The following is a 57671-nucleotide window of genomic DNA, read 5'->3' as shown; positions in this document are numbered from 1 at the left end:
TTGCTGATCATTTGGTTCTGAGTCGTCATTTCAGCCAAGTGTTTGTTAACATATGGGTGTTGGAAAATCGCTAAGCCATTGCGAACTTGATTCCAAATCGACTCCAGACGACGGAAGTCTTCGATCGTGACATCGGTGTAGTCGGGAATTTCATATCCCACGTAGATATTCAGGCCCTCGCCACCCGCCATCAGCACTTTCCAAAGACTGTTCCGTGCGAGGTGGTCTTGCCCCGGGAGAATCTCATTCGGCTCATCATTAGCCACGACCCATTTGTGACCTGCTTCGGCCGAACTCTTGACGTATTTCAACACCTCCTCGTGGTAGTCTTCGTTGATCTGGCCAAACATACATTGGAAACCAGGATTACCTAATTGAGGGTCGTAGACAGGATAACGCAATTCATGCTTTCCACTGCAATGGTGTCCAACTGGATGATCATAAACATCGATCTCCGTAAGGTAGTTTAGGATAGCGCGCATCTCAGTTGGCCTGATTCCGTGCGGCTCTTCGCCAACGCACCAACGCCAGCCCAGGTGGTAGGCAAAACGCGCGTTCAGTTCACGAAAATAAAGAATGCGTAGTGGTCCGAGCAGGTCTCCATCAAGCAATGTCGTATTCTCGTTTTCACTAAGGTACGCATCGTGGTTGATGCCCAGAGCATCCATGTGGGAGAATACGATATCCCATTGGTCAAGCTTGGATACATCATAGATGTCATATGTCACTGGGTCAGTCCAAGGCCAAACGTTTGCGGCATCGCCATTAACCGTAAGTATGATGTCGTATATCGTGTTACATCCCACTGAAGCTAGATAGTTGAGAGCACCGATGATCCCCTTGCCTTTGCCGTTCGACCAAGTCGGGTCGCCCTCTTTCCAATCACCCACGTGGGGTGCGTAGGCATGAAGGCCATCCTCACCCAGGCTCTTGTCATTCATCGAACCGCCTTGATCAAAGGTGCCGTCGAAATCCTCATAGCCCAGGAAATCCTCTGGACTTCCCGGCCCAGACTTCACGAAGTATTCACCTGATTCCGCAAACTGTAGGTAGTGCTCTCCGACGTACCGCAACATGCCCTTTGAATAGAATCCTGGAGCACCGGAATCTGCCTCCTCAATGGTAAACTGGCCTTTCCTCCCATGAAGCACTCCTTGATCGCCGTCCTGTGGCTCTCGGCTGAGTGCAATATCTCTTCCCTCGAGAAAGGATACCGTGTAACTCCATACGCCTAGTGCATCCGGAGTGAACTTGACGCGCCATTTGTTTCCCTCGCTTGCACTCGTATTTGCGGCGTTACCATCGGCCGCAAAGTAGCCCGGCACCGTAAGCGAACGAGAGCCATGCTTGAAAGTGACATCCATTCGATAGTCGCGAAATGTCGAAGGAGATTCTTTAACCTGCGGGCCATCAAACGTAATAGTGACGGGATACCACAGCGATTGTGGTCCTTCGATTTGTGCATCGCTTGCAGTCCCTTGCAAGCTCGTCGAAGCCAGCAGCAAGTAAGACATAGCTATAATGATTGAGTTTTTTAGGCCTTGGATCATGAGGAGTTGCCTAAGACGTGTGTGATGTATTTGACTGGTAGAACGTGGCAAAACTTCCAAAAAACCGAAACATGTATTCGTCCTGGCAATGACGACAGTCGACGGGTCGTGGGCCTTTCCCCGTTCAGTCGTTTTCCGGGCTATCATGCGATACCACTGACGAGAAACAAAGGTCACCGTTAACATGGCTCTGATTGAATTGGCCTCATCATGATCCAGTCGAAAAGTAAATTGCTCAATAAGATTTTCATCGATGCCAGTAATCGGTAACGGCACCATTTCTTTAACTCTCGATGATCCAAATCCGGATTCATTCGACGGGCTAATGCAATCAGTTTAGATACTGAAACTCAAATCTAATAGCTGTTTATTTTCGAATCCACATTAGGTAAACGTGAATGAATGAAATCTAGCTGCCGCTATATCCGTGTGAATCAATCGCGATATTTCTCGAACAACACAACAAACTCAGTATGAATTTTGGGATATATCTTACTGACATCGGTCGCTTCGCCTGGATCAGCCAGAATATCATAAAGTTCACATGGTGCGTCGTGTCCGTACTGCACTGCCTTCCATTTGCCTCGGCGAGCTGCTTGATAGACGTCACCGACAATGCCTGAGTTGGCGTCGCCGGCCTGCTTGCCAAACTCCCAGTAAAGGGTTCGTTCTGCCATTGTGACTGGTTGGTCTGACAATAAGCCTGCAATAGAATTGCCGTTTGTGAGGACGCGCGGTACGACGTTGAGGTCGACACCAGCAACTTCCGCTAGCGTCGGCAAAACGTCTGCAAACGTCCAAGGGGTGTGATCGACCCGCGCTGAGGTGATCATGGCGGGCCAACTGGCAATCATCGGAACGCGGATTCCTCCGTCGAATAGATCGCGTTTAATGCCGCGGAAGGGATGGGAGGCACGAAACAGCACCGGGTTGCTGCCACCTTCTTCGTGGGGACCGTTATCGGATGAGAAAAAGATTAGGGTGTTCTTCTCGATACCTAGTTCCCGCAGTGTTTCCAGAATTTGAGCAACATAATGATCCAAAGCACTTACCATTCCTGCAAAGGTCGCGTAGGGATCTTTCAACCGGTTTGGATAGTACCATGCATACTTATCGCTTGGTTCTCCCGTAGACATGCCAAGATACACCTCTTCTTCAAAAACTCCCTTATAAGGCTGCTTAAATTGGTCTGGCGCCGCCAGTTCGGCGTGCGGAGATGAAAACGCTAGCATGACAAAGAACGGATTAGCGCGCTTTGATCGAATGTATTTGATGGCTTCCTTGGTAAATGCTTGTTGAGCGTAAAGCCCATGCCTGCCGCTTTCGTTTTCTTGAATCCGAATCTTCGTGTTATCACGCCACAGGAAGTGCGGGTACTGGCGATGTCCTTCCAAGATTGAGTTCATCCCAAACCATGTGTCGAATCCCATCGATAAAGGATCTGTAACTCCCATTTGAGTGCCAATTGAGTATTTTCCAAACAAGGCCGTGTCGTACCCTGCATACTTTAATACCTGTGCCAGCGTGACATCGAGCTTTCCCAACTCCACAGTGTTCGAATTGTCACGTAAAAGCCGACTGTCACGTCCCGTGAACAAGGAAACACGTGAAGGAGAACAAACTGTGTTTCCGGCATAAGCGTTCGTAAATCGAATCCCGGTGGAAGCCAAACGATCTAAGTTCGGCGTCTTAATTGGCGAGTCTCCGTTGCAGCCTAGTTGATTAAAACCAAGATCGTCGGCCAAAATAAATATAATATTTGGACGACTGCTTTCCTCCTTAGCTTGCGCGGTGCATACAATCACACTCAGAAACAGATAGCCTAGTATTCTCACGTAACGGGTGGACATTTATCACGCACTCCTATTTCTATTTCAAATGTCATTCTGTCCTGTCCACACTGCCTATATGCTTCGCGGTCTAGCGAGAAGCGATTGTAAAATTGGTCTGCCTTATTCTCTCTCTACTGCGTCGCCAGGCGAAACCGGTGCCGATGCTATGGGGCCAGCAGTCTCGTACGCACGCTCTACAATTTCCAACGTACGCAGGTAGTCTGACGCGTCCGTTTCAAATTCCCGGTCATTGCGCAGACAATCGACGAAGTGTGCCTGAGTGGAGTAAACGCAATCGCCAGCAAAACCGGCGTCGGAAAAGGAGTAGTGGTGAGGCTCCTCTTCGCTCCCGAGTTGCTGCAAAGTGATCCGGCCGTCTCCGTACAAACGGATAGTGCCGTCGTCGCAGTCCATCGTCAGCTCGCCAAATGTCAGACGGGGATTTGGATAATTCGGCTCGTTGTATCGATTGGCGTCGAGAATTCCTAAAGCGCCTGACTTGAATCTGCACGCGACGACGCCAGCATCTTCGCCCACGATCACTTGATTGAGTCGACATAGGTAGGCATGAACATCGACAATTTCCCCGGCGAGAAAGCGAAAGACATCAATCAGGTGAACGCCTGTCTCGTGCAGAAGTAGTCGGGGCATCTTTCGGAAATAAGGCTGGCGTTCAAGATAAGCGTCCTCATGCCAACCATCGCCCATACGCATCCGGAAAGCAATTTGATGCACTTGGCGGCCTACTACTCCTGCCTTCAAGAGCCGCTTTATCTCCCGGTACCATGGTTGAAAACGAAAGTTCTCATGCACCATGAGTCGCAAGCCTGCGTTGCGAGCCGTTTCAACAATCTCCACAGCCGTTGAAAAATCGGGTGCAAGAGGCTTCTGACAAATAGCTGCCGAAACATGGCCGGAGCAAGCTTGCACCAACGCTAGGTGCGACTCTGGAGGAGTGATAATATCGACGAAGTCTGGTTGGGTCTCTTCGAGGGCCTGGGCAAGATCGCTGAACGGCTGAGCGCTGTCCAGCTGAGCAAGAGCAGCAACTACACGCGAATTGTCCCGATCACACACGCCGACGATGCGTACATCCCGCAGACGGACCCAAGCGTCCAAATGAAAACTGGCGAAGTAGCCGGCCCCGACGCAGACTCCTGTAAGGGGTTTCATGACAACTTACTCAGCTGAAGGCTTAGAGCTACGACGTCGAGTATCGATCAGTAATAATCCGAGTAAAAAGAGGGTAGCCGCAGTCGGTTCTGGGACAGCAGTGGCCGCACTCAATGGATTGCCGTAATTCGACTGCCAAGCGAGGAGGTCCGCGGCATAGTCAGGACCGGGTGATCCCCCTCGCTGCCAGACGAGAAAGTCCCTGCCGTCGACATCTCCGTCGTTGTCAAAGTCGCCAGGTATGCTAGTAATTTCGCCGATGAGCTCCACTGCATCGATTCCTACCAACCGGACGGCCTTGAGCAGAAAAGTCTCTATCCTAAGCTCGAACTGGGGACTGTCTTGCAAGCTCGCTGGAATGTCGAAAGTGAAGTCCTGAAACTGGGTCGTCAAAATGGCTCCATTAGGCCCCACGAGGTTGGGGTTCAGTTGAGTGAACTCTGCGATGGTCTCATAGGGGTTATCACCATCCCGTCCGAGAATCCGTATATAGTCATTCTCAAATTCATCAAAATTCTCCGTGGCTGCAAGCTGAATCTTCAGTTGAGGATTCTCAACATTTGATAGATCAAATGCTGAAAGAGGCTCATAAGCCCGCGGATCACCGCTATTTGGTGCGACTGGGTCAAAAGAGCGGCCGGAACGGAGATAACCCTCCCCCTCATACCCGGTCAAGTCAAGTGGAACCCCAAACTCTACGCCAGGCCGCCTTGCGACGACGTGGGCTCCCGAGGCGATTGTCCCGTTGGTGATATCGCCAAGGCGTTTGCGATCAGCGCTAGGGTCGATCACCTCGACTAGGCCTTGTGGCAGGCCTGCCGCAAGCGGGTGCAAATCATCAACAATTTCGATCATCGTTTGCCCGTTGGCATTTTCTCCGCGAATATCAGCAAGTCCCAAATCGGCGGAATTGTGAAATAGTGCCGTCAAGACTGGAATGTCAAGTGTCTTGTAAGCTGCGTCAAACGACGCGGGGGAGACTCTCGATGATGCCAGAATCACTAGATCGGTAGAGCCGGAAGCTGGCGCCGCAGCGGCGTGCGTTTGCACTGTCACGTTGTGGCCGGCGGCAGATAAGCGGTTGAAGAAAGCTTCGTCAAAAGATCGTAGAAAGAATCCTGAGAAGTAGCCTTCCACAACGAATGTGATGTCCAGTGGATCCGTACTATCGGCGGCCCATTCAATCGCAGCGTACGTAAGATTCCATCCATTAGCAGTCAAGTAAGTACCCGATGGATCGTTCGGCACGATGTCCCCCGTTTGGCTCTCAATAAAGTAAGTGGCCCGACGAGCCGGCGCACCCGTACCGTCAAATAACAGGTCGCCCGTTTCCCATGCCGCGATTATAGGTTTTCCATCTACGGAGCCCGGGACCGTCGTGAATAATCGATTCAGATCGGCAAAATACCGGCCCTCCAGGTTGTAACGTGTACCGTCGCCATCGTCATTGAAATCTTCAAGGAATATCGTCGTCGGCTGCGCCCAGACAGAACTCGCGAAAGTCACAATCAGCATGCTCAATAACCCGACGACTACAATAACACGTTGCGACCGTCTGTGATTGAATGGAAATAACATGGTCTTCCTCATATGAAACTTGTGATTTATTCAAATGATAGGACAGGCGACGGCTCCTAGCGGAAGCCGCCGCCCGTCGCTGCCCCAACAATTACAGTTGTCGGACTCGCGCCCACGCCTATCTCTGGCCTGGAACTTCCTTGCGTCGAACACGCCGAACCGCGCCGACACCGGCTACGGCAAAGAAGCTCATCACAATCGTCGTCGGTTCAGGAATCTGCGAAATTGTCAAGCTATCGATGCCGACACTAAATCGGGCTTCGGGTATGAGTTTCGTTTCAATCTTCAACATGAAGTCGGAGCTGTCCCCTAAAGCAGTGGGAATGTCGAACGAGAGGGTTTGGAATTCATTGGTTAAAACTGTTCCATCCAATGCTTCCAAGTTTCCATCGAGGTTCGAGTTCAACTCTCCAATCAATTGATAGGGATTACCTCCAGATTTACCAAAGATCTGAATGAAGTCATCCACGAAGCTGTCGTTAGGACCTCGGGTCGCCGACAACGATAGGCTCAACCGCGGCTGAGTAACACCAGTGAGATCGATCTCCATCGACTCAAAAATGCGGGGTTCATTCTGGTTGGGGACTGCTCCATTCGAACGTCCGACGCGCAAGTATCCCGCTCCTTCGAAACCGATAAGATCGCTGGGAGCTTCGATCATCTGGTCGAAAGTTTTGGCCACCACGTGGGCGCCCGCTGCGATTTCACCGCGCGTGACGATCGTTAGTCGCTGCCGGTCCGTAACGTCTTCAATGACCTGCAGCGGTCCGTTGGGAAAGCCAGCGGCCAAAGGGTGCGATCCATCAACAATATCCAAGCTCGTCGTGCCGTTGGTGTTGTCGCCACGATCATCTCCTAGATTCAGGGCAACCGCCTCGTGAAACAAACCGGTTACGATGGGAACCGCGAGGCTGCCGAAGCCCGGGTCAAACGTGGTTGGAGGGGCGTTGCTCGAATTCAGAAAAATCAGATCGAAGCTGCCGGCCGTAGATGAGTCCAGGTCCTCATGCCGCACCTTAGTGACCGTATGCCCCACACTAGTTAGGCGTGCCTCCAGCTCCAAATCGAAAGCCGTGGGAAAAAGCTCGTCAACTCCATAGAGGATATTCAAGTTTCCGGTTGAGTTGGCAGCCCACTGCACGGCGGCAGTCGTGAGATCCCATCCCGCGTCCGTAAGAAAGTTGCCGGAGCCTCCCAAACCGGGCGTGATATCGCCAGTCTGATGTTCGGCGAAGTAAGTTGCTCGCCGTGCGGGAGCGCCCGTACCGTCGGATAGCAAATCGCCTGTATCCCAGCCAGCGATGATGGGGACTCCCGGCACCTCAAACGGAACGGTGGTGAACAGCAGACCTGGAAAGCGGATAAAGTACCTACCGTCGAGGTTGTAGCGGACGCCGTCGCCGTCGTCGTCAAAACCTTCGAAGTAGGTTGGCTGGGCCATTAAGGTCGAAAAAAGACATAGCACCAGTAAAACCGGCAATACGCAGGCCGACGGCACTTTTCTTAAACAACACGCGACAAGAGACTTTACTTTCATGTTCATGAGACTTTCCCTCCAAAGATGAGCATCGAGCAGGATTAAAGTCGGCAATTAGTGCTCAATTAATGCCGCACACATTACATGTTTCCATTGAATCTATTAGTCTTTAAGTTAAGGCATTTCATTTATACTGGTCAATCGCCGTAGGCGAGAGACATCGTTTGCGACTCATGGGGTTTCTACTTCAACTAAAAACTCGTTGGAAGTTTTCTCTACGGTGTAAGTTAGTCCGGATTCCTCCGGATAGGTGAATCGCTTGTCAATGATAGGCGGTAGTCTGGCGTCATCTCTTTCGGAGCGCGCCGGCGGGAGAACGGCGACGCGATACGTCCCTGGCTGAGCGCCGTCGCCGGGTTCTCTTGTGCCCAGCTCAAACTGACCGTTTTCGCCGATATCCCCGGACACACCAAGTAACATGCCTGCCCCTTGCAACTGGAAGACAATCCCGCCCCCAGGAAAAGGTTTACCGTCCTTGTACACGACCCGACCCGTTACTGGATATAGTTCCAAGTCCGAGCCACATCCTGATGCAATGACGCAGCTCACAATCAGGAGAATTCGAGTTGCAGTTGAAGTGTGAGTGATGTTCATATTAATTCGAGATTTCGCCTCCATTACTCGAACCCTTTAATCCAAGTTGACAACCTGTTCATCGTCGATTTCTGAAAGCCAGCGAAGCGCCCGGCCATCTGTGTCTACAGACACAACTGCGACGTGGCCGTCGACAAACACGAACTGAGCTACACCGGGATGAGCGCTCCCGTACTGAACCGCAAATCGCTCGTTGAGCGACTTGGCGAGTAGAACAGTCTCATTGGCAACGCGAGTGGTCGTCTCAGAGTCCTTGCTGTCATAGATCGACCGGTCCCAGAAAGCGCGGCCATCCCAGCCTTCCGTTACATGCTTCTCTCCAAATAGGAACGTGACACTCGTTCCGTCAACGATATTCGAAAAAGTCTTCTTAGTTTGTGGATCGGTGACATTTTTATGAGGAAGGAAGGGCCCGTTGTTATTCGTTCGATGCGAACTGATTTGCTCATTAGGGCTGACGCGGCCCTGGTTAGAACCGCCGTTGGCTGCATAGTCACCGCAAGCACCCGTTTCGGAACTTACCACACCACCCGGGAACTCTTCTCCCGTAGCTAAAGTGGGAGGTCTGCGGGAGGGGCAAGAGTATACATCTACGTGCATCTCTCGCAGCTCAACCGGAGCCGCGGCAAAGTTCAGCCCCGTCGAAGCCCCCGGCTGAACGGCATCCCAACGTGCATAAGCCGGCTGCTGTTCCAAATAGGGAAGGATTTCGACCGCCCAGGTGATTCCAGTATTATAGTTGGTGGTGCGTAGATGCGGGAAGTTGTTCCGAGCATCAACGAAAGAATGAACCGCTAGGCCCAATTGTTTTAGATTATTTGTACAACTCATCCGCCGGGCTGCTTCGCGGGCCGCTTGAACCGCAGGAAGCAATAGAGCAACGAGGACACCAATTATTGCAATAACGACGAGAAGCTCAACGAGAGTAAAGCCAATCTTACTGGGACGTCTTACATTCACAATCGACCTCCTTTTTCTAGATCGCCCCGTCGAAGAATGAGGGGCCTATGTCTAAGCAGTGTGAAATTGAATTGGTTAAATAGCGAAAAGACTAACGTTGTTTGCAATAAACTAATGTCTGATAAATAGTTCACAACGAACAATAGATTTCCTTACTCAGTTTTAACTCTACTAACGGTAACGTGTGTGTACAAGAGAAAAGCTATTAGAAAGCACTTAAGCTGAATTAGGAAATTCCTAAGTGTCGTGGCTGCCATGGATGTATTAAGGGTCCTCCGTTTGACTCACTTGAGTAGCTGCAGCGTCCCGCCAGAAACTGATCCCGCCAGCGGATAATGGTCGCTCGATCCACTCCGATGCGACGAGCGATTAACTCGGCCGACTCCTCACCACGCAGCAAACTCAAGACCGCCTCACGGCATTCACTCGACGACAACTTACGGGGTCTGCCCATCTCTAAACTCCTTTATCAAATTGAGGTACTAATCTCAAGCTAACAAAAAAGTGTCGTAAAACAAATTCCCAGGAACCTAGAGCTATACATTTACAAGTCCATAATGATTCGTTCGCGGGAATGCAAGTGTATTGTTGCCGAGACACTGAGCCTCGCTGCCGATTAAATGATCGACGCCTTGTCTTCCGTGTTCCTTCAATAAAAGGGCGGATCGAATTTTGCGTGCCGTACTCAAGTATCCCAGTACCAATGTTCGATTTTAGTAGGCTAAAACGGCTGGAAAATGGAGTGAGTGTGTGATTCTTGCCGGATCTAATCACGCTGGAGAAGTTGGATCACTAGTGATACTCAGCCAAAGGGTCACAGCGTATAGCTCGGAGTAAGGGTTGCCTAAAAAGGACAGCAAGACCACGCGCTACTTGTCCATCCCCGCATTTATTACTTTCATCAAACCTCGAATGGTGTTTGTCAATTGCCGCCCTTTTTTTGTTACGAAGACGACGTGTGCGTGCCCAAGTGATTCCGCCAGAGAATGCGTTTTTAGGCCGTGGGTCAACGGGCTATTCGCTAATCCAGCCATAACGCCGACGCCAGCGCCAGCTCGAACACAGGCAACAGTTATTGCGCTATTAGTGGTCTCGATCGCAATGTTTCGCCGATCGAGTAGCTCTTCCCGGTGCAAGCTTTGATCAAGCACCATTCGCGATTGGGTTCCATGACTGCCCACCACCAGGGGATATCGGACTAGATCTTTCAGGCTGATCTGGGCTTTCTTTGCCAATGGATGCCGGGCGGGGAAGACTGCCAGGTACTTGAGGTCGTAGGCTCGTTGGATGACAACGGGATCAGCGTCGATAGAAGGGCCTGGCTCCAGCGTCAGGCCGAGATCAGCCTGATCTGCAACAATGAGGCTCCGTGCGGTCTTGTCGTCTCCGTGCTGAAGGCGCAGCTCAACATGCGGATTGCCTTTCTGATAATCGATAAGAATTGGCGCCAGTTCCTCGAGCATCATACGCATTCCCGTGACGATATTTAACACCGTTCGGGTGGGCCCTGTAAGTTCACGCGCTCGTTCGAAGGATGAATCTAACGTCGCCAGCACCGGCACGAAAGTTTTGTACAACAAATCCGCGGCATGCGTCGGTTGGATGTTACGGCCCTTACGGTCGAAGAGCTTCTCACCATATTTCTTTTCGAGCTTCCTGACCTGCTCCCAGAGAGTCGGAGGGGCATAGCCCGACTGCCTCGCCGCGGCAGCGAAGCTTCCCAATTCGTAGACTTGACAGAACCAACGAAGCTGTTGAACTGTCAAATCGTTTGATTTGAGGTAGCTATCGTTCATGTTTACCTAATTTAGATTCGAAAAGGAACGACTATATAGTTTCCAACTTCACAACTATGATTATGGTAGTAGCTTATCTGGAGCAACACAATCTGGAGCACCAGGGGAGTTCACTAAACCTCTCCGTGGCCTTTCGCCGCAGGTATGGTTTGATTCGCCCACATCACCGGTTTTCCGGCTATTTTACACTGAATGATCGGCTTAGTCGTGACATCTTCGCTCGCGAATGACAAAACTCGCACCGCAAAGAGTTCTGCGCTCCATAACAGTAGTATAGATGCGTCGCCGCATCTCCGTCGGCGATATCTCTTCGTGATACTGACATTCTTGCTCTCAGTCCTTCTGTATGTGGACCGTATTTGCATTTCGGCAGCGAAAAACGAAATCTCCGCAGACTTGCACCTGGACGATCGCCAGATGGGTTGGGCAATGTCATTGTTTGCTCTGGGCTATGCACTATTTCAAACTCCAGGCGGTCGATTGGCAGATGTCTTTGGGGCACGCAAGGCTCTTTCGCTAATCGTCCTCGCTTGGTCGGCTTTCACCGGCCTTACTGGGTTGGTTAAAGGATATCTATCTCTATTGGTGGTGCGGTTCTTGTTCGGGGCAAGCGAAGCCGGAGCATTTCCCAGTATTGCCCGCGCGACCTACGGCTGGACGCCAATGGGAGAACGCGGCTTGGTGCAGGGAGTCGTCTTTTCTGGGTCGCGCATCGGCGGGGCCGCTTCGCTTGCGCTGCTACCGATCCTGATCGACTCCCTTGGCTGGCGCGGAGCTTTCCTGCTGTTGACAGGGGTTGGCGTCGTGTGGGCGATCGTATGGTTCTGGTGGTTTCGCGATGATCCACGTGACCATCAAGGGATTTCTTCCGAGGAGTTAGACTACGTTCTGGCGAACCGTCAGCAGAAAACATGCGGCGAAAAGACCTCGGCAGAATCGAAGTCGCTTCGGCTGAAAACGATCTTGTCATCGCGCAATGTTCAGTTGCTGGCTTTTCAGTACTTCTGTTCGAACTTTACATTTTTCTTCTGCCTAACTTGGCTATTCCCGCACTTGCAGAAGACATATCAGCTGTCGGGAGTCGAAGCCGGATTTTATGCCGCTGCGCCCCTTGTCGCAGGCGCGTGCGGTAATTGGACTTCCGGTTTCTGGGTGGATCGTCTTTACCGTCGCGGTCTTTGGCGCTGGTCCCGCCGTATCCCGGCTGGTCTCGGCTTCGTCCTGGGTGCAACGGGCTTGCTCGGGCATCTCGCCAGCAGCGATCCTATAGCCGCAATTAGCTGGTTCTGCTTGGCTGTTTTCGGCGCCGATATGACGCTTTCGCCGTCGTGGTCTACCTGTATCGATATTGCGAAGTCCAATGCCGGCACTGTCTCGGGGCTAATGAACATGGCAGGCAATATCGGCTCATTCGTGACCGCGTTGGCCTTTCCTTATCTCGCCGCATGGGTCGGCAGCAATGGGCCATTTTTCCTTATCGCCGCACTACTCAACGCGTCAGGGGCGGCGGCGTGGCTTCTAATCGACCCCCAACGTGAACTCGCCAAAGTATGATGAAACTCGCAAACCTAATCGAGGGACGCCTTCGACCGGAATTCTCTTACATGAACCGGATCGTGGATCTTTCCCTACCAATAGATGAGACCATGCCGGGGGTCGAGGTATTGCCGGCAAGGCACCGTTGTGCAGACGGGTGGAATGCAACGTCGCTGACGCTCTATTCGCACTCCGGCACCCATATGGACGCTCCGCGGCACTTTTTCGACGAAGGAGCAGGCATCGACGCTCTCTCGTTGGATAACCTTATGGGGCCAGCGCGCGTTGTCGATTTGATCCCCGTCGAGCCACGACAGCTCCTGAATATTGGCGACATATCGTCGCGGATCGGTGAACCGGCGCCGCGGACGAGACTGTTGCTACGCACGGATTGGCATCATCGCTATGGCAGTGCCGAATACCGCGATGCACTGCCCCGCATCTCTCGTGACCTTGCGACATGGCTGGTCGAGAAGAAGGTTGCCCTTCTCGGTGTAGAACCTCCTTCAGTAGCAGATGTCCATAACTTAGATGAACTCACGGAAGTCCACGAAATCCTGCTTGGCGGCGGTGTGGTTATTGTCGAAGGTCTTGCCAATCTCGACCAGCTAATACAAGCCGAAGTTTTCTTTGTCGCCCTCCCACTACGTATTCGCAATGGTGATGGATGTCCCGTACGCGCAATTGCAATTGAAGCATCAGAAGCAACATATGGTCCTTAGTATTGGTTCGATCGCTGACGATTATACAGGTGCCGCTGATCTGGCGAGCATGTTTGTGCAGGCTGGCCTGCGCACTGTCCAATGGTTCGGTCCCCTGCCCAAAGATCAGTCTTTTAACACCTACGATGCGGCAGTGATTGCCTTGAAGACTAGGTCGGCACCGGCACATGTTGCTGTAGAGCAGTCCAACGAAGCCTTAAACTCACTTCAACATCTGGGTGCAAAGAAAATATTTTTCAAGTACTGCTCTACTTTTGATTCTACGGAGGACGGAAATATCGGCCCGGTGGCGGCTTCTCTCTTGGATCGGCTCCAGGCACGCCAAACGATCATCTGTCCCGCTTTTCCAGGCAATGGCAGGACTGTTTACCTGGGGCATCTCTTTGTTAACGGATGCCTTCTCAACGAATCAGGCATGCAGAACCACCCACTAAATCCGATGACTGATGCCAATCTGCTTCGAATCTTGCAACGTCAGACATCGAAGAAAGTGGGCCTTATCAACTATGAAGTCGTCCAACAAGGTTGGGACGCAATTTTGCAGCGACTTGCCGTATTGCAGAAAGAAAATGTTCAATTAGTTATCTGCGATACGCTCTGTGACGACCATCTAGCAGCATTGGCAAGAGCTGTAAGAAACTCGCACCTCGCTACGGGGGGCTCAGCGATCGGCTACTGGTTGGCACGTGATATTGCAGAACAAAATGGTACCTCTCTCCCATGGAAACGCAAGTCAGATCCTACTGGGGGAGCGGTCGTTTTGTCTGGCAGCTGTTCGCCAGCTACCCAGCGGCAGGTTGCGTGTTTCAGGCAGAGTCGACCGTCTATGGCACTAGATGTACCAGGAATAATTCGTGGCGACGCTTGCGTAGAGAAATGCATAGACTGGGCAGCCAACTATCTGGGCGAAAGCCCAGTGCTGATTTATTCCTCCCCCACTCCAAGCGAGCTGGCGGCGATACATCGCCAATTCGGTCGGCGTCTCGCAGCCCAGGCGGTTGAGAGTGCCTTGGCAAAAATCGCACAGGGATTGGTGGCCGGCGGGGTGACAACGTTGGTAGTTGCCGGAGGTGAAACTTCCGGTGCCGTAATCGACGCGCTGCAGATTCCTGGCCTGAGCGTCGGACCTTCTATCGAAACGGGCGTCCCGCTAACAGAGTCTCTGGGAACTCCACCACTCACACTAGTGCTCAAGAGTGGCAATTTCGGCGGCGACAACTTTTTCGCAAAAGCTCTGGAGGCGGCAAAATGAATGAACAAGCAATTCGAAAGCAATTCGTCTTTTTTGGAAAGTCGCTCCACCAGCGCGGCTATGCATGCGGTTCGAGTGGAAACATCAGCGTCCGAATCGACCAGGACTTTCTGGTATCGCCCACCAATAGCTGTCTCGGGCAGTTGGAGCCAGAAGCCATCTCCAAGATCAACGCGGACGGCGAGTTGCTCGATGGTGCGCCGCCGACGAAGGAGGCTCGTCTTCATCTCGCATACTACGCTGCACGCCCCCAAGAGCAAGCGATCGTTCATTTACATTCGACCTATGCGGTGGCTATTTCATGCTTAGCAAATCTCGACTCTGAGAACGTCATTCCGCCGCTGACTGCCTATTTTGTCATGCGGATAGGCAAGCTCCCCCTGGTCCCGTTTTTCCCCCCAGGAGACGCAGGGTTGGCCGAAGCAGTGGGTGTCGTAGCCGGAAAATCGCACGCGATACTGCTGGCCAATCATGGCCCTGTGGTAGGAGGACGCGACTTGGAGTCGGCCGTTTATGCAGCAGAAGAACTTGAGGAAACCGCCAAGCTCTATCTGCTACTACGTGGTGCTACAGTCTCGCCATTGTCGCTGGACCAGTGCAGTACGCTAGACGGACATCGGCGAGCGTCGGCCCCTATCACGTTGTGAGTTCACCAAACCTATGTATATCGTAACAGTAGAATTTCGCGTAAAGCCCCAGCACGTTGACGCGTTTGTGTCAGCCGTCCTCAAACAAGCAGCGGCTTCCCGAATGGAAGAGGGTTGCCGGGAATTCGTAGTAATGCAACACACTGCCGAAAAGCAGTGGGTGCATTTGTATGAGGTCTACGACAATCGGCAGTGCTTTGAAGAGCATTGCTCAATGCCTCACTTCCTCAGTTTTTCGGACTTAGTGGCTTCGTGGATTGTCGAGAAGAGAGTTAATTGTTTTAAGAATCTGGAGGAGTATTGATGAAATTAAAACCGGATGCCATCGATTTAGGACACAACGGTTCTCCCGTTTCTGCCCCAGATCAACGTAGATCTCCCCCGACGACCTATAGAATCGCAGTCTTGCCGGGTGACGGGATCGGACCCGAAATCACGGACGTAGCGATGCAGGTGCTCGAGCACGTAACCACTGTGGTTGACGGTTTGCGTTTTGACTTGATGCTTCGCTCAGCCGGGGCGTCTCATTATCGGAAGAACGGAGTGGCTCTGCCAGACGGAGTCCTGGCGGACTGCCTCGCGGCGGATGCCGTGTTACTTTCCGCCATCGGCCTGCCAGATGTTCGCCGTAAAGATGGCACGGAAGTTCAGCCCGAGATGATGGTTGGCCTGCGCCGAGCGCTCAATTTGTATGCCGCTGCACGCCCTGTCCGACTCTATCCTGGGGTTGAATCAGAAGTCCGAAATACGGTACACGGCATCGATATGGTCATCGTCCGTGAGAACTTGGAGGGTCTGTTCGCTTCGTTCGACGGGGGCACGCAGGTGGACGGTGAGGTCGCGACAGACACCATTGTGATCACCCGCGCGGGCACGCGACGAGTCGTGGATTTCGCCTTTCGGCTAGCGCAAAAGAGGTTGGGAAGACCAACTGACCGACGTAGAGTCGTAACGTGTGTCGATAAAGCCAACGTCTTTCGCAGTTTCGCATTCTTTCGCAAAGTCTTCACCGACGTTGCCGCCGAATATGAAGACGTCGAAGCAGAAACTATGTATGTCGATGCGGCCTGTCTGCATCTTATCCAGAATCCAGGAGCTTTTGATGTATTAGTGATGGAGAACCAGTTCGGGGATATTCTTTCGGATCTGGGCGCGGCATTGGTTGGCGGTTTAGGGCTCGGGCCTTCGGCAGAGATCGGCGATAACCATGCGCTCTTTCAGCCCGCGCACGGCTCTGCACCGCCGTTAGCGGGTAGAAACATTGCCAATCCGATGGCTTTGATCCTCTCAGCGGCGATGATGCTAGACTGGCTTGGGGATCGTTACGGAGATCGCAGTGCCCTCAAAGCCGCTACTCTCGTCGAAAATGGCGTGGCCAAGGTCCTCGCCGAAGGCGACGTGCTGACGCCAGACCTAGGCGGCCGGGCAACCACAAAAGAGGTGGGCCAGGAGATTATCAACTGTATTTGTTGACCGACGGCTTCAGCGCTTGGGCCTCTCGAATCAGATCGGATAGCGATGCGACCAGAGCACAAAGTTAGGAACCTCGCCGGGCAACACCAACAAGTCCATGCAAGGTGGGATCACTGTGGTATCTACAACTGATCGACTGCTACCAACGGTGGCCATCTTCGTTGCCGTTTGCGCCGGCGTCCCCGCCAGCAGCAAGGAATTCTTGATCGTAGGCGTCGACTCCAAAGTCGAGTTCAAGAGAGAGGGGATCCAAAAAGTCAAGCCGGGCAGGGACTTGGTCATGATTTACGAAATTGGCGCAGACCCAGAGGAGCCCAAGTTGGTAGCAGAGTTGCCGCTGGCAAACTCCGTGTTCGGTCCGCCGACCAACCTGGCAATCACGCCTGATGCAACCCTGGCACTCGTGGCGAATTCGGTCCAGTGGGAACACCAGGGCGGAACCTGGCAGGCAGTTCCCGGAACACAGATTCACGTGATCGACCTCACGTTGCCGACGCCCAAGCGGATCGGCTCCGTAGAGTCGGATCCTCAGCCGTCCGGGATAGCAATCAGCGGTAATGGGAAGTGGGCGGCCATCGCAAACCGCGCAGGAAAGTCCGTAACGCTATACTCCATCGAGGCGAAAAAAATAGAATTGGAAGATTCGGTCCAAGTGGACGGAGAGGCCGCCTCAGTGGCATTCTCGCCCGACGGGAGGACCATTCTCGCCACGAAGTTTGCTCAGCACTCTGTGGCAGTCATCCAAAACGACGAGGGCCAGTTGAGTTATGACGCCACGCTCGATCTTCCCGTTGGCCGCTGGCCTTACAATGTGCAAGTAGCCAACCATCGCGTCGCGCTGGTGGCGAACAACGGAAACGCTGGCCTCCCGGATGGTCACGCTGACACGGTGAGCGTGATAGATATTTCCCATGATCCGCCCAGGGTCGTGAAGCACATCACCGTTGGAGACGGCCCCGAAGGGCTTGCGGTCAGCCCCGATGGCACACTAGCCGTGGTGGTGCTGCTTCAGGGGAGCGCGCCACCATTTGAGAGGTCCTGGTTCTATAACGAGGGGGGATCAGCGACACTGCTTTCGATCAACGGCAAGAACGTTTTCCGCGCGGGCACAGTCGCCACTGGGCGTTTCGCTGAAGGTGTGGGATTTAACAAGAATGGAACCCACTGCTACGTTGCTGACCTCTTGGATAATCGGATCTCGATTTTCCGTGTTGAAAGAGGCGGACTAGCAGCAACAGGCAAGTCGGTGCCACTGCTCGGCCACGCTGCTTCGCTGCGAACGCAAGCACCGTGAGTAAGCCAGTGTAGTTTTGGAAATTAACGACCGAGAGGGATTGAGGGCATGGTGTGTAACCCTGCAAATGTATCTTGGTGCCCTACTTTGGATCAGAGGTCATTTTCCAAATCACGCCACACGGGTTGTTGTGGGGTCGAGAAGTGCAGCTTTGCGTCCGTTGGGACCATCGTCAGACGGACCGGGGCGTGCCGCCACCCCGGTCGGGAGAGCGGAAAGCGTTTCTTTCACGTCATCTCCCAAGAAACAAAGGTGATGGAGGCCTTCACCACCCTCCTGAAGATGCTCTTGTAGAGGATGATCCTCGGTAAGAGGCTGCACCAATTGCAGCTGAATATTGCCCATATTTAAATGAGTCAACCGAACTCCCCCACTACCGATTACCTAATCCGCTACTACTCCCTTTAAACCTTTGACGCAGGTGACTAACAGCCGCATGAACGAATTGAAGGAATAGAATTGTGAAAATTATTCTCATTGGCTTGCAGATCATTTTTTTTGCCATGGAAACGTCTGCCTGGAGCCACGCCGCGGTACAGGATGAGATTCTTTCATTACGGAAAGTTAATTTTAATTCCGGCTGGAGATTTCAGCGCGGAGAGCATCCGGAAGCGTCCGACGTACTGTTCGATGATTCTCAGTGGGAAGCTGTGAGGATACCTCACGACTGGAGCATTGAGGGACCCATCGAAGAAAATAATCCCTCTGGCAGTCAGGGGGGCTACTACCCGTGTGGCATAGGTTACTACCGAAAAACGTTTGCTTTTGATCCGGCATGGAAAGACCGGCTAGTACAGATCAAGTTCGATGGTGTCATGAGCAACAGTGAAGTGTGGATCAATGGCCGGCTGCTGGGAAAACGGCCGAACGGGTACGTCGGCTTTACCTACGATTTGACTCTTCACTTGCAGGACGGCGAAAACGTCATCTCAGTGCGTGCTGATAATGCGGCACAACCGAGCAGTCGTTGGTATACTGGCTGTGGGATTTATCGCAATGTATGGCTAAACGTTTGCAACAAGGTATCCGTCGCCCAGCATGGCACTTACGTGATCGCCAATAACGTGACTGCAGATTCCGCAGCAGTTCAGATCGAGACCTCGATCCGAAATAGCGCGGCCAAGACCACACAGGTTGTGATTGTTTCTGAGGTCTACGATCCGAACGGGAAGAAAATCGCGGAACAGTCGCAAAGCGCGTCGATTGCCACGGACAAAGTAGCAACCGTTCGGCAAAACTTCGACGTTCCGAAACCGGATCTATGGTCGATCGAATCACCGCACCAGTACTTGTTGCTCACGAAGCTGATGTCTGAGAATCAGATGATCGATGCCTATGAAACTCCGTTCGGAATCAGGGATATCCGATTCGAAGTCGAGACCGGTTTCTGGCTAAATGGGAAGAATATCAAAGTTAAAGGAGTCAATAATCACCACGACGGCGGTCCTGTCGGTGCAGCTGTTCCGGACGACGTGCTGCACCGCAGATTGGTCTTGCTTAAGGAAATGGGCTGCAATGCCATTCGTACGGCGCACAATCCTGCCGCTCCCGAGTTTTACGACATGTGTGACCGAATGGGATTCTTGGTGATGGATGAAATTTTCGACGAATGGATCGCGTCCTGGCCGTGGGTCAAGAAGCTGAAGGATGAAGGGAAGGTTAAATATGGATATCACCGCTACTTTGAGAAATGGTGGAAACAGGACTTAGAAGACGTGATCCTCCGTGATCGGAATCATCCCAGTATCTTCCTGTGGAGTGTTGGAAACGAGATTCCGGATCAGTGTTACCCCGAAGGCCCAAAGCGACTCTTGCCGATCATGGCGGCGGTTCGCGCTCTAGATACGACGCGTCCGATCACCTGCGGCTGCTGCTTTATTCACCTCGCCAACGCAACCGGATTCGCTTCCATGCTGGATATGACCGGATACAATGGGGGCGGCGGATCGATATTTTACGAAAAAGACAAGGCAACGTATCCGAACCGTAAATTCATCGCCACCGAAGTGCCGCACTCCTTTCAAACGCGAGGAGTCTATAAAACCAAAACGGAGATGCGAGCACCTCAAGAAGGTATTCCGGTCGCTGACCTGACCGAATCAGAGGTATTTCCAAACGTCTCACATTTTTATTCTTCTTCGTATGATAACTCTAGCGTGCGGATCAGCGCCCGAGATTCGTGGCGTCGAACCGCCAGCCTTCCTTACGTTGCCGGTGAGTTTCGTTGGACTGGTTTTGATTATTTGGGCGAAGCCATCAGAGGTTGGCCCTCGCGGTTCTGGAACTTCGGCATCATCGACCTCTGTGGCTTCCCAAAAGACCACTACTACTTTTACCAGAGTCAATGGACCGAAACACCAATAGTGCACATTCTTCCGCATTGGACTTGGCCTGGGAAAGATGGAAAAGTCATCCCAGTCTGGACCTACTCTAACGCCGAAGAGGTGGAGCTCTTCTTGAACGATAAATCGCTCGGAGCGAAGCTAAACGAAGATGAAATGAATTTGTCCTGGGATGTGCCTTATGCGCCTGGCACGCTAAAAGCTGTCGCGCGCACGGACGGAACCGTGATAGCGGAAAGCATCGTCAAAACCGCATCGAAGCCCGCGCGAATACAGATGATTGCCGACAAGAAAACGGTGGCAGCCGACGGAGTCAGTTGTGTGCATTTGGAATGTAATGTATTGGATCAAGAAGGAAACTTCGTGCCGAACGCGAATAACCTCATCACTTTCAAAATATCAGGCCCGGCCGATAACATCGGTGTTGATAACGGAGATCCGTTGGATATGGTCTCAACGAAAATCAATCAACGAAGAGCCTTTAACGGGAAATGTCTGCTGATTCTCCAGAGTCGCAAGCAAGAAGGTTTGGCTACCGTCGAGGCGATCTCCAATGGACTTGCATCCGAAAAAGTCGAAATCACAACTACAAATCAATAAGCCTGCGTAAATACAGTGTTGATGGTGGTGCTGAACTATAGAGCAGTATGGTGAGAGTGAGTTGATTGTAGGAGCTAATTGTCGGTTGCATCAGTTGAGCCAAGCTAAGCTTGGAATGGGGAATGAAATCTAATTTGCAAATCTGAAACCTTTTATCGGAGCCTTGCGGGTGAGAATCCTGTCCAATAGAGTTTGACCAGCAACTGGAAGCGAGTCTTGCGTGGGGTCTGTGTAACCGGCACTGCGAACCGACCATGGAAAAAGGCGAGGGTGGCGACGGTGCTTGGGGCGAACTGCTTAAAAACCCATCTCCGCTCGTCGCCATGAAGTAGCCCTGACCTTCCCTCAAGTGTAGTACCAGCCTAAGTGAGAGAGTCGGGGTTAGTGCAGCAGGCTTGCTTCCATTGCTTGACAATCAAGACAGTCGCTCACTCCAGCAAACCAGCTGTCGGCGAATTCCGCACCTTACTTCTGTAAGCGTTATGACTTATCCGAACGCACGGTCCAGAAGGTCTAGAGCAAGCGATAATTCATCGTAATCCGCTGCTTCTTCAACCACTGCTTTCAGCATTTCAGAACAAATTGCGGCGCTGTTTGTAAGAGACAACCTGTTGGCATCATAGACTCTGTCGAATGCCGCTTCGCCTACCATTGGTTCGGTGGCGAAGCTAGCTTCCTCTTTCGGTTCATTGCTAATCCATTCCAATGCCATTGCTGCATCAATCAGTTCGGTACGCGTTGATCTTAGAGTTAACGCAGGTTCTTTTATGACTTCAGATGGTTCTATGACGCTGGCCACCTGCCCAGCGGTGGTCTGGCCGTAGCTTGTCCCCCACAACGACAGGTCGATGCCGTCGACGCTGCCATCGAGGTTGGCGTCGCCATCGGCTAATGTGGCGCTCGTTGTACGGAAACCCCGCTGCCATGCTAAGAAGTCAGCGCCATCGACATCGTTGTCACTATCAAAGTCCGCCAGTTGAGCAGTAACGCTACCTGTACCATATTGTTCTTTCCACAAGCTAAGGTCAACTCCGTCGTAGACGTCGCCAAAGCCCCGCTGCCAGGCAAGGAAGTCAGCGCCATCGACATCGTTGTCACTATCGAAGTCCGCAGTTGCGGTCAAAATGCGAGTGAACTCAAGCGTGTTGAGTTTGAGGCCGAGAGTTGTTCCAACCTGGTTAGCTACCTTGCCGATGAACCTGATTTCGGAAGCCATGAGAATGTTATCGGACCCGTTCAACGAGAAGTTGTCGACTTGCATGCGAATGTGGGTGACGCCCTCCATTTCCGCAGGGAGCATCTGGACTTCGGGGCCGAACATGGCGACCGGCGACGAGGGAGTACCGCCTTGGTTCTCCGAGGCGTCGGCAGATCGCTCGGTCCAGGTCAGTAGATCGCTTCCAACAAACGTTACGCCACCGTCGGTTGAGTAGGACAACCGGGTATTTTCAAAGCCTCGGTCTGTCTGCAGTTCCGAGTCATGCTGCTCGGTGCTATTCCACAACACCATTCCACTGACGTCGAACGTACCGCCCAGATCAAACGTAAGTTGATTGGCTTCAGGAGCATTGCGAATTCTAGAGACCCGAGACGAATAATTCCCCGAGATATGTTCTGGCCAAACGGCGGGGATCGGATCTCCGGTTTCAACAATCGTAGGATCCGCCAGGCCCGAGCCGTTATACCAGTTGTCGCCGTTCGTGTTGCCGGTTTCAATGTCGACGATTGTGCCATATTGAATATACGAACCGCCTACGCTCGCCAACTCTGCGTCGATCGGAGCAATGACAACGTCTTGTTCGCCAAAGAATTCGACTCGGAACACCTAGTCCTCGCCGGCCCAGGCAGTTAAATCAATCCCCGGAATAAGGTGATCAAGTCTGACGTCGTCGGTGTCGGGTATCTCTACCGATCCAAGTTCGGTAAAGGTATCGGATAAAGCACTTCCGGCGATCAACAATCGAATGCCCTTGGCCGTCGGGTTGTTTGACCATGCGTTGACGTTGATATCGTAGACGCCAGCAACGACATCACGCGTAAACTCCAGCCACTCCCCATCGACGGTGCTGTTGACGAAGATGCTCCCGGCGTGAAGATCAACGTCCTCATCACGCCGGGCATCATTGCCTGTGCCGGAGTTGCCAGGGGTTGTGTCGAAATAGGCAACGCCCTGACCGCCTTCATCAAATTCCTCGGCTCGGATGATGGTTCCGTCCTGGACTGTCTGATCTTCAGTCAGTTCATTAAATGGCAATTGAACCGGTTCGATGACCGTGAAATTGATCGTCACCGATTCACCCGCCGTGCCGCCCAATCCACTCAATGTGTAGGGCGTTACAACTAGCGTGTACTTGCCTGGCAACATCGTTTCGGAATGGAAATCCCCACCGGCGTCTCCGAAGAGCGCGTAAGGAAGCACACTTTCAGTTTGGGTGTGGGGTGAAGGCCCGGACAGATTGAATCCAACGCTCCCTGTTTCTGCATTTGCGTTCGCCCGAACGTTCAAGTTTGGTGTCGGCAGTGTGGTCAGGTTGATCACCATGCCTTCGGTCAAAGCGGAAATATCGGGGTCACCTTCAAGATCGGCAGCCACCAAAAACAGCCCCTCGATTTCCGGATCATCCGACGGAAGCGGATCGTTGGTGGGCCTGATCTGGATCGTAGCGCCAGATTCAAACACCTTCATCCAGAGGTCACCGCCGGCGTCGCGAAAATAAGCGTTTGATGTCGCGTTGCGAAGATCTTGCAGAGAGGTTTGAGATGCCCCGGAGGTCGGCTTGTAATCGGTCCCCACACCCTTGAAGCGATAAACCGAATAGTCCCCGGACTCTTGACCGCGCATCACATCCATTTTGACGGTGAACCCTTCTGTTGGCACCGACTCGGTAAATGTGAATGTGTAGTCGCCCGCATTCAACTTGGTGTAAAGTCGCTGTCTGGTGATATTGCGGCGATTGACTCGCAAACGGTGGTCGTCGCCATTCCGGACGTCGAAAAATGGAAAATCGCCTGCCCCACTGATCGTGTCCAATTGTAGATAGCCAAATCGATCATCACTGATATAGGCGTTCCAGCCAGCCGGAGTGAGATCGGTGGAATCCCGGTAGAAGTTAATTTTTGGCGTCAGCACATGTCCAGCACCACCACCGGCATGTCCCGTCAAAGAACCATCGACGTCTAATACAATGCCTGAAATCGCATCGGGGCGCCCCGCAGCGTTGACTGGCGTGTTGTTAACGAAATCCTGAACAATACCAACCGATAAATGGCCAGCAGTTCCGTCATCCTCAAACGTGATGCCTGAGGCTCGCGGCATCGCGTGCTTATGGGCACCGCCAGTGTTCACAAACGTGTAAGCGTTTGCTTCCGCAAACCCGGCAAAGTGAGCCCCAATAATTTCACCGGGACCATCGTACAATTTGTAGCCACCAACATCCTGCGACAACGTGGCATTGCCTTGACTGTGCCCCACAAAAAGAATGTTCCGCTCGATCTGTTGAAACGTATTGAACGAGCCGGTTCTGACATCAGCAAACATGCTGCCGTCAAAGGTGACGTTACTGCCGCGATGGTAGACCGCAGTGCCGTTGTGCTTGTAGCCAGTATAGTTATTGAAGGTCGCCCGTTGCGTTGGGGTGTAACCCACGCTACCGCCACCCCTGATATCAGCTCCACGGTCAAACGTCAGTCCGACCGGAGACGAATGCGACGTGTTGTTGTCGAACACACCTAGCCGCATCGTTCCTGGATTCATCCCGTTATATAGTCCGGTGTCTTTGGAGAGTCCAAGAACCCGATCGGGCAAGATAAACCAGAACCCGGTTCCCTCAGACCCCGCCGCAATGTTGCCAACCCACGTATTGTCCGGGTTGGTAATCCAGTAAGACGCAGAACTCAAAAATCGCTGGGTGACCTGCTGCCCTGTATCATGCGATCCCTCACCGTTTCCATTTCGCGGAGCCTCGCCATTCACTTTTCCGTCGGAACCACGAGTGATCCCGGGAACAATAAAGGGATCATTTGCATTTCCACCGCTTCCGCCCACCCTGTGAATCCCGAAAACTATGTTGCTCAAGAATTGGTTGTCAAATTCCGCGGCGTCTTCCATGAACACCCCGTGCCCGTGAATGTCGTGCAGCACGTTCGCTTCCAGCAGCAGACCTTGCGTACCGTGAACCGTTACGCCGCGATTATTCGAATTGGTGATACTGGAATTCCGCAGAATGTCGCCCGCGCGATTTCCGGCAACATGCCAGTGAACGGGGTAACGTCCAAGTTTGCCGGTCTGCCCCATCTTGTCGAAGCGGGTGCCCTCAATGGTGATTTGACCCGACCCTGGCATGATCATCGTATGCGCGCCAATGCCCAGGTTTTTCCCCGACCCGGTCCCGTAGTTCGCCCGGTTGCCGAAGCTCGAGTCGGTGTCCTGGGTTCCCTGGATCGTGATGCTGCGATTGAGCAAAGCGACTTCGGCTCGCATGTCGATGCTTAGCTCACCGTTTCGGTAGTACTCGATTTCTCCGTAGTGTCTGTGGTTTAGCGGCGAATTCAGCGTCAGCGTTGTGCGGTTGCTTGCAACGCTGATGCCTGTAATCGTCCGCACTTCCTCATCGGCGTAGTCATTGGACGAACTGGCAATCACAATTTGATCGCCAACCTCCCAATTGAGCGTGCCATCAGAGTTGGCTGACGTTGATCCGTCAAAATTACGCTCAATCACATTTTCGACGATGATGCTTGCCGAATTCTGAGGCGCTGTCGTAGCCAGCTTGGTAAAACTAAGTTTCTCTTCGCCGAAGAACTGCAGGCGACCCCCCATGGCCGTCATGAGGAATCCATCATTGTCGCTAATCTGCATCGTCCCGGAAGCCGTTTCGATGGTGTGGTCGGCGTTCGGGTTTGTCCCGGTGAGTGTGAGGATGAAGCCATGGTTGTCGTACGGATTGGCTGCGGTGCCAATCTGGAAGACCCCGCCGCTGTTGACATGAATCCAGTCGGCTGCAAGCGTCTTGTTGGGAGAGTTGACCGCGCCTTCCGCAGCGACCAGTTGACCGTGCACAACAATTTTGTCGGCAACATGGTTCGTGCCATTTAGCGTTACGGTCGTGCCTTGTGAAACGATGGCCCGTGACGTTTGGCTGGGAACGCCATTGCTCCAGGTGTTGGCGTCATGCCAATTGCCCGATTGAACGGCAGTGGTTACTGCCAGAAGTTCACGAGGCTCTAGTGTTTCAAACCGCAAAGTTGAAGGCCCCGCAGATGCTAAGTGGTCGGTTCGCCTGACTTTAGTCGACTTGGAGAGAGAGCCGCGAAACCCGCGCAGAGTCTCAAGAAAATACCCCATTACAGTTTTGCCTCGGTCGGTAAGGGTTCAAGGAATGCGAGCTGCCTCAGGAATAGCATCCGCGGCATGCAGTCGCACGATCCGATTTCATCTGTCCATAGGCAATGCGCCTTGAAAATGCGAAATTGGACAGCCAAAAAGGATAGTTGCTAGCCTTTTTTGCGATATTTTCGTTGTCATTTTCCATATGCGCATTTCCGATCCAAGTACGATCCCTAGCACGCCTATCAGCGGTGGAATATTCTTCGCGGCAAGCCCAACAAAAACGGGGGAGGCGCGGAGCCAGCCCAGGGCTCCCATACTCCCAGAACCTCTGGAAGTCCTCCCGCAACAGGTGAGCCCGGACGCTCCTGAGGATATACCTGAGGAGTTCCGACAGCTTGATCGTCTGCTGGTCGGTCAGGTTCTCCGGCCGTTTTAGCAGACACCACCTAGAGCGCTTGAACACCTGCTCGTAGCCTTCCGCCTTCATCTGCTGCGCACCTGAGTCCAACCTTGAGTCGTTCCATCGTCAAAATCGCCGATAACAAGGGGGTCGCTAACCGTCGGGGCACCAACATCATCAATAAAGTTACTCTCAGCGCGTGCAGAACTGACTCTCAGCAAAATGCTGTCGCAGCATAAAACGTGAAGAATCTTCTTCATTAGACCTATCTCCCAAAGCAAAGGTAAGAAAACAGAATAGAAATTAGCCGAACAAACCCATAAACGGGTTTTCCACTCGACTTCTGTTTGCACAATAAACATACGGGGGACGCGCTGCCCCAGCGCTCCCCCGCATTCTGCTCACGTGACAAGCACGAAGTCAGTCGTACAACTTTACAATCTTCTAGCTTCGACGACGGCCACACAGGGTGACTGCCGACAATGCCAACCCCACGAGCACCAACGACGTAGGTTCGGGCACAGCAGCGGCAATCGCTGCTACGTCGGCTGCGTCGAAGAAATCGTTACCGGTCACGTCAAAATCATTCAGATTTAGCGACGCCAGCACATCGGCTGAGCTATTGCCCAGCCCTATCAGCGTGTTTTGGCGATCGGCGGCGGACACACTGCCATTTCCGTCCAGGTAGAGCTGTGCCAGATCGACGTCGGCTTGGGTGAGAAAACCATCCTTGTTCACGTCACCGGGTTGTATGGCGAACGTCCTGATTAGCGATAAGTTATCAACCGTTACCTGGGTGAAGACCGCTCCATCGGCATGGTTGTCCGGCACAGGAGTGCCCGGAAAGTTGACAATCGACGTATTGGCGAGTGATTGAAAGATAAGGTTCACCGGGTCACCGCTGTCCTGGGCGGCCTTGAGAGCTGCACCGCTAATGGACAAGGTTTGCGTACCTTGGGTGGTAATGTCCGACAATTGCTTGTCGAAGACTGAACCAGCCACGGCCGTGTTAGGATCGGTGGAGTTCGTCCCTACGGTCAATGCAAGCTTGAAGTTAGAATTCGGGTTAGAGGGTCTAGCTGCATTGAAGTTGATATCGAATGCCAACTCATAAGTTGCGCTGACATCAATCGTCACTCCGTTGAGAATGTCTGTCTGAATGAGACCATTTTGATAGCCTCCAGCCGAGTTCAAAGAGAACTGTTCAGTTCCAATGCCATAGTGAGTGTCGAGATAGAAAGAGCCCTGATTACCATTGGACGAATGAAGCAGATTCAGCCCCGTGCCATCTGGGCCGTTTACGGCTGCTACGATCCCGTTTGGGTCATTATTGTACGGCGTCCAGTGATCGACGTCCCCAGTGTTGCCTCTGAAGGGGCCAAAATTTCCGTGGCCTCCGTTGATGTTGAATGCGCCAGTGTTTGTGCCACCAAGTACCACATTACTGGTGTTGGAGAGGTCGCCATTTTTAACGATATTCGGCTGGACAGGGGAAACCGCAGGGAACGGTTGTACGTTATTGCTGCGCCCGAGTAGGACGTTGTCGAGCGAAAACTTTGTCCCTAAGACGCTATCCGAATTGCCCGCGTTGTTATTGAGGCCATCGAGTATGTCGAAACGAACTTGGTCCTTCACTTTTCCCCACGCCGCGTCACCAGAGTCGAGTACCAAGGTGTGAGTATGGAAACCATTGTCGTTATTGGTAACAAGTGATTGGAGATGTGCATTGTCGTAAGTGTCTTCTCCATCGGTTCCGTTTGGTGACAAGAAAATCCGTCCCTTAAGAGCCGGATTGATGTTACCGGTACCTGGTTGGCCGGGATCCTCAGGAGGGAGGACGTCAAACCTGAGGTCATACTGAATGATGTCGTGCTGCCCGGGAAGATTACCGACCGTAAAGTCGTTAGGATTGCCAGCGGGAGCATTTGCGCTCGTCATATTGGCACGAACGTAGGAGTCGGCGTTCCCATCGCTCCCGAGCCCGCCTGGGTTCGTATTTTGAAGCGTGCCACCAACCGATCCGATCGCATCGATGCGCACCTGAGACCAACCCTGAGTCGTGCCATCGTCAAAGTCGCCGATGACAATAGGGTCGCTAAGAGTCGGGGCGCCAACACCATCAAGAAAGACAGTCTCGGCACGTACAGAACTGGCAGCCAGCACGATGCCGACGCAACTTAGAGTCTGAAAAATCTTCTTCATTAGATCTACCTCCGGAAACAAGTGCAAGTAACAAGTAATTTGAATTTAAATTTGCCGGGCAAACCCATAAACGGGTTTTCCACTCGACCTCTGTTAACACAATAAACATGCGGGGGACGCTCTGCCCCGGCGCTCCCCCGCATTCTGCTCACGTGACAAGCACGAAGCGAGTCGTACTCTTTACTCCTATTTAAACACGACGACGGCCACAAACCGTGGTTGCCGACAATACCAACCCCACCAGTACAAGTGAGGTAGGCTCGGGCACGGCAGTGGTTACGGCTGATAGGCCTACGCCGTAATTGGCTTGCCATTGCCCCAGCAGCGTACTGCTTAACGGCGGCGTCGTTCCCCCACGTTGCCACACGAGGAAGTCACGTCCATCGACATCGCCGTCTCCATCGAAATCACCAGGAGTAGGAACAACCAAGGCAGCAATCGCATCTACGTCGGCCTGATCGAAGTAGTCGAATGGGGCGACCAAGTCAAAATCGGCCAGATTCAACGAAGCCAGGATGTCAGCCGCAAAAGGTGCAGACGGGAGGGCTGCCAAATCGTCCTGCCGCTTCATAGCGGTCTCACCGCCATTTCCGTCGTGGTAGAGCTGTGCCAACGTGACATCGGCTTGAGTGACCAAACCATCCTTGTTCACGTCACCGGGTTGTGGGGTGTAAACCTGGCCCAGGAAGAAGCTGTCGGGCTGCACCTGAAAGACAATCGTGTTATTGGCATGGTCATCCGCAACCACCGAACCGGGGAAGCCGGGGATAGCCGTCGTGTTGACGCTCTGGAGAACCAGATTCACAGGATTACTGCCATTTTGAGCGGCTAAAAGGTCAGCACCAGAGATGGATACCGAATGTCGATCGCCCGAGGTGAGCAAATCCATAGTCGAAGTGAATATCGCCGCAGTCGAGCCGAGATCGGTAGGATCCGCACCCGTTGTCAACGCGACCGTGAAGGTGGTGTTGGGAGCAGAATTCGGTCGGTTTCCGAAATCCAGGTCGAACGCGAGTTCATAGGTCTTCCCAGCATCAATGGTCACGCCGTTGAGGATGTCGGTCTGGATCATTCCATTGAGATAGCCCTGTGCCGAGTTCAGAGAGAACCATTCAGCACTCTCGCTCCAGTGAGTATCAAGATAGTAGGAGCCCTGATTAGTACCGGCCAGATTGAGCAGATCCAATTCTCCACCATCAGCAACGCCAGCAATCAACGCGTCAGTGGTTGGGCTGTCGTTGGGGTCGTCGTTGTAGGGCGCCCAGTGATCAACATCCACAGAGCTTCCTCGGAAGGGGCCGAAATTACCGTGGCCTCCATTAATGTCGTGTGCGTTAGTGTTTGGGCCGTCCACCTTATTGCTGACGCTTGAGAGGTCGCCGTTCTTGATGATATTCGGCACTGAAACGGAAATCGCAGGGAACGCTTCCGTGGGATTACTGCGGCCGAGAATAATGTTGTCGATCGAAAAAACCGCACCTAGAACAGAAGAGACGGGCTCGCCGCTATTGTAGTCGACCGGGTCGATACGAACACGCTCATACTCCACATCCCAAGCGCCGTCATTAAAGTCACGCTGGATGACGTGGGTGTGCCAATTATTGTCAGCCGGATGGGTAGGAGTACCCGCGGCCTGATTGTTATGGAAGGAGAATGAATGAACACCTGGGGGTTCCCACATGAACTGCCGTCCGCGAAAAAGGCCACCGCTGGTAGCAGAGGGAGGCAGGACATCGTACCGGATGTCGAACTGAATCATATCGTACTGCCCGGGAAGATCACCCACCATAAACGAATCGGGAACGCCAGGCAGTGGAGAAGTCGCAAGTCGGGCCCAGACGTAGCCGTCAACTTCATCGAGTGGCGCATTTACGTTTGTAAGAACACCGCCAATAGATTGGGTTGTAGTGCGTTGGTCCGACCAACCCTGCTTAAGGCCACCCTCGAAGTCCGCAATGAGGAGAGGATGATATACGGTGGGGGCAGGCGTTGTGCCATCCGCAGCAAAACCATCAAGATAGGCGTCTCCCGCCTGTAAAGTATTGGCGGCCAGCACGATGCCGACGCAACTTAGAGTCTGAAAAATCTTCTTCATTAGATTTACCTCCAGCAATAAGGGTATGTAATTTGAATTTAAATTTGCCGGCGAAATCCATAAATGGGTTTCCCACCCGACTTCTGTTAACACAGTAAACACGCGGGGGACGCGCTGCCCCAGCGCTCCCCCGCATTCTGCTCACGTGACAAGCACGAAGCGAGTCGTACACTTTACATTCTACTAGCCACGACGACGGCCACAAACGGTGGCTGCCGACAGTACCAACCCCACCAGTACAAGTGAGGTTGGTTCGGGCACGGCAGTGGTTACGGCTGATAGGCCTACGCCGTAGTTGGCCTGCCAGTCGGCGAGATTGCCTACGCTGGTGTTGCGTTGCCAGACGAGGAAGTCACGTCCGTCGACATCGCCATCGCTATCGAAATCACCAGGAACAGCAACAACCAGAGCGGCAATTGCCGCCACGTCCGCGGCGTCGAAGAAGCTGTCGGCGACTAAGTCAAAATCAGTCAGATTCAGCGATGCCAGGATATCAGACGCGAAAGGCGCCGACGGGGCGTTTGCCAGATCAGTTTGACGTTTGAACGCGGTCTCACCGCCGTTTCCATCCAGGTAGAGTTGTGCCAAATTGACGTCGGCTTGAGTTACCAAACCATCTTTGTTCACATCGCCGGTCTGTATAGTGAATGTCTTGACCAACGCGAGGTTGTCGACTTGTACCTGTGTAAAGACCGCTGGGTCAACGTGGTTGTCGGGCACAGGAGTGCCTGGAAAATTCACTATTGACGTGTTGGCTTGCGACTGGACGATAAGGTTAACTGGCTGCCCACTATCTTGAGCGGTTTTCAAAACCGCACCACTAATCGACAGGGTCTGCGTACCGGGGGTAATACCTGACAATTGCCCGTCGAAGAGCGAGCCAGCCACAGCGGTGTTGGGATCTGTTGAGTTAGTCCCGACGGTCAAGGCAACCTTGAAGTTTGAGTTTGGGTTGGAAGGACGATTCGTATTGAAGTTAATATCGAACGCCAATTCATAAGTTGCGCTAGTATCTATCGTAACACCGTTAAGAACATCCGTTTGGATGAGACCATTGAGATATCCCCCGGCCGAGTTCAGTGAGAATTGTTCGGCACCAGTCGACCAGTGAGTGTCAAGATACCAAGAGCCCTGGGTTGTGCCAGCCACATTGAGCAAATTCAATCCTGTCCCGTCGGTGCCGTTGACGGCTTCTACGATGGAATTAGGGTTATTGTTGTAGGGCGTCCAGTGATCGACATCCACGCTGCTCCCTCGGAAGGGGCCGTAGTGGCCATTCCCTCCATTAATATCGGCCGCTCCATCGTTGATACCGCTTGTCACCAAATTACTGACTTGGGACAAGTCGCCGTTCTTAATGATATTCGTCAAGGAAACGGGTATCGCGGGGAATGCTTCTGTCGCAGTCGTGCGACCGAGTATGATATTGTCGAGCGAGAACTTGGTCCCTAGGGTGCTAGCTGAATCAGCAGCTCCTACGCCGTCGATCATGTCGATGCGAACAACGTTCTCGAGTGCTTCCCACGCCCCGTCATTAAAGTCGCGCACGATCGTGTAAGTGTGGAAACCGGTATCGTTAGTATCTTTAAGGTTTTGCAGATAGGCATTATTGAAAAAGTCGACTCCATGGGTTGAACCACCCTGTAAAAAGTGCCGTCCTTTCAGACGCGAATCGATGAGACCTGAACCAGGGTTATTGGGGTCCTCAGGAGGTAGGACGTCGAACCTGAGGTCAAACTGAACGATGTCGTACTGTCCGGGAAGTTCACCAACCTTAAAGTCCGCAACTCCAGGAAGAGCATTTCCGCTCCCCGTAGAAAGACGGACGTAGGAGTCCCCCTCATTATTGCTCCCGAGCCCGGCTGAGTTGATATTTGTTAGCACCCCGCTGGCAGCTTCAAGCCCCACCATGCGTACCGGACTCCAACCCTGGAGCGGTGCACCGGAGCTACCGTCACCGTCGTCGAAGTCGCCGATGACTAAGGGATGGTAAACAGTCGGGGCGCCAACACCATCAATAAAGGATGTGGCGGCGTGCGAACTAGCGACAGCCAGCGCGATACTGGCACAAGCCAAAGCGTGAAGAATTCTCATTGTTGATCTACCTCCGGGTGATAGGGCAAGAAAATGGACGTTGAACAAGGGTTGAAACTTTAAATTAAGATGGCTGACGTCACCCTAGGAGAAAATTCCGCCTGGCCGATGACGTCGCGAGAATGAACCTGACTTAGACAAGGTAGGTAAATAATCAAGGGCCTGCCCGCCCAACTTCTATAACACTTCTGGTCTTCCCACAATTGGACAGAGATTCTCTAAAAAAGATTGCTAAAATCTAAAAATAAGGCTTTTTGCCGTCTTTTCCGGTCCAAGTGAGTCCCGATAAAGCGGCAGTGGTTTACAAAGATTTCTTTGGATAAGCATGGTAACCTGCGAATTATTGACAACTTGTCTGGGACAATAAAACAATTCTAGGGGCTGATCGACGGTTTCCCCTGGAGTGAAAAATCCGTCATTTGGGCGATTTCCTTGTGGATTCTAACTGCTTCACTCGGTTTTTAGGTGATAGTCTTGCCGGTTTTCACCTGGCTTCACGTCAAAAGTCAACTCTGTCTGGCTGTTGTATTTTGGAGGAAGGGCCTCTCGCCTGATGACTTTGACTTCGCTATCCGGCGTATCGTACATCTTCTTTTTGCCCATCTCCTTCGAGACGCGAACTTCGACTTTTTTCAAGCCAAACGGAACCTGGGCAGTGTACTCGCCATCTTCAATGCTTGCGCCAACTGGAGTGCCTTGATTGTCAGCAGGCAAGAACGAGATTGCGCCAATCTGCGCCGGTTCGCCGTCGACAGTAACCGACCCGGTAACCAACGCCGTCGACGGATCGCTACACCCCGAAAGCAATACGCAACAAGTCGCTGACCAATGCAAGAAAGAACGGAAAATACGCGAATCTCCGCGAGCCAAGTTCATGAAACTATCCACCGATGGTTTCTCCACCATTCATGGTTCCTTGTGCCATCCACACGTCGAGTGAAATGCCTTCATCAACAAAGTGAACAGACCCGTCACAATAAAGCACGTTGACCCCGCCTGGGTGGCGACTTCGTGCGGCAGAAACTTGCTCGCGCGCGCCGCCGGCAACCGCCGGCATGTGTGGATCGCCGGTATCTTCAAACCAGCCGTTGATAATCTCGTCCGCAACGCTGGTATTGGGAGTCCTTAAGGTGTGGAAACGGAAGACGCCACTGTCGTTATGGATATCGCCGCGCCAATCACTATCGGTTCCAACCTGACCCATCAATGTTTCGGACATCATCAAGGTGTTGGAGGTTCCGTCGACTAAGTCTGCAAACGAAGTTTTCCGTGGCTGCCAGCGGTTGCCCTCGATATGAGAAAACGGCGATTGAGGGAGGTCTTCGACGCTGACGGTTTTGCCCAAAATCCTTTCCCTCGTCTGACCATACCTCACATTACCCCAATTGACGACATAATTGCCTCGTCTTCGTTGATACTTCCCAATGGTCTGGTCGGCACCCTCGGCGTCGTCAGGGCACCGATAGAGATCAACGTACTGCCCCGTCGCACCCTCTAGTGTTCCATGAACGGTCCCAGGAGGCAGATAGAAGGCCACCTTTGTGTCGTCAATAGTTGCAATGGTCCTCTGCTCGATATACGGCCACAGATATCTCACCCAAGTTTGCCGCGGGGGCTGGTTGCCAGGCCCTGGAGCGCTAGAACCCAGTGGAAGCTGCAATTTGCTGTCATGATGCATATGCATCGCCAACCCCCACTGCTTCAGCTTGTTAGTACATTGCATTCGGCGAGCAGTCGCGCGGGCTGACTGCACAGCGGGCAGTAGCAGTGCCACGAGAACTCCAATGATGGCGATCACGACTAACAGCTCAACGAGCGTAAAAGCCCTTGTTCGACTGTGAATCATTTCCCGGGGATAGCATCGGATCTGAGGTGACAGCAAGTGTCTTTGAAAAGGCGTTTTCTCGTAATTCCAAGGGTGCTTTGAGACGCAAGAGTTGCTGCTTATTTGTGACATTTCGTTTATCTCTCGGATAAGACTCCTAAGAAGGATAAGTGGCTAAGAGACAATGTGCCCAAACCCCGCTTTCAGTTCAACACTTCAGAATTGCAGTGAATTGGACAAGAAATATTGCCATTCGTTGAATTTTTCTGGGAATAAACCGTACTTCCCGAGCACCCTTGAAATGAGAAGAATTGACCGTTCCATGCAAACTACCAGCATGCCAAGATTAGAGAAGCAAACCGAATCCAACCAAGCCAAGTCTTTCTAGAAAACCCCGCAAAATTCAAAGACAATGAAACGTTTAAGTACGGGAATACGATAAAAATAGCTATATTCCGCCTCGTAATTTTAGTTTCGTTCCCTGCTAACGTCTTGGCTGAAGAGGCTTGCGGCGAATTACCGCAAAGACCTAGATCTACTCAGGGCTCTCGGTCCGTTGTTTATCCAGTTTACTGCGGTACTCAGAGAGATTCTCCGCTTTCACAGCCGTGCACGGGATGTAAAGAGTGCTTGGTACCGCATAGAGTCCCGCCCCCGCCGCGTACTTATTTCGCGACATGTCCGCTAATACCCGTACCGCTTCGTAACCGTACTGGTTGGGGTTTTGCGCGACGGTAGCGAAGATATTCCCGGCCTCGATGCCTGCGAGCGTTGGTTCTTGGTCATCGAAGGCAATGACAGCAATCTCTCCTAGTTTCTTTGCTTCATCGAGCACTTCCAGGCACATCGGTCCGTTGTAGCCGTAGAGGCCTATCATCCCATCCAGGTCGGGGTGCTCTTTGAGAGCGCTGACAGCATTCTCTTTGGCTACTGCAGGAATCATGTTGTCGATATAAGTCGCGACAATAGTGAAATTACCAGCCTCAATTGTTTGGTCAATGGGATCGAGATCCGCTCCGGGGGTTCTTCTCGTTCCTTTCAGTGCGTCCACAAGCCCTTGCCGACGATGCTGGGCATTCAGACGATCATTGGTTCCGACAAACAACGCGATTTTTCCACCGTCTGGTAGGGCTTCTTTGATAAGTTGCCCGCACAGTGTACCAGCTACATAGTTGTTTGTACCGACATGGCGATGGAACACCGCTTCGGGGACCTCGTTATCGTAGGTCACAACTTTTGTACGGGTCGATAGGGCACTAATGGTTCGCGCCTGTGCCTGTGGTTCCAGGGGACTGATAGCAACACCTTCGAACTCCGTTGGATCAATTCGTGCGAGTAGCTCGGTCTGGTAAGAAGCCTCTTCCTCAGGCACGATGAATTCGATATCTGCATTGTATTGCTTGGCAGCTTCTCGCGCCCCGCTGGCAACTTGCTCGCGAAACGGCTCGGATCCTCCCAGCACAAATGCAATACGTGGCACTTTCGAAGTGTCCTGTGAAACAAGTTCACGACGGTTGTAGAAAATAGCGAAGACAACAGCCAAACATACCGACACCCAAAACCACTTGTTTTTGATCATCCTATAGTCCTATTAGCCCATGGAATGTTGATTAAAATACTAGCTTCGTGAAGAGAACATGAAATCCAAACTACTTCTTATCATCTAAGACTTCAAATCAGGGCGCCAACACAATGGAAAGCATCCCGACAGGTCACGCGTCCTGCGGGGCTCGGTTTCTGCCGATCAAGAAGGCAACTCCCACAAGTTGGCAAATGGCCGCGAAAAAAAGCTCACATGCGTGCCACTTAAACCAACAAGTTCGTGAGGAATACCGGGTACCACCACCGAACACCTGAAAGACCTGACCTTCCGACGGATGCTTCCACCGATGATATCACGCTCAATCACCGAGGAAATGGACAAACAAAGGATAAAAAAAGGCGAAAACTGCTCGTAAGCCCCTTGGTCCGTAGACACAACGCGTGGGGGCAGTAGCTCAGTAATCCGTGAGCCCGGAAAATATAGGCTCAATAGAAGGACCTGGAACCCATAGAAACACTATTCTAACAGGCGACCATAACGTTTTTTAAGCGTTTTTCTGTCCATTCTGCCTGATTTACGACGTGTCACTTAGAAACTCAGTTCCCTACACCCGGTCATGGGTTCAAGGGGGCAGAGAATGGCAACCTGTACAATTCGAGGGATTAACGAATGAGTCGATCGTTGAAGGGCAAGAGTCGAACAGTCTCCACGAATAAGCTGCGATTTGAAACTCTTGAACCGCGCATCATGCTCACGGGTGATGGGTTGCTGGGTGAGTATTTCAATTCCATAGCGCTCACTCAGCCAGGAGGCTCGCGCATCGATGCGGTTGTGAACTTTCCTATCGACGCTCTAGGAGAAGGTGCGCAGGGGCAGGTCACAGCAGACGACAACTATTCGATCCGCTGGACTGGCTGGGTTGAGGCCCAGCAGTCCGGTTCGTGGCAATTCACCACGTTTAGCAACGATGGCGTCCGTCTCTGGGTCGATGACACGCAGATCATCAACAATTGGGGCCAACACGCCAGCGAACGGGACGACGGTAGCATCACGCTTGCAGCCGGCTGGCATCCGATTCGCATGGAGTACTTCCAGGAGGGCGGTTCGGCCGATGCGCGTCTCCTGTTTTCAGGCCCTGGGCAAAGCGAAGTCGTTATTCCTCAAATGCGGCTTTCGTCGACAAATCCCAACCCGGACGATCCCGTTGCCAACGCTGGGTTAGATCGCGTCGTAGTTTTGCCGAGCAGCAGCGTAGTCCTCGATGGTTCCGGCACGGACAACGGCGCCATTGCGGGGTACCAATGGTCGCAACTTAGCGGCCCAAATACGGCTACGCTCAGCGGAGCAACCAACGAAGACCTCACTGCAAGCAACCTCATTGAAGGCGTCTACAGTTTCCAGCTGACCGTCACTGACGACCAGTCGAATACCGACAGCAATACGGCAACGGTCCAAGTCGTGCCCGAAACTGGCGGCGGCATTGTCAGTGGCGAATTGAAGCAGTGGCACAAGGTATCAATCGACTTCGCCGGCCCAAACACCAGCGAAACGGCTGCGGTGAATCCATTCACGGACTACCGGCTCGATGTGACCTTTACGCATCACGAAAGTCTCAAGTCCTATGTCGTGCCCGGCTACTACGCAACGGACGGCAACGCTGCGAACACCAGCGCCACTGCCGGCAACGTCTGGCGAGTTCACTTTGCACCGGACGAAATCGGCGCGTGGACATACTCCGCTTCCTTCAGGACTGGCAGCAATGTCGCGATGAGCACGTCGGCCAATCCTGGCTCCAGCGCCGGCTTCTTCGACGGTGCCTCGGGCGCGTTCGAGATCGCTGCCACAGACAAGTCAGGCCGAGATCTACGTGGCAAAGGTCGGCTAGATTACGTCGGTGAGCGGTATCTCAGATTCGCAGGTGACGGAGACTACTTCCTGAAGCAAGGTCCCGATGCCCCTGAAAACCTCCTGGCCTATGAAGATTTTGATAACACACCGGACAATGGAGGTCGGCGCAAGTCGTACTCCGCTCACGCGGGCGATTGGAACCCGGGCGACCCCTCGTGGCAAAACGGCAAGGGCACGGAGCTAATCGGTGCGGTCAACTACCTTGCATCTGAGGGACTCAACGCTTTTTCGTTTCTCCCTATGAACATTAATGGAGACGACAAAAACGTCTTTCCGTATATCTCGGACGGCTCGGCCGACCGCTTGAGGATGGACGTGTCAAAACTGGATCAGTGGGAGATCGTATTCGAGCACGCAAACCAAGAAGGTTTCTTCCTGCACTTCAAGACCCAAGAAACCGAGAACGACCAACTGCTCGATGGCGGTGCACTCGGCAACCAGCGTCGACTGTATTACCGGGAACTGATCGCGCGTTTTGGCCACAATTTGGCTTTGAACTGGAACCTAGGTGAAGAGAACACCAATACGACGCAGCAACGCAAGGACTTCGCTCAGTTCTTCTACGACAACGATCCATATCACCACCACATCGTTCTGCATACTTACCCAGGTGAAAAGGCCGGTGTCTACGAACCGCTACTTGGCGACGCCTCTAAGCTCACCGGCGCATCGCTGCAAACCAGCGACGCGGACTTTAACTACGTGCACGGAGACACGGTACAGTGGGTCAATGAATCGGCCAACACCGGACGACCGTGGGCGATTGCCGTCGACGAGCCGGGCGACGCCCAGCATGCGCTGCGCCCTGACAACGACGTCGGCAACTCGCACGAGGACGGCCGCAAAAACGCGTTGTGGGGAACCTTGATGGGTGGCGGCTACGGCAACGAGTGGTACTTTGGTTACGGCCACGCACATTCTGATCTTACCCTTGAGGACTTCCGTAGCCGCGACAACTGGTGGGATTACACCCGTTATGCCATGGAGTTCTTCTACGACAACGACATCCCGTTCTGGGAGATGCAGAATGATAACGACATCAGCTCTGCGTTCAACGACTACGGCTTCTACAAACCGGGTGAGGTGTACGTTGGCTACCTGAAAAACGGTGGAACGACAAACATGGACCTGTCGGACGCGGCCGGTCAGTTCGAGGTCAAGTGGTTCGACCCTCGCAACGGCGGCGATTTGCAGGACGGATCGGTCACTATCGCCACCGGCGGCGGCTCGCGTAGCGTCGGCCAAGCGCCGAATAGCACTAGCCAAGACTGGGTCGTCCTGGTCCGCAAGCAACTGATTGTTGACCAAGTCCCCTTCGGCGACGCCCCCCGCGAGATCACCGATGGCAGCATCATTCAATTTGAAGATTATGACTACGGAGGCGAGGGCAAATCGTATCACGACTCGGACGCGGTCTCCATGGGCGACCTTTCCCGCGGAGACAGCGTCGACGGCGGCTCGGCTTCGGGCGTCGTGGGCGAGCGGATTGGATGGACGGAGGATGGCGAGTGGCTTGAATACACCGTCGATGTAACTGCAGGAATTTACTATGCGACCGTCCGCTATGCCTCCGGGTCGCCCACCGAGGTCGGCAGCCTGCGACTCTTACTAGGCGATGGGCCCGATGGCGACAACTTTTCCGAAATCGGCACCTTCGATCTAGAGAACACCGGCGGGTGGGCCAACTGGGACTTCCTGACCTTGCCGGGGATCGCGGTTAGCGGTGGCGCTGGCAAGGTACTTCGGGCTGAGATCATCGGCCGCGGTTTCGACTTGGACCAGATCGAGTTCACGACGAGCCCGCCGGTCAATAACCCGCCCAGCATCACGATCGACGACGTATCGCTGGTAGTCGATGAGAGCTTGAACGTGTACCAGGAGCAGGGCGGCTTGGTCGTGATGGAGATGGAGAATACCCCGTCCGACCTCGGCCTGTGGAACCTTGAACCGGATGCCACCAATTACGCCAATCCGACTGGTGACGGCTACCTGCAGTTCACCGGCAACGACCCCGCGAGCGGCCCGCCGAATTCACCACTGGAGTACAAGTTTAAGATCAACCAACCGGGGCTGTATTATCTGCATCTGCGAGCTGCGCGTGACACCACGCATGGTCAAGAGATGGACAAGAGTAACGACGCCTATGTGCGCGTCGAGGGCGACTATGGCGCGGGACCTAATGCAGGTAACAGCCACGGCGACGATGCGCCGCTCAGCATGCTAATGAGCGACACGAAGTTCTTTGGCGGCGCGGCGGACAGCTTCGCTTGGGCGTGGGGCAACCGTTTGGATCCGGGCGGACAAAACAACAAGCGTGTCGCGGTCTACGACTTCAAGGCTGGCGAGGAGTATACGCTCGTTGTCTCCGGAAGATCTCAGTATTTTAGCGTCGACCGTATTATGTTCCGCCACGCGAGCGTTGGCGTTTCGGCCGCACAGAACTTGGGCAATCCCGAGTCGCCCCAGCCAGGAGCGGGCGACGGAATGCTGCGTTATCAGATCAATGCTTCCGTCACCGACGACGCCCGACTGATGTACCCGCCGACTTTGCAGTGGACCGCGGAGTCGGGCCCTGGCACAGTCACTTTCGACGACCCCAACGCGGAAGACGTGTTTGCGACTTTCAGTGTCGACGGCACTTACTTACTGCAGTTGACTGCTAACGATGGTGAATTCACTACCAAAGCCACACGCACAATTGTCGTACCATTCGTCGATCCTCCCGCGAGTGAGCAAGCCTTCACGCCCATCGACGATGCCATGGTAGAGGGCACCGCTGGCCAGAACACCGGTCTAATCAAAGTGCAAACGAGTGGTCCTACGCGTACTGGGTATTTCAAGTTCAATGTTTCGGGCCTCAACAGCCAAAATGTTGTTGCTGCCAGCCTCAGGTTGACCGTCACGCAAGATCCCGGAAGTGGTAACTTGAACCTTTATCAAGGTACAACTAATGCCTGGAGCGAAACGACCGTCAACTCTAGCAATGCTCCTGGGCAAGGCGCGCTTATTGACACGGTTGGCGGAACACATGCGCTTGGTCAGGTCGTTGAGTTCGATGTCAGTTCTGTCATTGACAGCGATGGTACTTACACGTTTGTACTCAAGCACGGCGGTAGCGACGACGTGTGGTTCAGCTCGAAAGAAGGTAGCAATGCACCTCAACTTATCGTCGATATTGGAGGTAACGCCGACTTCGTGAAAGATAACGTAATTGATGGTGCCGATTTTCTCGCTTGGCAACGAGGAGTAGGTCTGGCCAATGCTAGGCATTACGAAGGAGACGCCAACGGTGATGGTAGCGTTGACGGTGCCGATCTGTCCATCTGGCAAAACACTTATGGAAACATCATCGTTGCTCCCATTGCCAGCTTCCAAGAAAATGACTTGACCGAACGGGACGATCTGCTCGCATTGCAGGAAGTCCAGTCTGTTGAATCGTCAGTCATTCATCAACTCGCGACCAACTCTCCCCAGATTTCGCCCTCATTAGTTGATGCAGCCATGGCAAGGCTTTGGCTAGAAACTGGTCCAGCCTATCCCCGATTACAAGATTCGCAGCTAGCAGAGAATGTCTCCGTAGAAGCGATTGATTCTTTTTATTCTCAAGCAGAATCAATTGAGCCTTCCGAAAAAACCAGCAATAAACTGAGTTTTGAAAGCTGGGTAGATAGGGATAATGAAACCGAAGCTGTTGCTACTTCGCTCGAGGAAGAGGATAAACTGACCAATTCAAAGATTCAAGCGAATTAAGATAAACCTTTGCCTGAAGTGAGAGGCGATGGGCCGGATATGTTGGCCAGCAAAGGCGGCAGCGTGGATGGTAAGTGCCGAAGCAGCGACCTCTAGACAATCTCTATCTTCCCTAGTTCGTTCTGGTGAGCTCCAGGTCAATGACATTCACCCCCGGCCGGACTTCTGCCTCAAAATTGGGCGACAGTTTCCCTGGCATCGGAACATCTTGCTGAATTGGGACGAGAACTACACGGTGCTTACCAACAGCCGCACCGTCTCCAGGTGATTTCGTGCTTAGATTGTATTTTCCTTCTGAGTCCGTTTCACCCATCGCTTGGCGTGTGAGTGCGTTGAGCTCTCCGGAACGAGCTTGAGGATGAAAGGTTACAAACAATCCTGCGACTGGTTTCCCGTCGAGTGTGATTTGGCCCGTGACTTGCCCCTTTTCCACACCGCCGTCGCCGCAGCCTACCAGAATGCCTATCCCTAGAAAAATCAGTGTAGGTGGACGATAGAATCTGGAATTGATCAATTTTTCTACTCTTTTTTTTGCCAGTCAATCATGAGTTGATATCAGGATTGTCTCAACTCCATCAGGGGAGTCCAATAGAGATTTCGGCTCCTGCACGTGTACCGAGAGCAGTATAAACTTCCCAAGAAATGTCCTCTGAAAGAAAATGGACCGAGGCATCGCAGAAACCAAAGAATACTCCGCCAGGGTGGTTGCTGCTGGCCGAGTCACGGTCACCGCTGTTGATAGCAGATCGAGCCGGATCCCACATATTGAATAGCACGTCGTCTTTGTCTCCATGGGCACCTGGCCATGAGGGCCAGCGTGGGGTAGCTGGGCTTTCATCCGAGGCGTTGGCCTCTCCCCATTCTTCAAAACTTGCCAATAATGCTGGTCTCACATCGACCTCTCCCAGGACAATCGTTTGCGAGGTGCCATCAGTTATCTGACGAAAATCGGTTGGTTCGGGAACACGATAGCCTGGATAGAGCACGCCTATCCAACTACCTAGCTCGCGCTGTTCGCCGTTAGCGAATAAGATCTTCGCTAAACCCTGGTTGCCCTCAGGATTGTCACGTGTTCCTCGACACCCGCGGTAATTGCTGGTACCGAACTTCATCTCCTGCGCGCCTCCACCCGTGGACCCGTTAGGATCAATATCCTCCATGATAGACGAGGGGCATCGAAAGGAAGGGTTGTTACGACTGGCGGCTTCTGCCACCGCAGGTAGGTTTTGAATCTCCGGAGTGCGTGGGTCTGGCAGAATGACATCATAGCTCGATTGTTGCTCAATGTACGGCAAGAGATAGGTCGTCCAGGCGGCTGCAAGTTTGAATTGAGGTACTGAGACATTTACGGGCTTGGCAATCCCGTTGGGAAATGCCTTTCTGGCGTCGTGGTGATTCTGCAGACCAATACAAAGCTGGCGCAAGTTGTTGCCACATTGTGCCCGTCGTGCCGCTTCACGCGCTGCCTGTACGGCTGGCAGCAACAATGCAACTAAGACGCCAATGATGGCAATCACAACCAAGAGCTCAACTAAGGTGAAACCATGTAGGGGCCTAGAGAAGCAAGCGTAATGCTTCTCGGTTGTATTTCTATTTCTTCGACCCCGTACATGGAGTTTCCGATTATGACTTCGACTTTGAATCATCATTGGTGTGTCGGTATCGATCTGCATAAAGACACACTCACCGCTTGCACCTTCTGCCGCTGCTGCGGTGAGATTGTTTACCGCAAGCTCGCCTGCAAGTGCCGACGTCAGATTGCCGAGTATTTCGCTGCACTGCCCCATCCGCATACCGTTGCCATCGAAACGGTCGGCTTCTACCGCTGGCTGTGGGAGATGCTCGATCCGCTCGTCGACAAGCTCGTGTTGGCCGATGCTACCCAGGCCCGTGCCTTGGCTGGCAGAAGATTGAAGACCGACCGCGAAGACGCTTTTAATATCGCCGAGTTGCTCGCCGCCGGTCGCTTGCCGACCAGTTACGCCCCGACCGCCGAAGTCCAATTGCTCCGCGATCTCACCCGCCATCGACACGGTTTCTCCAGGCAGCATGCCCGTGTGCTCTGCCGGGTGAAAAGTATCATGAATGCCAACAACCGACCTGGTCCCGACAGGCTGCAAAGCGACGGACTCATTCGCTACCTCAAGGCCCAAGGAGAAAAACTCCCTCCCAGGCACCTCGCTATGCTCTGGAATTGCGTCGATCAGTTGGCGCTCACCGAGCGGCAGATTGCTCAGGCCGAGCGTGAGATCAAGCCGGTCATTGAGCAAGAATCGTTTCGTGCCACCTACAACATCCTCACCAGCTTCCCCGGAGTGGCCATGGTCACGGCAGCCACCGTCATCAGTGAAGTCGGGGACTTCACTCGTTTCAGAGATCGTAAATCGATTGGTCGCTTCGCCGGATTGAACCCGCGGGTATTTGCCTCGGGAGGAAAACAACGGATTGGGCATATTGCCAAGACCGGCTCCCCCCAGTTGCGGTGGATCTTGCAACAGGCCGCTTGGACTGCCATCCGCACGGACGACCAGGTGCGACAAATCTTCGCACGAATTGCCAAACGGAGCGGCCGCAAGGCAGCCGCTGTGGCCATCGCTCGAAAGATGCTCACCTGGATGTGGGCGGCTGTCAACAAACAAGAGACTTACCGCAGCAATGTCGCTGCCTGACAAATAATGAACGGCGGGACCTCGGAGTGATTGCTGAGGGACGATAGCTCGGGAACGGTTTTGGGCCACAGACTCAACGTCTTGATGAGCTCGTGAGGGTGAATGGGCATCGTCGCTCGCGTACTGGATTTCATGGGCCGGAAGCTTGTCTTCCAGAGCTCGAATAGCTGAATGCGCCCTGCGAGGGTTCTTCGAGGTCATACCGAAAACTGATGGTCCGTCACGTCGCCCGCTCCGCTGCGGCAGGGCAAGGGCCTGCACTCCGCGTGCGACGTGACTCATCCAACGAGAGGCGATCATGTAGATACCTAATAGGACTTGACAGGCCCCTACATAGCTAAAACCGTGATCAAATGATCGTCGTTCTTGGCGTAAGTAGATGTGCGACATTTTCTTACCTTCCTAATTGGAAAGCGCCACTTTGGGCGATGCTAGCGTGATTAAGTCATTATGCATCAAGGACTTATTGAAAATGTGTTCGATTCAGGCCCGCTTGCTAAGCACTTTGTCGTAAACCATTACGGATGAAACGGTTAAGTGTGCTATCACGAGGCAAAGTGGCGCTGTCCAACTAACCATGACACAACTGAGAAAACTCTATAATTCGGGTTTATTGCTAAGGAACAAAATGCGAGTTGACTTAAGTCGCATTCGCTGGCCGAAGCCACGGTCCGACATCCCAACAGTCCACTCCCCTGAAAACTGGAAATGGACAAGAAATTTCCGAAAAAACTGGAAATCTATGGGCTTTGATTGATTTCCTTGGTGAAAGCTCCTAACCGTCCGTTCCGAAACAGAGAGCGATGACTTCCGCGTACTGTTTGGGCTCACATTTCAAGTGGAATCGTCGGGGCTGTTTTTTGAGAGACTTCATCACGTAGTTTCATATCATCGGAAGTGGCTCCGATGAGAATACCAAACATATGAGGCTATAATGTACAATACTTGTCCACGTTCAGAATCTCGAGATCGTGCTTGGGGTCGTTTGAGATTTGACAGAGTGCGACTCGCCTTGCTTCAAGGAGATGTCTTGGTTCAACGGAAACGGGAATTTCCCTGGTCGAGCGTTAGCGAGGACTGACATTTAATTCTGGTATGACGGGCGATGGAAAGAGGAGCGGCTTCGCCGCGGATTTTTTTGCGTTCACGCAGACCAGGGGTGCTCATTGCCGCCCCCTGGACCCCTGGCTAGCCTCTCCTCCTGTTCTAGCCATGGCGACCTCGGTACTGAATTGGCGTCTCTTGAGCGCCCGGCGCCGCCTGGCCTCTTCAAGTTTTCGGTCGCGTTCGGCGAAGATTTCGACGTCCAAACCATTGAGTTTATCGGCAGGAGTGACGTAACCAATTGAAGCATGAAGGCGACAATGGTTGTAATGCTCTACAAAGGTCGCCACTTTCGCACGAGCTTCCTCGATGCTCTCAGGACAGCTCGGTCGAATGCACTCAAGCTTTACTGATCCGTGCCAGCGTTCGAGTTTCCCATTGCTTTGCGGGTAGTAAGGACTCGTCCTCACGTGGGTTAGTCCCTCCATGCGAATGAATGACTTGAAGTCCTTCGCGATAAACTGGGGCCCGTTATCACTGATAATGCGAGGCTTCGCGCCGGGATGTTTCTCCAACGCTCGCTGAAGGACCACCTCTACATCCATCTCCTTGGCCGACTCGCGAATTTCCCAGTGCACGATGTAGCGGCTGTAGCCGTCAAGAATCGTGATCAGGAAGTAGAACGTGCCGCAGATGTTGAGGTAGCTGATGTCGGTGTGCCAATGCCGATGGGGGCCGTCAGGATGGTGAAACCCTTGTCCTTTCTTCGACGGCGCCCAGCGACGTCGATCTAAGCGCCCTGCGCTCTTTAGTACTCGGTAAGTGCTGGAAGGGCTTACGGCCACGATATCGTCATCCAACATCATGAACGTCAAACGCCGGTAGCCGTCGAGCGAGTGCGCGTCGTGATAATTCAAGATCGCCTCGCGCTCCCACGGTTCCAGCCAGTAATCGCGTGGAATCTTGCCGTTGTGTTCGTTAGCTTTGCCGTACCGTCTCCGCCACTCGTGGTACTTGCTGGTACTCAGTTCGAGCCAGCGAAGCAACGTTTTGGTCGCCATCTCGGCGCGATCCGTCCAGTAGCGCAAGTAGTCAACGATTTCGTCACGAACGTCGTGGGGAACCCAGACTCCTTTTAGAGTTCCCCATTGGCTTTTTTTGCCTTGACGTTCTCCTCCATCAGTTCGGAAATGACCTCGTTCTTCGCGGCCAACTTCGCTTCCAACTGCGAGATCTTCGAGTCCTTCGCATCACCAACCTTGCGACCCTTGGGGTTCGACCGTCGGAATGCCTTCTCCGCCTGGTCGAGAACCTGCTTAACCCACAAATGAATTAAACTCGGCTGGACCTGCAATTCTTCCGCAAGGTCACTAACCGGAACTTTGTCCGCTAGATGGCGGCGAACTACCTTGGCTCTCACCTCGTCACTGAAATGACGGCGACTCCGACTCATGGTTTCCTCCTGGGGTTGGCGTTATGCTAACGCCTCCACGGAGAAATTCCAGTTCCTTCAGAAGCAGGACAGAGACCTGTTCAAAACCAAGAGAGATTTGCTCGTAGGACGCGACCGATAGAATGCGGTCTTAACTGCCTCAAGTAACCTCCGTCGCGATTTCAGGGGGAACACTCTTGGCAATCAAGCCGGCGCGTTTAAACTGAAGCCGCGTTATTCGATATGGGGCAGGAGTATCTTCAAGTATTGGCCCTGAGATTAGAGGCTTATTCGCATTATAGTTTCTTATTCAACTCGATGCCATTGATTACCGCGTCTTCATTTAAAGGCACAAAATCAATAAGCAGCGGTTCATCCGCCTCTGTGGTTACAATGGCCTTGATTTTAACTGCTCGAAACGATCCGTAGTCTTTTGCCAAGCTGATTCGCTCAATGACCGGCGTCCCATTTAAGTTTACGGTGAACTCACGGTTCTTAGTTATTGACGGTTTCTTATCATCGAATCCATCCAAGCTGTATGGAAGACTTGCCGCCATCTTTCCGGTCAACTCCGCTAAATGCAATGTGACCTCATACACGCCAGGAGGCACATCAAACCGATATTGTTTAATGCCAATACGTTGTGTTTGATAAAGCGGATCACAATTTGTTCCTTCAATAGGCTGGCTTGTTCCAAAACTTTGGCGAGGTGTTTGCTCCATTGCATAGACCTTGCCGCCTATATAGCCCCAGCTTCCTTCAATGTATACTTTTTCGGGCAACCAGGCGCGATCAAGTATATCATCGTAAAAGAAGCGATAGTCGCCGCAATTTATTGATAAACCCGCCACGGGAAAATCATCCAATTTTATGGGCAACACATCCATTCTTACTGTCGCGCAATCTTCGACCCGACTATTATCAGAGCTGACCGCACGTAAGATGTTGTTGCCGTCAACAAATGGTACGTCCCAGATCACTTTATTATGTTCTTGGACCATTTTTGCTCCCAAGCTGATGCCGTTGTGGAATAGCTCCAACTTATTTTGGTTCGAAAAGATTTCGACGGGCATCATACAAACCCCTTTTCCCGACTTGGATTCAACACAAGCCCTGCGAATCCATGTTTTGGCAGTGATTCCGATAAATGGTTTCTTCAATAACGCCGCCTGATAAAAGAAATAGGCGTCTTTAGGTTTTCGGTCGATTCCAATCAGTCCCTTATTGTTTATATTTGGGACGGTGTCTACACGACCTACCGATCCGAAGTCCGCGAAATTCCAAACATTGATTCCGGAAATAAATGGAAAATCTGTCAAAGCACTGAGGTACTGCTCGTGAAAACGGGTCGCGTATTCTATGGTAAAATCAAAGCGAGTAGGGGTCAGCGCATGCAACCGAGGATCCGCTCCCGCTCCGTATTCCGCGATAATCATGGGTTTATCAGGAATGGTGTGATGATATTCGGTCATGATACTTTTGATGTCTGAAAACTCGCCCTTGTACCATCCAAAGTAAATGTTCCATCCGACAATCATAGGCAGATCAGTTAATTTTGTATCTTTGTAGAGGTTGAGGTTGGCGTGATTAGGAATCATGGTGTAGCGGTAAGGATCTTCCTTGCGAGTTAATGCCTCAAGCTCCGACGCGATTTCGTAGACTTTCTCGAAGTAGTCTTTTTGCTTTTCCTTGTCTTTTTGGTATTTGGGATGCAATAGTACCTCATTCATATAGGCCCAGATAATCAAACTTGGATGATTGTAGTTCTGACGCATCATTTCTAAATGGATGTTCAGACAATTCTGCTTGAAGGCTTCGCTTTCTGTTATGGTGTCAATGATCGGCACTTCGACTGTCGTCAGAATTCCCAATCGATCGCACAATTCCAAAACAGCAGGATCTTGAGGATAATGGGCGATTCTAAGAAAGTTGCTGCCCATCTCTTTCATTTTCTTAATGTCTTCACGGTGAATATAATCGGGTAGCGCATTTCCAATATTCAAGTAATCTTGATGCCGATTAGTACCTATCAGCTTCAAGTGTTTCCCGTTCAAGAAGAACCCTTTTTCTGCATCAAATGAAAACCATCTACAGCCGAAAGGACTCATAGATTCATCAAGCATTTGGTTGGTTTCAGCATCATAGAGCCTGCAGACCAGGCGATATAGATTGGGAGAATCGGGGCTCCATAGCGAGGGATTGTGAATAGGATCAACTTTCGGTTTTGCTGTGAGCTTCTGACCTGCCGCGAGTGTAATATCTGAAGCATTAGTGACGACTGGTTTTGAGTAAGGGTCGTAAATAATGGTTTCTAGTTTAACGTTACGGTCTGTCGTTCCGCAGTTTATCAGCTGAACGTCCACATCCATTTCAACCTGCTCGGCTGAGACCGATGGAGTGCGGATATAGATCCCGTTAGAGGCATGGTCTTCTATGTTAAAATGCACTTTTTCGGTGGCGACGAGAAAAACATCACGATAGATTCCACCATAAAACGTGAAGTCGGCCGAAAGAGGCGGGATATCCAGATTGTGAACATTATCCACGCGAACCGCCAGTTCGAAGTCAGCCGATTGCTTTGAAGAATCGAACTGTACAAATTTGGAAATCGGCACAACAAACCGAGTGTAGCCACCAACATGGCCGCCCGCAAATTGGCCATTCACAAAAACATCGGTTTCTTGATTGGCACCTTCAAAGAACACATAAAGCTCTTTGTCTTGGTAATGAGCGGGGACTGTGATTTTTCTCAAATACCATGCAGGCCCACGGTAGTAACCCTCTTCTTTGCTAGTTGCACCATGAATAGCGTCTTCGGCATTCCATGTATGGGGTAGATTTACAATTTCAACTTCTCGGTCTCCTATCTCGCGCAAAGCTATTGGCTTGTCGCCACTATCTTTATAAAAAATCCATGAATCGTTGATCGAGAACTCGATAGTCCTGCCGTCCCCCCCAAACGTGATGCTTGAAAACAACAGCATGAAAACAGCAATATATTTCTTCATTTCGGTCTTTCTCCAGGTAGAGCAACTAGTTTTCCTATGAGTAGTTGCACCGAGTTGCTAAGCCCGGAATACTCCAGCGGCGATTCCGCCTTAGGTGCAGCGTAAGTCCAGGTCTTGCGATCCGACGCTGGCAATGCGGCGTCGTAGGCTAGGCGATTGTGCCATGTGTTGGTGACAGCTACTGACAGTACGTTTTCTCCTGCCTTCAGGTATTTTGTGATGTCCTGTCGATACGGCGCAGCCCATAGTACCCCGGCCTCTTCCCCGTTCACTTGAACTCTGGCGATGTTTCCCACGCGACCAAGATCCAGTACCAGTCGCTCGTCGGTTTTCAATGCGCTGAGCGAAAACGTCGTTCGGTAGGTTGCAGTGCCAGAAAAATGGCTAGCAGCTTTGTTCGTCATTTCAGACCACGGTTTGATGTGATCCAGTTCCAACGATTGCGGCGTATTCCAGCCTGAGGGAAACGATAAGGTCCATCCTCTTTTGAGCGGCGTCGTTTTGGTTCCCGTGACATGCACCAAGGACGGCTTTGCGCCAGGACGGCTGAACTGATATTCACCGTCCTGCCAAGCGACGAAGCTTCGACCACCATCGAGTATTTCGCAGGTTAAACCTTTCGGATGGACCCAAGGTTGGATCGGCTTGTCGCGAGTCAATCCTAGGGGCGGGAACCTCTCAGCGGTGTCGCGTCGGCCTTGGTCAGTGGCGTCCACCACGACGCTGCCATCGAGCGTGATCTGCTCCCACGGAGGATCTGCACCGCCAGGCCTGATCACAACAAACACCGAACCAGCGGCGGGCAATTTCACTGGGACGGACGTACCCGATCGAGTGGGGTGAAAGACCGATACTGGTTTGAGGCTTCCATCCATTGGGTCCCACAATTCAGGTGTCCCCTTTGCTCGAAACTGTAGATTCGCATCCAGTGCTTCTGTTCGATGACCGATCACAAAATAGACGTCCAATTCGCCGAGGCGGCGATGGCACCAATTTGCGGATAGCGTCCCACTCACATCGGGCGTGATTCCCAGTTCCGTCAACAAGCCTGCCAGATCACCGCCCCAGATCAATCGCCCTTTGCCGATACGACGATCGCCTTTGAGAGCGGAATTGTCTCCCCAAAGCTCGTTCACGTGCGACTCGAAAGCTACGTCTGACTTCACTCCGCCGCTCAAAGTGGCATTCATGACCGGTGCCTGGCCGATGACTGTCGCACCAGCGATAAGGAGTTCTTTGATGCGGGCCAACGTCGTAGGTGTAAGCCGCTGGCATTGTTCGGTCGGGAGCCAAAGTACTCGCCAGCGAGAACCCTCCGGAACAACCAAGTTACCGTCGCTGACCCTGAGCCGGTTCAACAACACATCGGCGTTGAGATAGTCGAAATGGTACCCACTAGGAAACGGTGTGTCTTGCCGTGGCTTATGGTCCAAATCATCACCCAGGTACCACAGCACGTCGGCGACGGGGTGGCCCTGTTCGAGCATAAATCCACATCGCGCCAGATACTCAGTGAACAGCGGCATGTGCTTCCACCAAGTCTGTCCACGCAGAAACGGCGTGCCGATACGGCCACCGAAAGAGGTTCCAGGCACACGGTCAAGTGGATTGTGCGTGTAAGTGTGAAACACCAGATGCGAAACGCCTAAAGCCAGGCTCCGATCTGCGAAGTGTTTGAGCGAAAATGGGTGCTCGCGCCACTTCACTGGAATGCTGGTAAACGCTTCCGCGGCGACGCGTTTCTTGCCATAGATGTGTGCGGAGGAAACGGTGACTGCGATCGGCTTCGTCTCCAACCCACCGTCGTGCGGATCATTCGGTTGCCAGAACTCGCACATAGGGATATCGGCGGCCCGGAAGTACTGCAGAATGTCGCCGGGGGACACATCTCCCACGGAAGTTTCGAAAGACAGCTTCAGACCGCTCTCACGGCCGAACTCAGCCAGTCGGCCGTAGTAATTCTCTACGATCAGATCGCTGATCGTTGCCCGCCAGTCTCGCAAGAATCTCTCGCTGGTGTGGTGATCGTCCACGACCCAGCCCGCCAATGCGGGCAGCCAAGGACGCAATGCATATCCACGCCGACGCTCAAACTCCTGTTCCATGGCGGGCGTCCAGGTCTGTGTGTAACACTCCCAACTGTCGATCAACATGCCCTTGAGCCGACCGCCGTCAGTTGCACCGCCCGATTTAGAAAGCCGCCCAATATAACCGGCAAAATGTTGATCTGCTCCCGCGGGCGATAGCTTGTCGCATTCAAACCCAGTCGCCTCTGGAGGAGCGGGCTTGTTCTTGACTCCAGTGTTGACGTGCCCAAAGCGCACGATGGTCCACTCGCCAGGGGGTGCGTCCCAAATCAGATGGCCGGCCCGATCGACTTCACTAGTCAAATCAATCACAGAATCAGACTTTACCCAGGCTTCCTGTGATTGGTGCGGACTTGCCGCGCGTTCGAGGCTGCGTAGTGCGTATCCTGCTTGGGCACGCCAATCTTGTAGTCGGGCTGCCGTGGATAAGCGGAGTTGTGAAATCTCCATCGGACGGTTGTTATGGAAAACGAGTCGATATCGTTTGGACCGCGCATCAGGCACCGCCAGCACATACGGTACTTCGCTCTGTCGATCCTGCCAGGTGCCCCGTGGAACCACGTGGCGAACTAGTTCCGTCCAACCATTTGCATTTTCGACGCACACGGCAATCTCAGAATCAGGGTCGAAGTTGACGCGTTTCATCAGGTGTTCTATCGGTGGCAACTCGATCGATCGGAGTGTCACCACGTCGGTGAAGGTAAATTCTACCCAAGCAGGTTCGTCTCCAATCGGAATCTGGACATTGACGTTTTTTCCGGCCAACCAATGCGACCACGCAGGGTCGTCTGGGAAGCTGTTGATTTGACTGGGTTTCAACCAGGTTCCCTCGTCGTCGGCTGGTTTGGGAAACGCGACGACTGCAATGTCTTGGTAATCTCGCCAAGCTTCATCGCTTGGCTGGGGAAGATCCAAGTCGATCGAAATACGTCCTCCGCCGGTAGCATTTCTGCGACTAGAAATCAGGTGTCGCATCGCCTTGTCGGGGGTGATCCATGGCCCTCCCGACATCGCCCAGCCTGGGCAGTTCTGCATCGTAAAATTCAGCCCCAACCGCCCGGTTTCATCGGCGATATGACTAATCATCGAGTCCCACGTAGGGCTCAGCGTTTGGATCTGCGGCTCGACGCCGGGCCATTTTTGCCCTCTGCCATGAAACAACTGGATGCCGTAAATTCCAGCACCAGCAACCGCTTCCAAATCAGTGGTCAGCCCCTCTTTGCTAACGTTACCGCCGATTAAATGAAACCAGGTCTCAGGACGCGATTCGCGGGGGGGTGACCTGAATCTATCCGACATCTGTGAATCATCGAATGTTTGCGCGTATGATTGGCCTTGGAGTGTGGCAATAAATCCACATGCCAGTACACAATTCTGTAAAAGTAGTATTGATTTCATTTCGACCTTTTGTTCGTCCAGCTCATTATGTAGTGCCCCGCACTCAGTTCAATGTTGTTGTTGCTGGCTACCTTTTCACCATCCAAGTCGAGATTCTCTATTGCTTCTGGCAAAGAAACCTCCGCAACACTGTTGGGCGGAATCGTAAATGACCAATTGACATGTTCACCTTCCTGCTTCCACGCACTTCTTATGACTCCATAGGCTGTTTTCACATCCGCTTCCATCCATTCAAGGTTTGTTGGAATGTAGGGCTGCAGTAAGATACGGCGGAAGCCAGGCTCATCTGGATGGCATCGAATACCAGCCAGATAATTGAGCATCCAGGCCGTAGGATGATTCATGGCATGATGGTCCAGAGAGTGCCGTAACTGCTTGCCACGCGAATCATTCCGGAACTTCTCAAAGATCGTGGTTGCGTCGTAGTCCCGGATACTCTGTGCTATCCCTGGATAATTTGGGTTCCGCAGCATATCCAATGCCAGGTCCACGTAACCATTTTCCGTCAACTGAGGATAAATGTTATAAGACATGAATCCACCATCAAACTTCTTACCGTTCTCCTGATAGATCTTAGCCAGTGATGTCGCTACATCTTCTCGCTCAGACGGATCCACGACGCCAAAAGCCAAAGCCAAACTGTCATGCACGCCATTGCCGAACGTCTTTTTCTGCGGATCATAGTATTTTTGGATGATCGATTTCCGTATGCGCTCTGCGAGGTCATGGCTCCACTGACCATCATCAGCTTTCCCAAGCAGCTCAGCAAAATCGGCGAAACGATCTGCAGCGGCGTAAAAATTAAAGGCTGCAATCAACTGACTTTCAGCAGGCGATCTTGGGATACCCTCAGGCGCAGCATGGTCGCCGTAACGATGAATCTGCGGAAGAAGATCGGGAGAGTTCTTCTCAAAATATTGCAGAAACTTGCGCATCACATCGTAATGATCGCCAGCGGACTGGAAATCCCCGTTCACTTGGTAGTTATGCCACGCCAAAAACAGTGGAGAAACCGACCAAGTAAAATCCAGGGTTTTGTTCGTATGGCGTTTGCCCACCCCGATCCGACCAGGAATCCCTTTTGGGTCAAAAGGCGGGGTGTAGAACAGTCGAACCTGCTGGCGGTAAAATGAAGCCGAATCCAGTGTGTGGAATCCGGTCGCCCAGGACGTATGGAGGTCCCCACCCCACTGGCATTTCTCGCGGTGCGGGCAATCCTCCAACACGGAATGCATGTTATTGAGGTGGGTCTGAATGCCCATTTTGAAAATGCGGTCTAACAACGGATCGGAAGACTTGAACGTGGCCGTAACCGGTGTGTCCGAATGCACGACCAGGCATTTGATTTGTCCGGGCGTAGGGGCTTTGCTTAACCCATGGATCTCGGCGAAACGAAAGCCATGATAGCTGAAATAGGGTCGCCAGCTATGCGATTTCCCGTCTGCTATAATTTGGTGGTGTTGCGGTGAGGAGTGACAGCTCCAGAAGGAACCCGGCACGTTGTCGAGGTGTTTGCCGTCCTCTAACAGCATCTCCGTGGCGCGGATTCGCATCGTGGTGCCTTCAGGCTCATTGAAATCCAGCGCTAGCCAGCCACTGATATTCTGACCGACATCTACTACCCAGGTCTTCTCACCAATCTGCCAGGTTTTTACTGGATCGATTTCCCGCACGACGCGAATCGGTGGGAAGTCCTGGGCGATCAGTTTCGGCGACAGCGCCTTCACTTTCCGTACCTGCTTCCAGCCCGTCTGCGTGCCCGGTTTCTCCCACTCCGAATGCCACTTCCGATAGTCGATGTAGTCACCTAGAAACAGGTTCGACATCGTGACGCCCGAGCCTTTCCAGCGCCAGTCGCCTCCCGTCACCAACTTGTCGTGAGTGCCATCCTCGTAGCGGATGTCCAGATAAGCGCGCAGCCCGGGTTTGCCGTAAAGATAGCGAGAGTGGGAAAACCAGCGGTCGTTGTTATACCAACCGTCGCCGAGCAGGATCGACAGCGAGTTTGTGCCCTGTTTGATCTGGTCCCGTACGTCGAAAACCGAATAGAGAGCGACGTTCTCGTAGTCCGTCTGCCCCGGGTCGAGTACATGGTCCCCGACTTTTTCTCCGTTCAGATAAGGCTCGTTGTATCCTAGGCCACAGACGTAGAGCCGGGCGGCAGACACCTCCTTGGGAACATCGAAGTCTTTCTTATACCATGCCACCTCCAGCGGCGCTCTCGGCGAAATCTTCGCCTTGCCCAGCGGCGGTTTGCCGTACCCGCACACCACCTTCACCGGCTGTTTTATTTCGCCTAAATGGACTACCCAATCCGCAGAGGTCTGAATGATCTGCTTGCTTCCATCGGCGAAGACGATCTTCATGCCGAATGAGACTGGCGTGGAAAGATCGACACCCGTCAGGTTGATGCTGACCTCGTTCTCCCTCTGCATGTAGAAACTGTAGTCCTTGTAGTAAATTGTCGGAGGTCCCTCCGTTCCATTGAGACCCTTGCGCCCATTGACCATGAGCTCGATCTCGCCTTTGCTCATGTGATTCCACCAGGCGCCGGCATAAACGACATACTTGTCCGGGAGCGAGAATTTGATTTTGTAGCTTATTTTCTTTGCCGGTTCATCATCTTCCCGGGCCGCGATCCATGGCCCCATCGTATCGGAGGGGCCGTACTCCGTCTGAATCTTACGGGTACATGCAATCCACTCCGCGCCCTGCCAGTCGCCGTCCTCCAGAAGGCCGCTATCGAACCAGGTCGGCTCCGACCATGGCAAAGCAGTTCCTTGATCGTCCTTGATTCGGACACGCCAGTAGATACGCTGTTTTGAGGAGAATGGCTTTCCAGCATACGGAATAGCTGTCGACTTTTCGTCCTCTACCCAGCGACTATCCCACAAATCCGGACGTTTTAACTTAGCTTTAGAAGTGGCCGCCTGAATTTGGTAGGCACGCTGCGCCAGCCCCCGTCGCTCGCCCTCAAGACGCCAGGATAAGAGAGGATCTTGTCGATCGACTGCTAGCGGAGTTACCCGACAATCACATTTTAGATCCAAGAGTTGGATCTCACTGCCCACCGCTTGAACGCTGACAAGCAGTAGCACTAGACCTAGAATTATTTTCATTATTTACTTTGCATGGTGACCGATTAGACGACAGAAATTGCACACTTGGCCTTCATCCCTGCCTGTTTTGGCAAATGAGCAATGATGGGAACAGCCTCGGCACCTGGAACCATATTGAATATCCGGCCTTTCTTGCTCTCTTTGATCGATAGAGGAACGCTGGCTTCAACTACTACGGTTCCACCCGGTTTCTCAATCTCGACTCGATTCTCGGATACTTGCCGAACCTTCTCACCAGTAGGTGAGATGATTGGCACGACCAAGACTGCTGGACTGTTGCTTATCGATCCAGTTGAGCTTGCTGCGCTTATCGTAACTTGACTATCCTCGAGAAGGTATTGGATGTCATATGTCGCAGCATTTCCTTTCACCACATTACGGTCTTCATCTTGCAATGTCGTTTTCACATCAAAGGTGACCTGTTTGCCGTCATCTGTATATCGAACATCGGCCTTCAGGTCGTACAGGTTCGTGTACCACGTGCCATCTTTGAACGTTTCGACTCGCGTGGTGAGCGGAAAGTCCTCGCCTGGATTGGGCTGCTGGTTCAACGGTTCGACCAGAATGTATCTGGCCATGCTGCCGGCGAGCAACGTACCGACCTTGTTGTGATACAACACCGACAGCGAACCACCGGTCGGCTGCTGTAGACCGTCCGTTGACTTGGTTTTGTAGATCGAATCATAAGAGGATACGGTTCCGCGCCATGGTCCTTTCGCCGCCAACCACACTGCGATTTCAGGAAAGGTCTTGACGCCTTGGGCCGTCTCTCGAGGCAGCGGTTGTGATTTGTCGACATCCGGCATCGAATTAATTTTATCTTGCACCAGAGCCATCACCTTCGCATGGGCAAAAGTGTGGTGGATGCAGGGCTTGATGCCG

The 57671-nt window shown here is 52.7% G+C and carries 38 protein-coding genes (2 of these 38 only partly in view); 10 read left to right on the top strand and 28 right to left on the bottom strand.

Translation table 11 applies throughout. The features are described from left to right. The 9 genes from Pla144_RS09520 to Pla144_RS09480 form a co-directional block, all read right to left on the bottom strand. Positions 1-1514: the 5' portion of a DUF5060 domain-containing protein gene (locus tag Pla144_RS09520; RefSeq protein WP_197530535.1), read on the bottom strand. Its footprint begins 244 nt before the window's first position; the window shows 1514 of its 1758 coding nt (coding positions 1-1514); it begins with the start codon at positions 1512-1514; the stop codon falls past the left edge of the window. Between the two features lie 470 nt (positions 1515-1984). Continuing rightward, positions 1985-3400, bottom strand: coding sequence for a sulfatase-like hydrolase/transferase (locus Pla144_RS09515; protein ID WP_146450405.1), 1416 nt, complete (start codon positions 3398-3400; stop codon positions 1985-1987). A gap of 102 nt (positions 3401-3502) precedes the next feature. Beyond that, entirely contained in the window at positions 3503-4555 is a 1053-nt protein-coding gene (locus Pla144_RS09510; protein WP_146450404.1) for a Gfo/Idh/MocA family protein, read from the bottom strand. A gap of 6 nt (positions 4556-4561) precedes the next feature. Further along, on the bottom strand, positions 4562-6133 hold the full coding sequence (locus tag Pla144_RS09505) for a hypothetical protein (RefSeq protein WP_146450403.1): 1572 nt from the start codon (positions 6131-6133) through the stop codon (positions 4562-4564). Between the two features lie 118 nt (positions 6134-6251). Continuing rightward, complete coding sequence (locus Pla144_RS09500) at positions 6252-7676, bottom strand: hypothetical protein (RefSeq protein ID WP_146450402.1); 1425 nt, start codon at positions 7674-7676, stop codon at positions 6252-6254. A 165-nt stretch (positions 7677-7841) separates the two neighbouring features. After that, positions 7842-8264 (bottom strand): hypothetical protein, encoded by a 423-nt coding sequence (locus Pla144_RS09495; protein WP_146450401.1) that lies wholly within the window; start codon positions 8262-8264, stop codon positions 7842-7844. Between the two features lie 36 nt (positions 8265-8300). Continuing rightward, positions 8301-9224 carry a DUF1559 domain-containing protein gene (locus tag Pla144_RS09490; protein ID WP_146450400.1) on the bottom strand — a complete coding sequence of 308 codons (924 nt, stop codon included), beginning with the start codon at positions 9222-9224 and terminating at the stop codon, positions 8301-8303. A gap of 226 nt (positions 9225-9450) precedes the next feature. After that, positions 9451-9678, bottom strand: coding sequence for a hypothetical protein (locus Pla144_RS09485; protein ID WP_146450399.1), 228 nt, complete (start codon positions 9676-9678; stop codon positions 9451-9453). A gap of 415 nt (positions 9679-10093) precedes the next feature. After that, positions 10094-11020 carry a LysR family transcriptional regulator gene (locus Pla144_RS09480; protein WP_146450398.1) on the bottom strand — a complete coding sequence of 309 codons (927 nt, stop codon included), beginning with the start codon at positions 11018-11020 and terminating at the stop codon, positions 10094-10096. 312 nt (positions 11021-11332) lie between these two features. Between Pla144_RS09480 and Pla144_RS09475 the strand changes: the two genes are divergently transcribed. The 7 genes from Pla144_RS09475 to Pla144_RS09445 all read left to right on the top strand — a co-directional run bounded on the left by Pla144_RS09475 (position 11333) and on the right by Pla144_RS09445 (position 17944). Next, positions 11333-12574 (top strand): MFS transporter, encoded by a 1242-nt coding sequence (locus Pla144_RS09475; RefSeq protein ID WP_197530534.1) that lies wholly within the window; start codon positions 11333-11335, stop codon positions 12572-12574. Positions 12575-12624: 50 nt separating this feature from the next. Beyond that, entirely contained in the window at positions 12625-13278 is a 654-nt protein-coding gene (locus tag Pla144_RS09470) for a cyclase family protein (RefSeq protein ID WP_146450396.1), read from the top strand. Further along, positions 13268-14530: a 3-oxo-tetronate kinase gene (gene otnK / locus Pla144_RS09465; RefSeq protein WP_146450395.1), complete on the top strand. Its 1263-nt coding sequence runs from the start codon at positions 13268-13270 to the stop codon at positions 14528-14530. Before Pla144_RS09470 ends, otnK begins: the two co-directional genes overlap by 11 nt. Further along, positions 14527-15177: a 3-oxo-tetronate 4-phosphate decarboxylase gene (gene otnC, locus Pla144_RS09460; RefSeq protein ID WP_146450394.1), complete on the top strand. Its 651-nt coding sequence runs from the start codon at positions 14527-14529 to the stop codon at positions 15175-15177. Before otnK ends, otnC begins: the two co-directional genes overlap by 4 nt. Positions 15178-15190: 13 nt before the next feature. Then, the gene (locus Pla144_RS25520; RefSeq protein WP_146450393.1) at positions 15191-15481 is read left to right on the top strand and encodes a putative quinol monooxygenase; all 291 of its coding nucleotides are present in this window, start codon (positions 15191-15193) and stop codon (positions 15479-15481) included. Next, complete coding sequence (locus Pla144_RS09450) at positions 15481-16650, top strand: isocitrate/isopropylmalate dehydrogenase family protein (protein WP_146450392.1); 1170 nt, start codon at positions 15481-15483, stop codon at positions 16648-16650. The genes Pla144_RS25520 and Pla144_RS09450 overlap by 1 nt, the downstream gene beginning before the upstream one ends. Before the next feature lie 115 nt (positions 16651-16765). Beyond that, the gene (locus tag Pla144_RS09445; protein WP_197530533.1) at positions 16766-17944 is read left to right on the top strand and encodes a YncE family protein; all 1179 of its coding nucleotides are present in this window, start codon (positions 16766-16768) and stop codon (positions 17942-17944) included. Between the two features lie 111 nt (positions 17945-18055). Here the strand turns inward: Pla144_RS09445 and Pla144_RS09440 are convergent, their stop codons facing one another. Further along, positions 18056-18304 (bottom strand): VOC family protein, encoded by a 249-nt coding sequence (locus tag Pla144_RS09440; RefSeq protein ID WP_231936260.1) that lies wholly within the window; start codon positions 18302-18304, stop codon positions 18056-18058. Positions 18305-18405: 101 nt separating this feature from the next. On the opposite strand from Pla144_RS09440, the gene Pla144_RS09435 reads away from it, so the two are divergent. Further along, the gene (locus tag Pla144_RS09435; RefSeq protein ID WP_146450390.1) at positions 18406-20886 is read left to right on the top strand and encodes a glycoside hydrolase family 2 TIM barrel-domain containing protein; all 2481 of its coding nucleotides are present in this window, start codon (positions 18406-18408) and stop codon (positions 20884-20886) included. A gap of 487 nt (positions 20887-21373) precedes the next feature. Here the strand turns inward: Pla144_RS09435 and Pla144_RS09430 are convergent, their stop codons facing one another. The 10 genes from Pla144_RS09430 to Pla144_RS09390 all read right to left on the bottom strand — a co-directional run bounded on the left by Pla144_RS09430 (position 21374) and on the right by Pla144_RS09390 (position 36410). Further along, positions 21374-22711: a hypothetical protein gene (locus Pla144_RS09430; protein WP_146450389.1), complete on the bottom strand. Its 1338-nt coding sequence runs from the start codon at positions 22709-22711 to the stop codon at positions 21374-21376. Next, complete coding sequence (locus Pla144_RS09425) at positions 22712-26230, bottom strand: G8 domain-containing protein (protein ID WP_146450388.1); 3519 nt, start codon at positions 26228-26230, stop codon at positions 22712-22714. A 46-nt stretch (positions 26231-26276) separates the two neighbouring features. Next, positions 26277-26702, bottom strand: coding sequence for a transposase (locus Pla144_RS09420; RefSeq protein WP_146450387.1), 426 nt, complete (start codon positions 26700-26702; stop codon positions 26277-26279). Beyond that, positions 26699-26875, bottom strand: coding sequence for a hypothetical protein (locus tag Pla144_RS24530; RefSeq protein ID WP_197530532.1), 177 nt, complete (start codon positions 26873-26875; stop codon positions 26699-26701). Before Pla144_RS24530 ends, Pla144_RS09420 begins: the two co-directional genes overlap by 4 nt. A gap of 184 nt (positions 26876-27059) precedes the next feature. Then, positions 27060-28817 carry a PEP-CTERM sorting domain-containing protein gene (locus Pla144_RS09415; RefSeq protein ID WP_146450386.1) on the bottom strand — a complete coding sequence of 586 codons (1758 nt, stop codon included), beginning with the start codon at positions 28815-28817 and terminating at the stop codon, positions 27060-27062. A gap of 190 nt (positions 28818-29007) precedes the next feature. Continuing rightward, a complete protein-coding gene (locus Pla144_RS09410) occupies positions 29008-30912 on the bottom strand; it encodes a PEP-CTERM sorting domain-containing protein (RefSeq protein ID WP_146450385.1) in 1905 nt (634 codons plus the stop codon). Positions 30913-31095: 183 nt separating this feature from the next. Then, positions 31096-33006: a PEP-CTERM sorting domain-containing protein gene (locus tag Pla144_RS09405; protein WP_146450384.1), complete on the bottom strand. Its 1911-nt coding sequence runs from the start codon at positions 33004-33006 to the stop codon at positions 31096-31098. A gap of 450 nt (positions 33007-33456) precedes the next feature. Continuing rightward, positions 33457-33882, bottom strand: a complete 426-nt coding sequence (locus Pla144_RS09400) for a hypothetical protein (RefSeq protein WP_146450383.1) — start codon at positions 33880-33882, stop codon at positions 33457-33459. 4 nt (positions 33883-33886) lie between these two features. Then, positions 33887-34852, bottom strand: a complete 966-nt coding sequence (locus tag Pla144_RS09395) for a DUF1559 domain-containing protein (protein ID WP_146450382.1) — start codon at positions 34850-34852, stop codon at positions 33887-33889. Between the two features lie 514 nt (positions 34853-35366). Beyond that, positions 35367-36410, bottom strand: a complete 1044-nt coding sequence (locus Pla144_RS09390) for a substrate-binding domain-containing protein (RefSeq protein WP_146450381.1) — start codon at positions 36408-36410, stop codon at positions 35367-35369. Positions 36411-37043: 633 nt separating this feature from the next. Here Pla144_RS09390 and Pla144_RS09385 point away from each other — a divergent pair. Next, complete coding sequence (locus tag Pla144_RS09385; protein ID WP_146450380.1) at positions 37044-42032, top strand: PKD domain-containing protein; 4989 nt, start codon at positions 37044-37046, stop codon at positions 42030-42032. Positions 42033-42144: 112 nt separating this feature from the next. On the opposite strand, the gene Pla144_RS09380 is transcribed toward Pla144_RS09385, so the two are convergent. Both Pla144_RS09380 and Pla144_RS09375 read right to left on the bottom strand, forming a co-directional pair. Continuing rightward, positions 42145-42546, bottom strand: a complete 402-nt coding sequence (locus tag Pla144_RS09380; RefSeq protein WP_146450379.1) for a hypothetical protein — start codon at positions 42544-42546, stop codon at positions 42145-42147. Positions 42547-42607: 61 nt separating this feature from the next. Further along, on the bottom strand, positions 42608-43549 hold the full coding sequence (locus tag Pla144_RS09375; protein ID WP_197530531.1) for a DUF1559 family PulG-like putative transporter: 942 nt from the start codon (positions 43547-43549) through the stop codon (positions 42608-42610). 108 nt (positions 43550-43657) lie between these two features. On the opposite strand from Pla144_RS09375, the gene Pla144_RS09370 reads away from it, so the two are divergent. Further along, positions 43658-44701, top strand: coding sequence for an IS110 family transposase (locus Pla144_RS09370; RefSeq protein ID WP_197530530.1), 1044 nt, complete (start codon positions 43658-43660; stop codon positions 44699-44701). Between the two features lie 1163 nt (positions 44702-45864). On the opposite strand, the gene Pla144_RS09365 is transcribed toward Pla144_RS09370, so the two are convergent. From Pla144_RS09365 to Pla144_RS09340, 6 genes are all read right to left on the bottom strand, one after another. Next, positions 45865-46806 (bottom strand): IS3 family transposase, encoded by a 942-nt coding sequence (locus tag Pla144_RS09365; protein WP_146450376.1) that lies wholly within the window; start codon positions 46804-46806, stop codon positions 45865-45867. A 74-nt stretch (positions 46807-46880) separates the two neighbouring features. Next, complete coding sequence (locus tag Pla144_RS09360) at positions 46881-47198, bottom strand: transposase (RefSeq protein WP_146450375.1); 318 nt, start codon at positions 47196-47198, stop codon at positions 46881-46883. Positions 47199-47473: 275 nt separating this feature from the next. Further along, the gene (locus Pla144_RS09355) at positions 47474-50185 is read right to left on the bottom strand and encodes a glycoside hydrolase family 2 TIM barrel-domain containing protein (protein ID WP_146450374.1); all 2712 of its coding nucleotides are present in this window, start codon (positions 50183-50185) and stop codon (positions 47474-47476) included. Then, the gene (locus Pla144_RS09350; protein ID WP_197530529.1) at positions 50182-53571 is read right to left on the bottom strand and encodes a glycosyl hydrolase; all 3390 of its coding nucleotides are present in this window, start codon (positions 53569-53571) and stop codon (positions 50182-50184) included. The genes Pla144_RS09355 and Pla144_RS09350 overlap by 4 nt, the downstream gene beginning before the upstream one ends. Positions 53572-53666: 95 nt before the next feature. Continuing rightward, positions 53667-56789 (bottom strand): alpha-L-rhamnosidase, encoded by a 3123-nt coding sequence (locus tag Pla144_RS09345; protein ID WP_146450372.1) that lies wholly within the window; start codon positions 56787-56789, stop codon positions 53667-53669. Between the two features lie 23 nt (positions 56790-56812). Continuing rightward, on the bottom strand, positions 56813-57671 hold the end of the coding sequence (locus tag Pla144_RS09340) for a hypothetical protein (RefSeq protein ID WP_146450371.1). The gene runs 1085 nt beyond the window's last position; 859 of the gene's 1944 nt are visible here — the last part of the coding sequence; its start codon lies off the right edge, out of view — the gene reads right to left on this strand; it ends in the stop codon at positions 56813-56815.

Source organism: Bythopirellula polymerisocia (assembly GCF_007860015.1).
In the GTDB taxonomy this organism is placed as follows: Bacteria; Planctomycetota; Planctomycetia; order Pirellulales; family Lacipirellulaceae; genus Bythopirellula; species Bythopirellula polymerisocia.
The sequence above is the reverse complement of the archived record's forward strand: the minus strand, read 5'-3'. Positions and strand labels throughout refer to the sequence as shown.

Bases quoted from the DNA above. Each gene is read 5' to 3' on its own strand.
- Pla144_RS09495 (WP_146450401.1), bottom strand. From the start codon at position 8,264: ATGAACATCACTCACACTTCAACTGCAACTCGAATTCTCCTGATTGTG.
- Pla144_RS25520 (WP_146450393.1), top strand. From the start codon at position 15,191: ATGTATATCGTAACAGTAGAATTTCGCGTAAAGCCCCAGCACGTTGAC.
- Pla144_RS09505 (WP_146450403.1), bottom strand. From the start codon at position 6,133: ATGTTATTTCCATTCAATCACAGACGGTCGCAACGTGTTATTGTAGTC.
- otnK (WP_146450395.1), top strand. From the start codon at position 13,268: ATGGTCCTTAGTATTGGTTCGATCGCTGACGATTATACAGGTGCCGCT.
- Pla144_RS09480 (WP_146450398.1), bottom strand. From the start codon at position 11,020: ATGAACGATAGCTACCTCAAATCAAACGATTTGACAGTTCAACAGCTT.
- Pla144_RS09415 (WP_146450386.1), bottom strand. From the start codon at position 28,817: ATGAAGAAGATTTTTCAGACTCTAAGTTGCGTCGGCATCGTGCTGGCT.
- Pla144_RS09365 (WP_146450376.1), bottom strand. From the start codon at position 46,806: ATGGCGACCAAAACGTTGCTTCGCTGGCTCGAACTGAGTACCAGCAAG.
- Pla144_RS09385 (WP_146450380.1), top strand. From the start codon at position 37,044: ATGAGTCGATCGTTGAAGGGCAAGAGTCGAACAGTCTCCACGAATAAG.
- Pla144_RS09500 (WP_146450402.1), bottom strand. From the start codon at position 7,676: ATGAACATGAAAGTAAAGTCTCTTGTCGCGTGTTGTTTAAGAAAAGTG.
- Pla144_RS09350 (WP_197530529.1), bottom strand. From the start codon at position 53,571: ATGTCGGATAGATTCAGGTCACCCCCCCGCGAATCGCGTCCTGAGACC.
- Pla144_RS09485 (WP_146450399.1), bottom strand. From the start codon at position 9,678: ATGGGCAGACCCCGTAAGTTGTCGTCGAGTGAATGCCGTGAGGCGGTC.
- Pla144_RS09510 (WP_146450404.1), bottom strand. From the start codon at position 4,555: ATGAAACCCCTTACAGGAGTCTGCGTCGGGGCCGGCTACTTCGCCAGT.
- Pla144_RS09390 (WP_146450381.1), bottom strand. From the start codon at position 36,410: ATGATCAAAAACAAGTGGTTTTGGGTGTCGGTATGTTTGGCTGTTGTC.
- Pla144_RS09345 (WP_146450372.1), bottom strand. From the start codon at position 56,789: ATGAAAATAATTCTAGGTCTAGTGCTACTGCTTGTCAGCGTTCAAGCG.
- otnC (WP_146450394.1), top strand. From the start codon at position 14,527: ATGAATGAACAAGCAATTCGAAAGCAATTCGTCTTTTTTGGAAAGTCG.
- Pla144_RS09355 (WP_146450374.1), bottom strand. From the start codon at position 50,185: ATGAAGAAATATATTGCTGTTTTCATGCTGTTGTTTTCAAGCATCACG.
- Pla144_RS09405 (WP_146450384.1), bottom strand. From the start codon at position 33,006: ATGAGAATTCTTCACGCTTTGGCTTGTGCCAGTATCGCGCTGGCTGTC.
- Pla144_RS09370 (WP_197530530.1), top strand. From the start codon at position 43,658: ATGACTTCGACTTTGAATCATCATTGGTGTGTCGGTATCGATCTGCAT.
- Pla144_RS09360 (WP_146450375.1), bottom strand. From the start codon at position 47,198: ATGAGTCGGAGTCGCCGTCATTTCAGTGACGAGGTGAGAGCCAAGGTA.
- Pla144_RS09425 (WP_146450388.1), bottom strand. From the start codon at position 26,230: ATGGGGTATTTTCTTGAGACTCTGCGCGGGTTTCGCGGCTCTCTCTCC.
- Pla144_RS09515 (WP_146450405.1), bottom strand. From the start codon at position 3,400: ATGTCCACCCGTTACGTGAGAATACTAGGCTATCTGTTTCTGAGTGTG.
- Pla144_RS09470 (WP_146450396.1), top strand. From the start codon at position 12,625: ATGAACCGGATCGTGGATCTTTCCCTACCAATAGATGAGACCATGCCG.
- Pla144_RS09400 (WP_146450383.1), bottom strand. From the start codon at position 33,882: ATGAACTTGGCTCGCGGAGATTCGCGTATTTTCCGTTCTTTCTTGCAT.
- Pla144_RS09450 (WP_146450392.1), top strand. From the start codon at position 15,481: ATGAAATTAAAACCGGATGCCATCGATTTAGGACACAACGGTTCTCCC.
- Pla144_RS09395 (WP_146450382.1), bottom strand. From the start codon at position 34,852: ATGATTCACAGTCGAACAAGGGCTTTTACGCTCGTTGAGCTGTTAGTC.
- Pla144_RS09410 (WP_146450385.1), bottom strand. From the start codon at position 30,912: ATGAAGAAGATTTTTCAGACTCTAAGTTGCGTCGGCATCGTGCTGGCC.
- Pla144_RS24530 (WP_197530532.1), bottom strand. From the start codon at position 26,875: ATGAAGAAGATTCTTCACGTTTTATGCTGCGACAGCATTTTGCTGAGA.
- Pla144_RS09420 (WP_146450387.1), bottom strand. From the start codon at position 26,702: ATGAAGGCGGAAGGCTACGAGCAGGTGTTCAAGCGCTCTAGGTGGTGT.